The organism is Streptococcus infantis (assembly GCF_047463275.1).
Classification (GTDB): domain Bacteria; phylum Bacillota; class Bacilli; order Lactobacillales; family Streptococcaceae; genus Streptococcus; species Streptococcus infantis_AF.
This window is the reverse complement of the sequence record NZ_JASHEE010000001.1, coordinates 286322-343992: the sequence shown is the minus strand read 5'-3', so window position 1 is coordinate 343992 and position 57671 is coordinate 286322. Positions and strand designations below refer to the sequence as shown.

At 39.6% G+C, this 57671-nt stretch carries 61 protein-coding genes and 2 tRNA genes (2 of these 63 running past the window's edge); 6 read left to right on the top strand and 57 right to left on the bottom strand.

Annotation, left to right across the window (positions count from 1 at the left end; genetic code table 11):
• The 8 genes from atpF to QM923_RS01740 all read right to left on the bottom strand — a co-directional run.
• Positions 1 to 485, bottom strand: the 5' portion of a protein-coding gene (atpF, locus tag QM923_RS01775; protein WP_414290635.1) for a F0F1 ATP synthase subunit B. The gene continues 10 nt to the left of window position 1, outside the view; only the first 485 of its 495 coding nucleotides appear in the window; its start codon is at positions 483 to 485; the stop codon falls past the left edge of the window.
• A gap of 18 nt (positions 486 to 503) precedes the next feature.
• A complete protein-coding gene (atpB, locus tag QM923_RS01770) occupies positions 504 to 1220 on the bottom strand; it encodes a F0F1 ATP synthase subunit A (RefSeq protein WP_414290634.1) in 717 nt (238 codons plus the stop codon).
• A 32-nt stretch (positions 1221 to 1252) separates the two neighbouring features.
• Positions 1253 to 1453 carry a F0F1 ATP synthase subunit C gene (locus QM923_RS01765; RefSeq protein ID WP_004253309.1) on the bottom strand — a complete coding sequence of 67 codons (201 nt, stop codon included), beginning with the start codon at positions 1451 to 1453 and terminating at the stop codon, positions 1253 to 1255.
• A gap of 229 nt (positions 1454 to 1682) precedes the next feature.
• On the bottom strand, positions 1683 to 1994 hold the full coding sequence (locus QM923_RS01760) for a CHY zinc finger protein (protein WP_414290633.1): 312 nt from the start codon (positions 1992 to 1994) through the stop codon (positions 1683 to 1685).
• A gap of 13 nt (positions 1995 to 2007) precedes the next feature.
• Entirely contained in the window at positions 2008 to 3294 is a 1287-nt protein-coding gene (locus tag QM923_RS01755; RefSeq protein WP_414290632.1) for a peptidase U32 family protein, read from the bottom strand.
• 122 nt (positions 3295 to 3416) lie between these two features.
• Positions 3417 to 5627, bottom strand: coding sequence for a ComEC/Rec2 family competence protein (locus tag QM923_RS01750; RefSeq protein WP_414290631.1), 2211 nt, complete (start codon positions 5625 to 5627; stop codon positions 3417 to 3419).
• Positions 5611 to 6243, bottom strand: a complete 633-nt coding sequence (locus QM923_RS01745) for a helix-hairpin-helix domain-containing protein (RefSeq protein ID WP_414290630.1) — start codon at positions 6241 to 6243, stop codon at positions 5611 to 5613. Before QM923_RS01745 ends, QM923_RS01750 begins: the two co-directional genes overlap by 17 nt.
• A 65-nt stretch (positions 6244 to 6308) precedes the next feature.
• Positions 6309 to 6878 carry a GNAT family N-acetyltransferase gene (locus QM923_RS01740; protein ID WP_414290629.1) on the bottom strand — a complete coding sequence of 190 codons (570 nt, stop codon included), beginning with the start codon at positions 6876 to 6878 and terminating at the stop codon, positions 6309 to 6311.
• A 176-nt stretch (positions 6879 to 7054) separates the two neighbouring features.
• Here QM923_RS01740 and ald point away from each other — a divergent pair, with 176 nt between their 5' ends.
• Entirely contained in the window at positions 7055 to 8167 is a 1113-nt protein-coding gene (gene ald / locus QM923_RS01735) for an alanine dehydrogenase (RefSeq protein ID WP_036757336.1), read from the top strand.
• A 213-nt stretch (positions 8168 to 8380) separates the two neighbouring features.
• Here the strand turns inward: ald and QM923_RS01730 are convergent, their stop codons facing one another.
• The 12 genes from QM923_RS01730 to QM923_RS01675 all read right to left on the bottom strand — a co-directional run bounded on the left by QM923_RS01730 (position 8381) and on the right by QM923_RS01675 (position 18966).
• Positions 8381 to 9367, bottom strand: coding sequence for a PhoH family protein (locus QM923_RS01730; RefSeq protein ID WP_036752940.1), 987 nt, complete (start codon positions 9365 to 9367; stop codon positions 8381 to 8383).
• Between the two features lie 84 nt (positions 9368 to 9451).
• Entirely contained in the window at positions 9452 to 9667 is a 216-nt protein-coding gene (locus tag QM923_RS01725) for a YozE family protein (protein ID WP_001232087.1), read from the bottom strand.
• An 8-nt stretch (positions 9668 to 9675) separates the two neighbouring features.
• Positions 9676 to 10530, bottom strand: coding sequence for an RNA-binding virulence regulatory protein CvfB (cvfB, locus tag QM923_RS01720; RefSeq protein ID WP_414290628.1), 855 nt, complete (start codon positions 10528 to 10530; stop codon positions 9676 to 9678).
• A 60-nt stretch (positions 10531 to 10590) separates the two neighbouring features.
• Positions 10591 to 11148, bottom strand: a complete 558-nt coding sequence (gene frr / locus QM923_RS01715; RefSeq protein WP_006152642.1) for a ribosome recycling factor — start codon at positions 11146 to 11148, stop codon at positions 10591 to 10593.
• 8 nt (positions 11149 to 11156) lie between these two features.
• Entirely contained in the window at positions 11157 to 11894 is a 738-nt protein-coding gene (gene pyrH, locus QM923_RS01710) for a UMP kinase (RefSeq protein ID WP_004253279.1), read from the bottom strand.
• A gap of 83 nt (positions 11895 to 11977) precedes the next feature.
• Positions 11978 to 13312, bottom strand: coding sequence for a methylenetetrahydrofolate--tRNA-(uracil(54)-C(5))-methyltransferase (FADH(2)-oxidizing) TrmFO (gene trmFO, locus QM923_RS01705; protein ID WP_414290627.1), 1335 nt, complete (start codon positions 13310 to 13312; stop codon positions 11978 to 11980).
• A gap of 133 nt (positions 13313 to 13445) precedes the next feature.
• A complete protein-coding gene (gene rsmI / locus QM923_RS01700; protein ID WP_414290626.1) occupies positions 13446 to 14324 on the bottom strand; it encodes a 16S rRNA (cytidine(1402)-2'-O)-methyltransferase in 879 nt (292 codons plus the stop codon).
• Between the two features lie 2 nt (positions 14325 to 14326).
• Positions 14327 to 14644, bottom strand: a complete 318-nt coding sequence (gene yabA, locus QM923_RS01695; protein WP_414290625.1) for a DNA replication initiation control protein YabA — start codon at positions 14642 to 14644, stop codon at positions 14327 to 14329.
• A 35-nt stretch (positions 14645 to 14679) separates the two neighbouring features.
• A complete protein-coding gene (locus tag QM923_RS01690) occupies positions 14680 to 15564 on the bottom strand; it encodes a DNA polymerase III subunit delta' (protein WP_414290624.1) in 885 nt (294 codons plus the stop codon).
• Entirely contained in the window at positions 15561 to 16199 is a 639-nt protein-coding gene (gene tmk / locus QM923_RS01685) for a dTMP kinase (protein WP_414290623.1), read from the bottom strand. Before tmk ends, QM923_RS01690 begins: the two co-directional genes overlap by 4 nt.
• A 270-nt stretch (positions 16200 to 16469) precedes the next feature.
• The gene (tuf, locus tag QM923_RS01680) at positions 16470 to 17666 is read right to left on the bottom strand and encodes an elongation factor Tu (RefSeq protein ID WP_004253262.1); all 1197 of its coding nucleotides are present in this window, start codon (positions 17664 to 17666) and stop codon (positions 16470 to 16472) included.
• 199 nt (positions 17667 to 17865) lie between these two features.
• Positions 17866 to 18966 carry an AI-2E family transporter gene (locus QM923_RS01675; protein WP_060955865.1) on the bottom strand — a complete coding sequence of 367 codons (1101 nt, stop codon included), beginning with the start codon at positions 18964 to 18966 and terminating at the stop codon, positions 17866 to 17868.
• A gap of 105 nt (positions 18967 to 19071) precedes the next feature.
• On the opposite strand from QM923_RS01675, the gene pbp3 reads away from it, so the two are divergent.
• Complete coding sequence (gene pbp3, locus QM923_RS01670) at positions 19072 to 20313, top strand: D-alanyl-D-alanine carboxypeptidase PBP3 (protein ID WP_414290622.1); 1242 nt, start codon at positions 19072 to 19074, stop codon at positions 20311 to 20313.
• Between the two features lie 28 nt (positions 20314 to 20341).
• On the opposite strand, the gene QM923_RS01665 is transcribed toward pbp3, so the two are convergent.
• The 28 genes from QM923_RS01665 to QM923_RS01530 form a co-directional block, all read right to left on the bottom strand.
• Positions 20342 to 21739, bottom strand: a complete 1398-nt coding sequence (locus QM923_RS01665; RefSeq protein WP_414290621.1) for an APC family permease — start codon at positions 21737 to 21739, stop codon at positions 20342 to 20344.
• A gap of 139 nt (positions 21740 to 21878) precedes the next feature.
• The gene (locus QM923_RS01660; protein WP_414290620.1) at positions 21879 to 22448 is read right to left on the bottom strand and encodes a hypothetical protein; all 570 of its coding nucleotides are present in this window, start codon (positions 22446 to 22448) and stop codon (positions 21879 to 21881) included.
• Positions 22449 to 22467: 19 nt separating this feature from the next.
• Positions 22468 to 23880, bottom strand: coding sequence for a Fe-S cluster assembly protein SufB (gene sufB / locus QM923_RS01655; RefSeq protein WP_075567738.1), 1413 nt, complete (start codon positions 23878 to 23880; stop codon positions 22468 to 22470).
• Positions 23881 to 23937: 57 nt separating this feature from the next.
• Complete coding sequence (sufU, locus tag QM923_RS01650; protein WP_001218476.1) at positions 23938 to 24378, bottom strand: Fe-S cluster assembly sulfur transfer protein SufU; 441 nt, start codon at positions 24376 to 24378, stop codon at positions 23938 to 23940.
• Positions 24365 to 25591, bottom strand: a complete 1227-nt coding sequence (locus QM923_RS01645) for a cysteine desulfurase (protein WP_414290619.1) — start codon at positions 25589 to 25591, stop codon at positions 24365 to 24367. The genes sufU and QM923_RS01645 overlap by 14 nt, the downstream gene beginning before the upstream one ends.
• 10 nt (positions 25592 to 25601) lie before the next feature.
• A complete protein-coding gene (gene sufD / locus QM923_RS01640) occupies positions 25602 to 26864 on the bottom strand; it encodes a Fe-S cluster assembly protein SufD (protein WP_414290618.1) in 1263 nt (420 codons plus the stop codon).
• Between the two features lie 27 nt (positions 26865 to 26891).
• Positions 26892 to 27662, bottom strand: a complete 771-nt coding sequence (gene sufC, locus QM923_RS01635) for a Fe-S cluster assembly ATPase SufC (protein ID WP_000114489.1) — start codon at positions 27660 to 27662, stop codon at positions 26892 to 26894.
• Positions 27663 to 27816: 154 nt separating this feature from the next.
• Positions 27817 to 28011: a DUF3272 family protein gene (locus tag QM923_RS01630; protein WP_414286549.1), complete on the bottom strand. Its 195-nt coding sequence runs from the start codon at positions 28009 to 28011 to the stop codon at positions 27817 to 27819.
• Between the two features lie 22 nt (positions 28012 to 28033).
• The gene (gene dnaX, locus QM923_RS01625; RefSeq protein ID WP_414290617.1) at positions 28034 to 29698 is read right to left on the bottom strand and encodes a DNA polymerase III subunit gamma/tau; all 1665 of its coding nucleotides are present in this window, start codon (positions 29696 to 29698) and stop codon (positions 28034 to 28036) included.
• Positions 29698 to 30195 (bottom strand): GAF domain-containing protein, encoded by a 498-nt coding sequence (locus tag QM923_RS01620; RefSeq protein ID WP_414290616.1) that lies wholly within the window; start codon positions 30193 to 30195, stop codon positions 29698 to 29700. The genes dnaX and QM923_RS01620 overlap by 1 nt, the downstream gene beginning before the upstream one ends.
• Positions 30196 to 30279: 84 nt before the next feature.
• A complete protein-coding gene (gene rpsA, locus QM923_RS01615) occupies positions 30280 to 31482 on the bottom strand; it encodes a 30S ribosomal protein S1 (RefSeq protein ID WP_004253232.1) in 1203 nt (400 codons plus the stop codon).
• A gap of 160 nt (positions 31483 to 31642) precedes the next feature.
• A tRNA-Gln gene (locus tag QM923_RS01610) sits at positions 31643 to 31714 on the bottom strand.
• Positions 31715 to 31723: 9 nt separating this feature from the next.
• Positions 31724 to 31804 (bottom strand) — tRNA-Tyr (locus QM923_RS01605).
• Between the two features lie 49 nt (positions 31805 to 31853).
• Positions 31854 to 32084, bottom strand: coding sequence for a DUF2969 domain-containing protein (locus tag QM923_RS01600; protein ID WP_414290615.1), 231 nt, complete (start codon positions 32082 to 32084; stop codon positions 31854 to 31856).
• Between the two features lie 134 nt (positions 32085 to 32218).
• Positions 32219 to 32863 carry a pyroglutamyl-peptidase I gene (pcp, locus tag QM923_RS01595; RefSeq protein WP_414290614.1) on the bottom strand — a complete coding sequence of 215 codons (645 nt, stop codon included), beginning with the start codon at positions 32861 to 32863 and terminating at the stop codon, positions 32219 to 32221.
• Positions 32864 to 32876: 13 nt separating this feature from the next.
• On the bottom strand, positions 32877 to 33800 hold the full coding sequence (locus QM923_RS01590; protein ID WP_414290613.1) for a DUF979 domain-containing protein: 924 nt from the start codon (positions 33798 to 33800) through the stop codon (positions 32877 to 32879).
• Entirely contained in the window at positions 33797 to 34486 is a 690-nt protein-coding gene (locus QM923_RS01585; RefSeq protein WP_414290612.1) for a DUF969 domain-containing protein, read from the bottom strand. Before QM923_RS01585 ends, QM923_RS01590 begins: the two co-directional genes overlap by 4 nt.
• A 34-nt stretch (positions 34487 to 34520) precedes the next feature.
• On the bottom strand, positions 34521 to 36488 hold the full coding sequence (locus tag QM923_RS01580) for a peptide ABC transporter substrate-binding protein (protein WP_414290611.1): 1968 nt from the start codon (positions 36486 to 36488) through the stop codon (positions 34521 to 34523).
• Positions 36489 to 36509: 21 nt separating this feature from the next.
• Positions 36510 to 37532 carry a branched-chain amino acid aminotransferase gene (locus QM923_RS01575; protein WP_414290610.1) on the bottom strand — a complete coding sequence of 341 codons (1023 nt, stop codon included), beginning with the start codon at positions 37530 to 37532 and terminating at the stop codon, positions 36510 to 36512.
• Positions 37533 to 37661: 129 nt separating this feature from the next.
• Positions 37662 to 40139 (bottom strand): DNA topoisomerase IV subunit A, encoded by a 2478-nt coding sequence (gene parC / locus QM923_RS01570; protein ID WP_414290609.1) that lies wholly within the window; start codon positions 40137 to 40139, stop codon positions 37662 to 37664.
• Between the two features lie 186 nt (positions 40140 to 40325).
• The gene (locus tag QM923_RS01565) at positions 40326 to 41144 is read right to left on the bottom strand and encodes an aminoglycoside 6-adenylyltransferase (RefSeq protein WP_414290608.1); all 819 of its coding nucleotides are present in this window, start codon (positions 41142 to 41144) and stop codon (positions 40326 to 40328) included.
• Complete coding sequence (locus tag QM923_RS01560) at positions 41134 to 41676, bottom strand: hypothetical protein (protein WP_414266193.1); 543 nt, start codon at positions 41674 to 41676, stop codon at positions 41134 to 41136. Before QM923_RS01560 ends, QM923_RS01565 begins: the two co-directional genes overlap by 11 nt.
• Entirely contained in the window at positions 41673 to 42161 is a 489-nt protein-coding gene (locus QM923_RS01555; RefSeq protein ID WP_414290607.1) for a hypothetical protein, read from the bottom strand. Before QM923_RS01555 ends, QM923_RS01560 begins: the two co-directional genes overlap by 4 nt.
• Positions 42162 to 42210: 49 nt before the next feature.
• Positions 42211 to 42618 carry a YkvA family protein gene (locus tag QM923_RS01550; protein ID WP_006153213.1) on the bottom strand — a complete coding sequence of 136 codons (408 nt, stop codon included), beginning with the start codon at positions 42616 to 42618 and terminating at the stop codon, positions 42211 to 42213.
• 33 nt (positions 42619 to 42651) lie between these two features.
• Complete coding sequence (gene parE, locus QM923_RS01545; protein WP_414290606.1) at positions 42652 to 44595, bottom strand: DNA topoisomerase IV subunit B; 1944 nt, start codon at positions 44593 to 44595, stop codon at positions 42652 to 42654.
• 127 nt (positions 44596 to 44722) lie between these two features.
• On the bottom strand, positions 44723 to 45565 hold the full coding sequence (locus QM923_RS01540; protein WP_414290605.1) for an amino acid ABC transporter substrate-binding protein: 843 nt from the start codon (positions 45563 to 45565) through the stop codon (positions 44723 to 44725).
• 9 nt (positions 45566 to 45574) lie between these two features.
• Entirely contained in the window at positions 45575 to 46204 is a 630-nt protein-coding gene (locus QM923_RS01535; RefSeq protein ID WP_414290604.1) for an amino acid ABC transporter ATP-binding protein, read from the bottom strand.
• Between the two features lie 10 nt (positions 46205 to 46214).
• Positions 46215 to 46856 (bottom strand): amino acid ABC transporter permease, encoded by a 642-nt coding sequence (locus tag QM923_RS01530; RefSeq protein ID WP_414290603.1) that lies wholly within the window; start codon positions 46854 to 46856, stop codon positions 46215 to 46217.
• Positions 46857 to 47072: 216 nt separating this feature from the next.
• Between QM923_RS01530 and plsY the strand changes: the two genes are divergently transcribed.
• Positions 47073 to 47714, top strand: coding sequence for a glycerol-3-phosphate 1-O-acyltransferase PlsY (gene plsY / locus QM923_RS01525; protein ID WP_254804135.1), 642 nt, complete (start codon positions 47073 to 47075; stop codon positions 47712 to 47714).
• Between the two features lie 29 nt (positions 47715 to 47743).
• On the opposite strand, the gene QM923_RS01520 is transcribed toward plsY, so the two are convergent.
• From QM923_RS01520 to QM923_RS01480, 9 genes are all read right to left on the bottom strand, one after another.
• Complete coding sequence (locus QM923_RS01520; RefSeq protein ID WP_254724067.1) at positions 47744 to 48700, bottom strand: ABC transporter permease; 957 nt, start codon at positions 48698 to 48700, stop codon at positions 47744 to 47746.
• Between the two features lie 2 nt (positions 48701 to 48702).
• The gene (locus tag QM923_RS01515) at positions 48703 to 49761 is read right to left on the bottom strand and encodes an ABC transporter permease (RefSeq protein ID WP_225750201.1); all 1059 of its coding nucleotides are present in this window, start codon (positions 49759 to 49761) and stop codon (positions 48703 to 48705) included.
• Positions 49754 to 51289, bottom strand: a complete 1536-nt coding sequence (locus QM923_RS01510) for an ABC transporter ATP-binding protein (protein ID WP_414290602.1) — start codon at positions 51287 to 51289, stop codon at positions 49754 to 49756. Before QM923_RS01510 ends, QM923_RS01515 begins: the two co-directional genes overlap by 8 nt.
• Before the next feature lie 141 nt (positions 51290 to 51430).
• Complete coding sequence (locus tag QM923_RS01505; RefSeq protein ID WP_414290601.1) at positions 51431 to 52492, bottom strand: BMP family lipoprotein; 1062 nt, start codon at positions 52490 to 52492, stop codon at positions 51431 to 51433.
• 90 nt (positions 52493 to 52582) lie between these two features.
• A complete protein-coding gene (locus tag QM923_RS01500; protein ID WP_414258948.1) occupies positions 52583 to 52972 on the bottom strand; it encodes a cytidine deaminase in 390 nt (129 codons plus the stop codon).
• Positions 52959 to 53621 (bottom strand): deoxyribose-phosphate aldolase, encoded by a 663-nt coding sequence (deoC, locus tag QM923_RS01495; protein ID WP_414290600.1) that lies wholly within the window; start codon positions 53619 to 53621, stop codon positions 52959 to 52961. Before deoC ends, QM923_RS01500 begins: the two co-directional genes overlap by 14 nt.
• A gap of 17 nt (positions 53622 to 53638) precedes the next feature.
• Positions 53639 to 54922, bottom strand: coding sequence for a pyrimidine-nucleoside phosphorylase (locus QM923_RS01490; RefSeq protein WP_414290599.1), 1284 nt, complete (start codon positions 54920 to 54922; stop codon positions 53639 to 53641).
• Positions 54919 to 55509, bottom strand: a complete 591-nt coding sequence (locus QM923_RS01485) for a class I SAM-dependent methyltransferase (protein ID WP_414290598.1) — start codon at positions 55507 to 55509, stop codon at positions 54919 to 54921. The genes QM923_RS01490 and QM923_RS01485 overlap by 4 nt, the downstream gene beginning before the upstream one ends.
• A gap of 57 nt (positions 55510 to 55566) precedes the next feature.
• Positions 55567 to 55845: a 1,4-dihydroxy-2-naphthoate prenyltransferase gene (locus QM923_RS01480; protein WP_414290597.1), complete on the bottom strand. Its 279-nt coding sequence runs from the start codon at positions 55843 to 55845 to the stop codon at positions 55567 to 55569.
• 123 nt (positions 55846 to 55968) lie between these two features.
• Here QM923_RS01480 and coaA point away from each other — a divergent pair, with 123 nt between their 5' ends.
• The 3 genes from coaA to QM923_RS01465 form a co-directional block, all read left to right on the top strand.
• Entirely contained in the window at positions 55969 to 56889 is a 921-nt protein-coding gene (coaA, locus tag QM923_RS01475; RefSeq protein ID WP_414290596.1) for a type I pantothenate kinase, read from the top strand.
• 52 nt (positions 56890 to 56941) lie between these two features.
• A complete protein-coding gene (gene rpsT, locus QM923_RS01470; RefSeq protein WP_006148721.1) occupies positions 56942 to 57190 on the top strand; it encodes a 30S ribosomal protein S20 in 249 nt (82 codons plus the stop codon).
• A gap of 65 nt (positions 57191 to 57255) precedes the next feature.
• On the top strand, positions 57256 to 57671 hold the 5' portion of the coding sequence (locus tag QM923_RS01465) for a DNA topology modulation protein (RefSeq protein ID WP_414290595.1). Its footprint extends 121 nt past the window's final position; 416 of the gene's 537 nt are visible here — the first part of the coding sequence; its start codon is at positions 57256 to 57258; its stop codon lies off the right edge, out of view.

Genomic DNA, 57671 nt, shown 5'->3' with positions numbered 1-57671 from the left:
CCTAGCTGATCGATATACTGATCAATGAGTTCTTTATGGGCCTGACCGTCAAGGTTTTGAGAGATAATTTTTCCAGCTAGACTGATTGTCAAGTCTGCCACATCTCCCTTAACACTTTGTAAAGCTTCAGCTTTATTTTGAGCAATTTCTTGGTTGGCTTTTTCTTTTAAGCGGCCTGCTTCAAGTTTAGCATCGGCCAAAATATCTGCTTTACTTTTCTCAGCTGTTTCCTTTGCATTCTCGATAATCGTTTTAGCTTCGGTACGGCTACCTGCTAACTCAGTTTCGCGTTTGCTAGCAAGTTCCTCTGCCTTTTTACGGGCTTCTTCGGCACCATCAATATCTGAAGAAATCTTTTCAGCGCGTTCATCTAAGACACTGGTAATATTTCCCCAAGCATATTTCTTCACTAAAAAGATCAATAAAAGGAAGGAACCAGCGATCAGAATAAAGTCACCAATAATGGTACTAATAGTTAAATCCATCTTCTAATCCTCCTCTACTTACTCTTCCCCTTCATTTATTTTTTTACCAATGTACATAGATGACAACATGGTAAATACATAAGCTTGAATACATGAAATGAAAATCGAAAATGCTGTCCATGACATGTTTGCAATAAAGGCAAAAGGATACCAATACAAGGCATGATGTGACAAGGCCAATAGCAATCCTGCTAAAACCTCACCGGCAAAAATATTTCCGTATATCCGAATCGCCAAAGAGGCAAAATTGGTGAACTCTTCTAAAATGTTCATCGGAGTCATAAAGCCAGGTGTAACAAATGCTCTCAAATATTCTTTAACGCCTCTACGACGAACTCCTTCTACATGAGCAATCAAAGTGATCAATAATGAGAGGGATAAATCGTATCCAAGGTTGGCTGTTGGAGAAGTCCACAAGTTATAACCGTTTGTTGTTTGTACTTTTGCCATTAAACCAATATTATTGGCAACCAAGATAAACAAGAATAGAGAAAATAGGAACAAGGAATAGTCCTTGATGTATGAATCTCCAATGTTTGGTTTTGCAAAACTAACCACAAATTCATAAATCATCTCAAGAGCATTTTGTTTGCCCTTGGGACGGATGGTCATTTTTCGACTTGCCCAATAGACAAAGGCAAAAACCATCAAAACAGTTACAAGAGACATGGCAAGCAGGGTCAAATCAAAGGATATTGGTCCAATATTAACGGTTGGATTCAAACTTTCTTCCATGGTTTGACACCTCCATTTCTAAATAGAGTTGTCTATTTAATGACAAATGCCATCGCTAGGGTTACAAAGAAGGTACCTTCTACAAAGGCAACACCAAGAATTAAAAGGCTGCGTAATTGGTCAATAATTTCAGGTTGACGAGCGGCAGACTTGAAGAGATTACTCATAATCAATCCTTCAGCAATAGATACACCCATACAGGCAAGACAAAGTCCGAAAAATGTTAAATTCATGACGAATTCTCCTTTTTTAAATTAAATTTACCCTTCTAGTTTAGTCCTAAAATTTGCTTTTGTCAACTTTTTACTAGTAATGAAAGCGTTTCGAATCATTTATTTCTAATTTTACGATTTTCAAGACAATTATATAGAAAATTTTATTGTCTTTTCATACCACTTTCACTACCTTTCCTTGTTTTCTGAAAACAAAAAACCGAGTTTTACAACTCGGTTTTGTCAGTTCTTATCTGAAATAAATTGAGTAATGATTTTGACAAGCTGGATTAAATGCAGCATTACAAAATGGACAAGTGCCCGTCTCTGTATACTCCTCATACCTTAGTGTTTTCCCACAGGAGCCACATAAGATAGGTCTATCCTCTTTCAGATTTAAAGGATAGGGAGAAAATATGTGCGACTCTAGTTCATTATGACACTGATAACAAGCATAGTATTTTTGACACTCATAGCACTGAAGTGCTGCGATATCCTTATCACTATGGTAATGAACACATCTGCTTTCATGATCTACTAGTAAGCCCTGAGCTTGAACCATTCTTTTTCCTTATCTAGGCACGAACTGTGACGCTTGTTCCATCTTCTTTGTAAAGATTGATCAGGCCTTCTTTCAAAGCACGTACCATGTCACCAGCTTGAACAGGTTGAGGAACCTTGATAGTCAAAAGTTCCATTGGATTTGGGGCGCGATCGATTTTATTTCCTTTGGCATCGTGAAGGTCTTCGATAAAAGTTTCAAAATGACGGAAGCCTGGACCGTAGAACTCAACTTGGTCGCCTTCGTTGATAACATTACGTTGGCGGATGGTTGCTGTCTGAGTCGCATCATCATAAGCTACTACTTCAGCAACAAACTTGTATTCTGGAATCTTACGACGAGCTCCGAAAAGTTGCTCATTTTCAGATGGTGTCCCATAGTAGAAACCTGTAGCCAATTCACGTTGGGCAACCTTCCACATTTCATCAATCAAGTCTTGCTTGATTGCTTCAAACTTTTCAGGGCTTTCAAGGTAAGCATCGACTGCAGCCTTGTAGCAGTTTGTTACTGTTGAAACATAGTGGATCGACTTCATACGGCCTTCAATCTTAAGACTGTCCACACCATTTTCAATCATATCAGGGATATGGTCAATCATAGACATATCAACCGCAGACATAGAGAATTCTTCAGGAATTTCTCCCTTAAGACTCTTACGTTCTTGACCAAATGGCATATCGTAAAGGTCATATTTCCAACGGCAAGATTGTGAACATCCACCACGGTTGGCGTCACGCATACTCATATGGTTAGAAAGAGTACAACGACCAGAGTATGAGATACACATAGCACCATGGACGAAGGCTTCAATCTCAACATCTGTACGTTTGCGAATCTCTGCCAATTCTTCCATAGAAACCTCACGCGCCAAAACGACACGCGTCAATCCAAGTTCTTTCCAGAATTCTAGAGTTTCATAGTTGGTAGCACTTGCTTGAGTTGAAAGGTGAATTTCAAGTCCTGGTGCTTCTGTTGCTGCAATCATGATCAAGGCTGGATCAGACACGATAACCGCTGCAATCCCAATATCACGTAATTTACGGAACCATTCTCCGGCACCTTCTTCGTTTCCTTCGTGCATAACCATATTGGCAGCCACATATACCTTAGCTCCATACTTAGCCGCGAACTGAACTCCTTCTTCCATTTGTTCGAAAGTAAAGTTCCCTGCACGGCTACGTAAACCATAGGCCTGCCCACCGATAAAGACAGCATCTGCTCCATATTGAACAGCTACTTTTAGTTTTTCAAGTGTTCCTGCAGGTGATAGAACCTCAGGACGTTTCAAAGTTTTTGTCATGTTTTCTCCTATTTGCAATATAAAAGTTTGACACTAATCTTTACCATTTTATAGCAAAAAGGTTCTAAAATCAAGTTTTGATTGATTGTTTAGACAATTTTAATTTTCTTGAAAAGCTAAGCTCAGCGAACTGTTTCTATTTGCCAAGCACCCCAACCTTTAAAACGAATGGCCCCCTTTTGATCCGTTTTGTAAATCGAATTCCCAAATTCTTGGTTATTCTCCCCATTTTTTTCTTTAAATTTTTTCTTCTTGTCTACAGAAATGACAGTAATTTTAGGCTGAAAGATTTCGAAGACTTGGACATCTGTCTTTTTCTTCGATGCTTGCTGATGAGTTAGCACTACATCTGCTTGGATTTTTGGATAAGACTTGTTCAAGAACTTCTCCTCTATATTTCCAGTGACTAGAAAAGTTTGATTTAGTAGCTTTCCATACATTGCTATTGAGGCTTTACTATCCCTGTTTTGATTTTCGATTACTTCTAAACTACTCCCAAAAATAACTAACTGCTCTCCTGTTTTAATAGGACGTACTTTCAAGTTACTTTCCTTTAATTTATCCATAAATTCTCTTTTAGATAGAGTTTCTTCAGTTACTAGAATCTCTCCAAGATTGAATGCTTTACTAATTTCTAGTAGATGGTCTAGTTGCTTAGGTTCACTATCCGTTAAAACAAGCTGATCAATCTTTGCCACTCCTCGACTTTTCAGATAGGGAATTAAACTCCGTTTGGCAACACTCGAGGTGACTTTCTCCTGCCAAGCTTCTTTTTTCTCAACTGCTAACTTTTCACCGACATCCAGTAATATTGTCTTTCCTGTCATGTCTCTTAGAAAAATGCTCCGTCCCTGCTCCATGTCTAGAACTGTGATTTCATTTTCCAGTGGATGTTTGGTTACTAAGAAAAGGGAAACGAAAAATAGGATAAGCAAAGGTGCTTTCTTCAAATTTTTACGATAATCATAAATTAGCGCTAAAGAGACTAATAGACATACCAAAACCCAAAGACTCGGTTGACCAAAAACAAAGGGTCTAGTAGATAGCTGAGAAACATAGCGTATGATGTTCTCTAGCCATTCAAAGAGAAAGTTAAACTGAGTAACAGGATATATCCATGACAGACAGAAGAGCATTGATAAAAGTGGTAGAAAGACCATATCAAATAAAAAAGAAAAGACAAAGGTTAAGAGTATGGACCAAGGTTGAAATTCAGAAAAATAGAATGATAAAATTGGCAGAATTCCTAAGGAAATAATGAAACTTTCTCTAACTAGACCTTTTATTCCTCCTACTTCTTCACCAGTCATGGTCAGGATAAAGGCATAGGCACAGGAGAGCACTCCACCAGCAGTTAGGAAGAAATTCGGCATGATAAGAAATAGAATAAGAATCGTAAAAGCAAAATTATCCAGTCCCTTGAAGCCATGCTGAGCCAAAAGTTTTTGTAACAGACTTCTAATAACAGAAGCTGAGAACCCTGTCAAACCTGCATAGACCAAAGAAAAGGGATAGGCAAGCCATTTGAACTTCTCTTGCGTCAAACCCAATCGTAAGAGTGACTTTTTAAAAGCATTCATGAAGAAACCAACCTGCATTCCTGACAAAGCAAAAAGATGAATAATCCCTAAACTTGAGTAGAGTTCATTCATTTCCTCAAAATCTGTGTCCAAGTGCCCTAATAAAAGACCTGTCATATAATTACGCATGGGGTCAGGAAATTTCCTTTTTATCCAGACAACTGCCTTTCTTCGCAAACTGGATAGATTTTCTCCTATATCCCAGCTGGATATTTTCTTTAATTCGACAATTTCCGATATCGTTAAGGTCTGATAAATCCCCTGTGTTTTGAGATAGTTCCGATAATCAAATCCCGCAAAATTATTCGCACCATGAGGACTAGCTAGTTTTCCTTTTACTACCATCTCATGAAGTTCTGATAACTCTTTAAGCCTTTCCTTTTCAGCCTCTGACTGGAATTTATAATAGACCTGAAAGAGTCTGCCATCAGCCTTCCCACGAAAGGATAAACTATCTCCATTGACCTTGATCGTATCAGGCAAGATTCGTACCGTATTAACGGAGTCAACAAGATGTTGACTCGTTTCTTCTTGTTGCCATTTTTGAAATATAAACCAGCTTCCAAAAAGACCACAAACAAAGAGAACCTTGACCACAGTCTTCCATGGAAATTGAAAAAAGAGGCAGAGCAGTAAAAAGACAAAGCCCAAAAGTGCTAAAAAGCTTGCTGAAAAGATAGCATAGTAGAGCCAAAGCAGGAGAAAACTAAGATAGATTTTGGGGATGGGAAATCGACTAATCCACTGTGACATACTCTTTTAACTTTTCTATCGTTTTTGCACCAATACCAGAAACCTTTTTGAGCTCATCAACTGACTTGAACTTACCGTTGGACTCACGATGGTCGATGATATCCTGAGCACGTTTGGCTCCCAACCCCTTGACTTGTTTTAGCTCCTCTAAACTGGCTTTATTGAGATTGACTTTCTTGTTTTCTTTGGTGTTGGAAGCACTTGATGGCATTTCTTGACTAGTAGCTTCTTCCTTAGTCGGAACATAAACAAGTGCTTCATCACTAATTCTCTGGGCAAGATTGATAGACTTACTGTCTGCATTATCTGTCAAGCCACCCGCTTTCTGGACAGCATCGTTGATACGACTTCCAACTGGCAAATCATAGATTCCAGGTGATTTGACCGCTCCTTTTACATCAACAGTAATCAGATCTTGCTCCACCACTTCTTCCTTCTGATTTTTATCTTCCTTTTCATCCTTTGAAACAGTTGTAACTTCTGTTTGCAAATTGCTTTCCTTAGCCGGTGTTTGAGCGACTGGCTTTAGGAGGAAAAATCCGCCTAAGACTAAACCCAAAATAGCACAGATAACAATGATTTTATATTCTTTGATTTTCTCAATAAGTTCTTCCATATTTTCTCCTCTCTTAGCTTATTCGTAAGAGAAAGAAAAAACAGCTAAAAAATCTTTTCAACTGCTTACTTATTTGCAAAATAATCTTCCTTTGTCAATACATAATGGACATCTGTTACGAATCTTCCAGGTTCACTTTTATCCATTCTAGCATATGGTTCTTCGTGAGAGAAACGCATTCCTGATTTCTCCATGACCTTTCCTGATGCGGGATTATCCTTATCATGAAAGGCATCTAACTTATTCATTCCTATCTTTTCAAAAGCCAGTTCAATTACAGCTCGATTGGCTTCAGTTGTCAAACCTTGATTCCAATATTTTTGATTGATAATATAACCAATGGTTGCCTTCTTAAGAACAGCATCCAACTTGTGCAGGTCAATAGTTCCGATAAACTCTCCAGTACTTTTTAGTTCAATTCCCCATCGGCCCAATGGATTGGCTAAATAAAACTGGGCAATATTATTCTTGGTTTCCTCCAGACTTTGATTGGTTGGAAAAGTGTAGCGTGTATTTTCCTTGTCTGAAGCATATTCAAACATGGCTTCTGCATCATCAAGTGTTACTGGTCTAAGTACTAAGCGTTCTGTTTCGATAATTTGATGCTTCGCTAGTTTGATAAATAGTGATTCCATGATTTCACCTCCTAAAATAGGTTGGTAAAAGAATAACATAAAAGAAATAGGTTTACAAGTTTTTCTTGCAATTTATAGCGGTTTTATATAAAATAAGAACATCACAAGAAATGACTGGGTTCTTCCTGTGATGATTTCGTATAAGAACCTAGATGTTAAATAAGGAGCTAATCTCTATGTTAATTGGAATTCCAAAGGAAATTAAAAACAATGAAAATCGTGTTGCTTTGACACCTGCTGGTGTACAGAGTCTTGTTGGTCGTGGTCACCGTGTCCTCATCGAAACAAATGCGGGACTTGGATCTGGTTTTGCTGATGCTGACTATGAAAAGCAAGGAGCTGAGATTGTCGCAACTGCTGCTGAAGCCTGGGCTGCTGAATTGGTAGTTAAAGTCAAGGAACCCCTAGCTAGTGAGTACCAGTTCTTGCGTGACGATTTACTTCTCTTCACCTACTTGCACATGGCAGCAGCCCCAGAATTAGCGGATGCTATGCTTGCAGCGAAAACAACAGGTGTTGCTTATGAAACTGTACGCAATACTGAAGGTCAACTTCCTCTATTGGTTCCAATGAGTGAGGTTGCAGGTCGTATGGCTGTCCAAATCGGAGCTCACTTCTTGACGAAACAAGCTGGTGGTTCTGGAGTTCTTTTAGGTGGTGTCCCAGGTGTACCAAAAGGAAAAGTAACCATTATCGGTGGTGGTGTCGTTGGTACACACGCAGCACGTATCGCTCTTGGTTTAGGAGCTCAAGTAACTATTCTTGATATCAGCGCTAAACGTCTCTCTGAACTTGAAGATGTCTTTGGTCACCAAATCCAAACACTCATGTCTAACCCATTTAATATCGAAGCAAGTGTGCGTGAGGCAGACGTTGTTATCGGTGCAGTATTGATTCCTGGTGCCAAAGCTCCAAAATTAGTGACAGATGACATGGTTCAACAAATGCGTCCTGGTTCTGTCATCGTAGACGTTGCTGTAGACCAAGGTGGTGTTATTGCAACAGCTGACCGTGTGACAACCCATGATGAGCCTGTCTATGAAAAACACGGTGTTCTCCACTATGCAGTTGCTAACATTCCTGGAGCAGTTGCTCGTACTTCTACTATCGCCCTTACAAATGTGACTCTTCCTTATATCGAAGCCTTGGCAGGAAAAGGATTTAAGAAAGCAATCCTTGAAGATGCTGGTTTGCTTGAAGGTGTAACAACTTATCAAGGTCAACTCACAAGTCAACCAGTTGCTGAAGGTTTAGAACGTGACTTCACACCTATCAGTGAACTTGTCTAAAATGATTTATAAATTAAAACTATAAAAATAAGAGGCTGGGACAAAAGTCCTAGCCTCTCATTTGTCTTTGGATTGTCGAGCAAGACGCAGTGGTTGAGTGGGCTCTACTGCGCTGATTTCATCAGCTTTTACAGCCCTACTCAACTGTGCGGAGGTGGGACGACGAAATCGAATTCTAACGAATTACCGATTTCTGTCCCACTCTCTTTTTCTTTATTCTGTTTCTTCTTGATTTTCTTCAGCTTTGACAGGTCGAGGTTCATAGGCTCTGATAATCTGAGCAACGACTGGATGTCGAACCACATCCTTAGCTGAGAAGTGTACAAAGTCGATTTGGTGAATGTTCTTAAGTTTTTCTTGGGCATCGATTAAGCCTGACTTGACATTGCGAGGTAGGTCAATTTGACTAATATCACCATTGACAATCATTTTAGAATTGAATCCAAGACGTGTCAAGAACATCTTCATCTGCATGATGGTTGTATTTTGGGCTTCATCCAAAATGACAAAGGCATCATCCAAGGTACGTCCACGCATGTAGGCCAAAGGCGCAATCTCAATAATTTCTCGCTCCATGAGACGAGTTGTTTGGTCCTTCCCTAAGATCTGATATAAAGCATCATAGACTGGTCGAAGATAAGGGTCTACCTTTTCTTTCAAATCACCAGGTAGAAATCCTAGGCTTTCTCCAGCTTCTACTGCTGGACGAGTCAGGATGATACGCTTAACTTGACCACGTTTAAGAGCTGTAACAGCCAAGGTCACTGCTAGGAAAGTTTTTCCTGTCCCCGCTGGCCCAATCCCGAAGGTAACATCATGATTCTTAACACTATCAACATAAAGTTTTTGTCCCAGTGTCTTGACCCGAATCGGCTTACCAGTATTGTCTTTGATAATCTCTTCTTCATAGAGGGCAACAAACTTATCGATTTCATTGTTTCTAACCATATTGATGGCTGTCACCACATCCGGAGTTCCTACTGTCATGCCACGATTGACCAAGACCATCAAGGCTTGAATTACTTGCCGTGCTTCTTCACAAGAAGACTCCTCTCCCAAGACTTGTACAATCTCTGTACGAGCATGGATGATAACATCTAACTCATCCTCCATCAAGCGAAGATGGCGTTCATTGGAACCAAAAAGATGAAACAGGTCATCTGGATGACTTAACTGAATGTCTATTGAATGTTCCTTCAAATAAAGAACCTCTCTAACTCTTTAATTTCTTTTTATTATAGCAAAGGCAATTAGAAATTGCTATCCCTAACACCTATGGTATCTTTAATGTTCTAAATATTCCTGCCAGATACGATCGAAGTCTCCCATATTAAAGGAAAAACTAGCATGTTCTTCTAAAAATCGACTCACCTGATCGAAATCATCCGTATGTTTTGGGAAGGCTGACTCCTCAAAGGCAAGATCCGCTAAAATTGCTTTGGGACTATTACTTTTAGGATTACGCTCTGTCATAAGCCAAGTATAAAATGATTTTCGCATAAGCCTCCCTAAATTAACTCTGTACCAAATTGGTCTTGTTTAATCTTTCCAGCTTTCATTAAACCACCAAGCGCTTTTTTAAACTGACCTTTTGAGATACCAAAGGTAGCCTTAATGTCATCTGGTGAAGATTTATCATTTAAGGTCATAAATCCACCATTACTTTCCAAGTAAGTCAGAATCATTTGTGCATCGTTTTCTAACATCTCAAAAGAGCGAGGTTTTAGTGATAGATTAAGAGTTCGGTCAACTTCACGGAAACCAATGACACGCACATCTAACACTTGCCCCAAACGTGGCTCTGCATAGCGCTCACTTGGATGGATAAATCCAAGCATGTTGTTTTCTGGTAGATAGACAAAAGTTCCTGATAACTTAAGACGATAAACGATTGCAGGCCAGTTCTGATTTTGCATGTTGTTATATGCTGGACGTGCCAAACGTTGGAAGTCTTCCTGATAAGCCAAAACTCCCCAGATACGATCTTTCTTGTCTACTTCTAGACGAATATAAAGTTTATCGCCCTTCTTAGGCCAAAGCTCTTTCAGTTCAGGTAGGATATCCAGTGACACAACGATTCCCTTGTCAGGAAGCCCTGTATCAACAAAAACACCCAAGTCCTTACGCACTTCTGTGACAGTTCCCCAACCAAATTGGTCCTGACTTGCAGTCACTTCTAGGGTTGTTAATCTCAATTTTTGCTTCATGTCTGTGTATGCAAAACCTTTGACCGTATCACCAACTGTATGCTGACCTTCTTCCTTAGCAAGAGCGTATGTTTGACCATCCTTTTGAACAAAGTAAAAACGGTCATTTTCATCGATGATAAGTCCAACGATAAAACTTGCAAGATTTGTATTCATGTTTCCTTCTTTCGAATAAAACTCAGCCAGCAATGCCAACTGAGTTTTTCTGTTTATTTCTTAGACTTCCAAGATTTCTTTTTCTTTATTGGCAGTCATATCGTCGATGTGTTTAACAGCATCGTCTGTCGCTTTTTGAATATCTTTTTCAAGAGTCTTCAATTCATCTTCAGTGATTTCTTTAGCTTTTTCTTGTTTTTTAGCTTCATCCATAGCATCACGACGAATATTACGAATCGCTACTTTAGCATTTTCACCAACTTTTTTCACTTCTTTAGCGAGGTCGCGACGAGTTTCTTCTGTAAGAGCTGGGATTACCAAGCGAATAACAGAACCATCGTTAGCTGGTGTAATACCAAGATCTGAAGCGTTCAAAGCACGCTCGATATCCTTCAATGAAGATTTATCAAATGGTGTTACCAACAAGACACGCGCTTCAGGAATTGTGATAGAAGCGATTTGGTTAAGAGGTGTTTCGACACCATAGTATTCAACAGTAATACGGTCAAGCAAGCTAGCGTTAGCACGACCTGCACGGATACCACCAAACTCACGCGCAAGTGAGTGGTGAGATTGAGTCATTCTCTCTTTAGCTTTTTCTACAATTGCGTTAGCCATAATTTTTCTTATTCCTTTTCTTCGATATTGTTTGAAACTGTTGTTCCGATATTTTCACCAAATACAACACGTTTGATATTGCCCGGTTGGTTCATATTAAAGACTACCAAGTCAATATCGTTATCCATAGATAGAGTTGAAGCTGTTGAATCCATGATACGGAGTCCTTTATTAATAACATCACGGTGAGTCAATTCTTCAAATTTAACAGCCGTTTTATCTTTCTTAGGATCTGCATTGTAGACACCGTCTACACCATTCTTAGCCATCAAAATAGCGTCCGCTTCAATCTCAGCTGCACGAAGAGCGGCTGTTGTATCTGTAGAGAAGTAAGGTGAACCAATTCCCGCGCCAAAGATAACGATACGTCCTTTTTCAAGGTGGCGAAGGGCACGTCCACGAATATAAGGCTCTGCTACTTGTTGCATGGCAATAGCTGTTTGTACACGAGTATCAACACCAGCTTGTTGCAATGAATCTGCCATCACAAGAGCATTCATGACTGTCCCAAGCATTCCAGTGTAATCCGCTTGAACGCGATCCATACCAGCTTCTGCTGCAGGTTCTCCACGCCAAAGGTTTCCACCACCGATAACCAAGGCGATTTCAATTCCTAGCTCGTGAACTTCCTTGATTTCTTGGGCCATACTTTGGACGGTTTTGATATCAATACCGACACCACGTTCGCCAGCAAGGGCTTCACCAGATAGCTTGATTAAGATACGTTTATACTTAGGTTCTACCATTTTCTCTCTCCTTTTTTCATCCTACCTATTTTATCACAATTTCAAGGATTTTTATAGTATCATGAACAATTCTTTCAAAAAATTTAGATAGATAAAAATTTCTCTAAATCAGATAAGGCACGTTCTGCAATTTTCTCATAACGAGCCTTTTTATCACGAATACGCTCACCTTCTAACTCCTTGATAATCCCGAAGTTGACATTCATGGGTTGGAAATGCTTGCTATCAGCATGAGTGATATAATGAGCTAAACTACCGATTGCTGTAGTCTCTGGGAAAATAGCCTCGCTTTCTCCCTTGAAAAGACGAGCAGCGTTTATCCCCGCAACCAATCCTGAAGCAGCTGACTCAACGTAGCCCTCTACACCAGTCATCTGACCAGCAAAGAAGAGATTTGGCTGTTTCTTAGAACGGTATGTTTGCTCAAGAAGATTTGGCGAATCCATATAGGAATTACGATGCATGACGCCATAGCGAACAAACTCAGCATTTTCAAGACCTGGAATCATTTGGAATACACGTTTTTGTTCTCCCCATTTGAGGTGAGTTTGGAAACCAACGATGTTATAAAGACTTCCAGCCGCATTGTCCTGACGAAGCTGAACAACTGCATACGGTGTTTTAAAGTCGCCATCACGAGGCCCTTTATAGTCTTCTGGATATTCTAGACCAACTGGTTTCATAGGGCCATAAAGCATGGTTTTAATGCCACGTTTAGCCATAACTTCAATTGGCATACAGCCTTCAAAGTACTTCTCTTTTTCAAAAGAATTAAGGGGTGCATCTTCCGCATTGACCAAGGCTTCATGGAAATCCATAAACTCTTGCTTGGTCATCGGAGCATTGAGGTAGGCAGCTTCTCCCTTGTCATAACGAGACTTGAGATAGACCTTGCTCATATCGATAGTGTTGACGTCGATAATAGGCGCTGCCGCATCGTAGAAATAAAAACCGTCACCACCATTAAGAGAATGAATTTTCTCAGCCAGGGCATCGCTAGTTAAAGGACCAGTCGCTACAACTGTAATAGCATCTGTTGGCAATTCTGTGATTTCGTCACGAACGATCTCAATCAAGGGATGATTGGCAATTTTTTCAGTAACCATTTGAGAAAAACCGTCACGGTCAACCGCGAGAGCACCACCAGCAGGAACCCGCGTTGCTTCTGCTGATTCTAAAATCACAGAACCAAGACGACGCATTTCTTCCTTGAGGAGCCCGACAGCATTTGTAAGAGCATCCCCTCGTAATGAGTTGGAACACACTAATTCTGCAAAATTATCTGTTTTATGCTGAGGTGTTGATTTGACACCACGCATTTCATAGAGTTTAACTGGAATACCACGCTCTGCGATTTGGTAGGCTGCTTCAGAACCCGCCAATCCAGCACCGATAACATTGATATAAGATTGAGACATGACACTAATACCTCTTTGGGTGGAACCTAGGTCCAAATAAAAACAAGCCACTGGACTGTTTGACACCCACAAATCTTTCTAATTTTTCTTTTACTAGTATAACAAAAAAAGGGAAGAAGGAAAACTTCCCTGTTTAGTCATTAGATTGATTCTCTTCCCATTCGTGGTAGGCAGCGTAGAGCTGACTTTTGTTCCACTGATAAATCTTAGCGACTTCCTTAATGGCTTGATTTTTCTTAACACCTTCTTGGATACGATTTTGTATTTCAGAGAATAAATCTTCTTCATCCTTATCTTCAACTTCTAGACTAGCACCTTCTACGATGAGAAGACACTCGCCCTTGAGCGGTGTTTCAGAGATACTTTCAAGCAACTCAGTGATTTTCCCCCGTTGGTATTCTTCATAAATCTTAGTCAATTCTCGAACTAGAGCTACTGGACGGTCACCATAAACTGCTAGCATATTTTCTAGCGTATCAGCCACACGATGTGGAGATTCATAGAAAATCTGGGTCTCAGGATAATCTTTTTTTGATTCGAAAAATTGCTTTTGTTGTCCCGATTTTCGAGGTAAGAATCCATAGAAAATATGAGGTTGTGGAGCTAAACCACTGGCAATCAAGGCAGAAATTCCTGCGCTAGCACCTGGAACTGTGACAACTGCTATATCTTCTTCAATTGCCGCCTTAACCAAATCATGCCCAGGGTCCGAGATACTAGGCAGACCCGCGTCAGAAACCTGAGCAATACTTTGTCCTGCTTTCAGGAAACCAATCAAATCAGGAATTTTTTCCTTGGCATTGTGCTCATGAAAACTGATTTGTTTGGTTGAAATATCGAAATGCTTCAGCAATAGACCGGTATTACGAGTATCCTCGGCAGCAATCCAATCAACTTCTTTCAAAGTCTGAATAGCACGAAAGGTCATATCTTCTAGATTCCCAATCGGCGTTGCAACAAGATATAACTTACCATATGGTGACTGCCCTTTAAAACTTTTTTGAATCTGCATGCTTACTCCCTAAACAACAATTCATCACAAAACATACATTCTGCATCTTGTTCACGACGTTGGCCATAAAAGTCGCGACACACATGAAAACCGTCGTCATAGATTCGGCTCACGTTTTCTCTAACATGCTTTGTCTTCGTTGAAGCTGTTTCTTCTTCCTCACTCAAGCGCTCTCTCAGTTTATCGTTCTCTAAACGAAGAGCTGTATTCTCTTCTACAACACTCTTGAGATTTTTTTTGATGGCTTCGACATCTGCCAAGGTTGCCAACAACTGTTGAGAAAAATCATCTAAGGCATCAAATAATTCTTTCTTGTTCATGAACAGCCCTTTCTTTTTCTGTTTTCATGTTCATTTTATTGTAAAACTAGGTATTCCAAAGAATTCTGGAAAGACACATTGGCTTTCCACATTTTTCTGGCTTCGAGAAGGTTTTGCAATACTGTACGTGCTACATTTTTTTGAATCTCTTGGCCTGCTAAAACTTCTAAAATTCTAAAGACTTGGTCTTGTTTTTCTTTGTCATCTGCTAAGCTAGCTAATTTTGAGACTTGTAAATAAGATTCCTTTTTCCCAGCATCTAACCAAGAATAGAATCGTTCACTTTCTTCAAGTAGAGTCCAAAAACTTGTTTGATTTATCAGTTTTTCGGCTTCTGCTTGCGATTGACTAAACTCCGCTAAAAGCCTTGCTTTATTTTTGACCAAACCTACTTTTTCCAACTCGACCATAAGATTTTCAGTTTGTTTCTGAAATTGGAAAATTTGAGTCCGACTTCGGATAGTTGGTAAAATCTGCTCTTGATCATTGGTTAAGAAGAAAATATAGGTTTCACTTTGCGGTTCTTCAATGACCTTTAGTAGTGAATTGGCGGCATTGGCATGCATTTTTTCTGCTTGATCAATGATAAAAACCTGACGTTGATTTTCGATTCCTGATTGAGAAAACTGGCCAACTAAATCTTGGATTCGTTCCGTTTTAATGATTTGATTCATCGGACGAATAATGGTGACATCAGGAAATTCTTCCTGATCAATCAACTTACAATTTCGGCAAGACTCGCAAGGTAAGACACCCTGCTTTTCTGTACAGAACAAACTCTTAGACATAAATAAGGCCATCTCCATGCTTCCGAAATACCCTGAAAAGAGATAGGCATGATTCAGCTGTCTTTGTTCTAAGATGTGAACAAAACGTTCAAATTGCTGGGGTTGACAAGCTCTTAATTGCTCTTGATTCATTCAGTCAGCCCCATTCTGTCATATAAAACTTGTTTAGTATTTTCAACCACTTGATTTAGTGGTAAACTAGCATCGATTTTAACAATACGCTCACCTTCTTTTTCAAGAAGGGAAAGATAGCCTTGACGAACTTTTCTGTGCAGGTCTAAACCTTCCAAATCTAAACGATTGACTTCGCGATCGCTGTTTGCCGCGATTCTTTCAAGCCCCTTCTCCACTTCAATATCAAAATAAAGTGTCAAATCTGGTTTAAGACCATCTGTCGCAAATTGATTGAGCCAGTCAATAGCTTCAATATCCAAACCACGACCAAAGCCTTGATAAGCAACTGAACTATCAATAAAACGATCCATGATGACCAATTTTCCAGCTGCAAGTGCTGGCAAGACCTTCTCTACTAGGTGCTGTCTACGACTTGCAATATAGAGAAGCAACTCTGTCTTTGGATCCATCTGAGTATGACTAGGATCTAAAATGACTTCTCGAATCTTCTCACCAATCAAAACACCACCTGGCTCACGTGTTGTTAAAAACTCAATATTCTTTTCTTCTAACAAAGGGAGGATAGCTTCAAGCACACTCGTTTTACCAGCTCCCTCTGGCCCCTCTAAAGAGACTAAAAATCCTTTTGACATGACGAACTCATTTCTTTTTTTCTTCCTTCTATTCTATCAAAAAAACAGGCATTTGTGAAAAGCTTTTTAACCTAATAAAAATTTATTCTGAAAAACTAGGAAATACATTCGTTAATAAATAAGATAAATATTTAATTAAGTTTATATATTCGTAATCAACTACCATACTGTCTTATTTTGTCTTTGTATAACTAGAAAAAAAGAACCTTGCATAGCAAGATTCTTTTAATGTCTGACTTAAATAATTGTTCTTCTGGGAACTAAATCGAATTAAGCTTCGATTTCTGTAACCATACCTGAACCAACAGTACGTCCACCCTCACGGATAGAGAATGTAGTACCTTGTTCTACGGCGATTGGGTGGATCAACTCAACGTCGATTGTCACGTTATCACCTGGCATTACCATTTCAGTACCTGCTGGAAGTTCGATTGAACCTGTAACGTCAGTAGTACGGAAGTAGAATTGTGGGCGGTAGTTGTTGAAGAATGGAGTGTGACGTCCACCTTCTTCTTTAGTAAGGATGTAAACTTCACCTTTGAATTTAGTGTGTGGGTTGATTGAACCTGGTTTAGCGATAACTTGTCCACGTTCGATTTCGTCACGTTGAACACCACGAAGAAGGACACCTACGTTATCTCCTGCAAGACCTTCGTCAAGTTGTTTACGGAACATTTCAACACCAGTAACAACTGCTTTTGAAGTTTCTTCTTTGATACCAACGATTTCGATTTCGTCGTTGACACGAACAGTACCACGGTCGATACGTCCTGAAGCAACTGTACCACGTCCAGTGATTGAGAATACGTCCTCGACTGGAAGAAGCAATGGTTTGTCAGTGTCACGTTCTGGTTCTGGAATGTACTCATCAACAGTGTTCATCAATTCCATGATGATGTCTTCGTATTTAGAGTCACCTTCAAGAGCTTTAAGAGCTGAACCTTGGATAACTGGAAGATCGTCACCTGGGAAGTCGTATTCTGAAAGAAGGTCACGGATTTCCATTTCAACCAATTCAAGCAATTCTTCGTCGTCAACCAAGTCGATCTTGTTCATGAAGACGATAAGGTGTTTAACACCAACCTGACGTGAAAGAAGGATGTGCTCACGAGTTTGTGGCATTGGTCCGTCAGTTGAAGCTACTACAAGGATAGCTCCGTCCATTTGAGCGGCACCAGTGATCATGTTTTTAACGTAGTCCGCGTGTCCTGGAGCGTCGATGTGAGCATAGTGACGTTTTTCAGTTTCGTACTCAACGTGCGCAGTGTTGATAGTGATACCGCGTTCGCGTTCTTCTGGAGCAGCATCGATAGACGCATAGTCTTTAGGTTGGTTAACTGCTGAAGGCAAGCGACGTGCCAAAACAGTTGTGATAGCTGCAGTTAGGGTAGTTTTACCGTGGTCAACGTGTCCGATAGTACCAATGTTAACGTGTGGTTTACTACGATCGTATTTTTCTTTTGCCATTTGAGTAAAAGCCTCCAATAAAATATATTTTATAGATAGACAGTAGGCAATACAGTCTAACTTTCCTTACTATTTTATCAAATTTTAGCTAAATTGCAAGTGTTTTACAAAGTTTTTATTAATTATTCTTATTCTTACTATAAGTTGTCGATTTATTGATAAAAAAAGAAACGGATGAATCCGTTTCTTTTTAAACTCTTTATTTTTCTCCCACTTCTTGTACTTCTTTATGTTTTTCATAAAGTCGGACTAGGAATTTGGATATTTCTTTGAGAATTGAGTAGGTAGGAACGGCAACGATCATACCTACGACACCATAGATATTACTTGACAACAATAATAGCACGAGAATTGTAATCGGATGAACTTTCATGACTCCGCCAACAATACGAGGGTATAGGATATTCCCGTCTACTTGTTGGATAATCAGCATATAGATAACTGCTATAATCATCTTTTGAGGATCCGTAAACAGATTTGAAATAATCATCGGAATTAGTCCAATACTCGGTCCAACATAAGGAATCAAATTTGCTAAACCTGAGAAAATAGCAAAAACTAAAGCATATTTTAAGCCAATCACACTATAACCGATAAAAGCCAAACACCCGATAATAAATGCATCGATTGATACTCCACTTATGTAACGGGAAATGGTCTCATTCAAGTTTGTTATTAAACCAGATATATTGAGTTTGTCTCGCTTTAAAATAGTTCTTTCTAGCATCGGTAAGAATTTATGACCATCTAAAAGGAAATAAATCAAGAAAACCGGTGTCATAATGATAATTAAAACAGTGCTTACCAAAGCTGAAAGGACACTTCCCACACTATTTGTCACACTATTTAAGATATTTTGTAAAATATCGACATAAGAAAGATTTAATTGTTGGATTGTTTGTTGAATATCTAGCTCTTGGAAAGTAGGATATTTCGATAATTCTATCACTAAATCTTGGATTCGAGAATAGATATCTTGGCTAGAATTAATCAAGCTACTCAACTGATTGATTAAAATAGGCAAGAGATAGACGACAGCTATCACTATGGTTCCAAAGAGAACACAAAGTGTTAACAAAATCCCAATGATTCGATTAATGCGACATTCCTTCTCTAAAAAGATAACGATTGGATTTGTTAAGTAGTAGAGAAATCCTCCCAATAAGAAGGGAATCATGATTGTATTTACGACACTTACAAATGGTGTAATAATAGCACCCATTTCTCGCCATAAGTAGAAAATAAGGGTTATTAATAATATCTCAGTGGTCCAGAAGAATAGTTTATTTCTCCGAAACATAAGCCACCTCCTCTTTTTCCTATTTTACCATATTTCCAAAAAGATTGATAACCTACATTATAAAAACAAGAATATTTTTTGTCTTTATGATAGAATAAAGTTACTATGAAGAAATTATTTTTAACATTAATCACGCTTATTTCATTTGGTTCTGCTACTACTGTTTTTGCTCAGGATTTTGATGTCGCAGCAAAACACGCCATCGCTGTTGAGGCTAACAGTGGTAAGATTTTGTATGAAAAAGATGCGACCCAACCGGTTGAAATTGCCTCTATCAGTAAACTACTTACCGTTTACCTAGTATATGAAGCTCTAGAGCAAGGCAAAATCACTCTTTCTACCCCAGTGGAAATTTCAGATTACCCCTACCAGCTCACAACCAACTCCGAAGCAAGTAACGTTCCTATGGAAGCTCGTAACTACACTGTTGAAGAGTTGCTAGAAGCAACATTGGTATCTAGTGCCAATAGTGCAGCTATCGCGTTGGCAGAAAAGGTTGCTGGATCAGAAAAAGACTTTGTTGATATGATGAAGGCTAAACTTCTTGAATGGGGAATTCAAGATGCTACCCTCGTCAATACAACTGGTCTAAATAATGAAACTCTTGGGAATAATATCTATCCTGGTTCTAAGAAAGATGACGAAAATAAGATGAGCGCCTATGATGTTGCTGTTGTCGCTCGTAATCTTATCCTCAAATATCCTCAGGTTTTAGAAATCACGAAGAAACCTTCTTCCACTTTTGCAGGAATGACTATTCATTCTACAAACTCAATGTTAGATGGTATGCCTGCCTACCGTGGGGGAATTGACGGCCTAAAAACTGGAACTACTGATAAGGCTGGAGCATCCTTTGTCGGAACAACTGTAGAAAAAGGAATGCGTATTATTACAGTTGTCCTTAACGCTGACAACCAAGATACCAATCCTTACGCTCGTTTCACAGCAACTTCAGCTCTTCTGGACTATATCTCATCTAATTTTGCTCTTCAAACAATCGTTAAGCAGGGGGAAAGTTACCAAGATAGCAAATCTCCAGTTTATGACGGGAAGCAAGACACGGTTACAGCAGTCGCTAAAGAAGATATAAAAATTGTTCAACGTCTTGGTAGTCGAGCGGAATCAAGTGTTACATACACACCTAATGCTACTGAGCATGTTGCTCCTCTAGAAGCAGGTACGGTCGTTGGACATCTGACCTATGAGGACAAGGACTTAGTCGGTCAAGGTTATATTACCACTGACAAGCCGACCTTTGAAATGGTCGCTGAAAAGAATGTTGAAAAAGCCTTCTTCTTAAAAGTATGGTGGAATCGTTTCGTTCGTTTTGTAAATGAAAAATTATAAAAAATCGCGAGAAATCGCGATTTTTTCTTTATTGATTTTTTGATAGTGTAGAGTTTTTATAGCCATAAGTAAAGTAAGTAATAACTCCTACTACTAGGGCTAATACAAATGCTATCCAAGTTTCAAGAGTATATTGAAGCATAAAGGATAGACAAATCAGAATCGATAAGATTGGTAGAAAAGGAACCAAGGGCGTTTTAAATTCTCCCTCTTTAGGTTCTCCCTTGTCTTTTCTTAATTTAATTATCCCATAAGCTAAGAGAATGAGATAGGCTAAAGTACAGATGTTTAGAAAGGCTGCGATACTTGATAGAGGAAAGATTCCAGCTGCAATCGCTGAAACTGCACCTGTCAAGACGGTTGCATTCTTAGGAACACGACTGGTCTTGGTTACTTGTTTGAAACTTTGAGGCAATAGTCCATCGCGGGCCAAGCTATAAATCATTCGAGACAAGGCATAGGTCATTGAAATACATACTGTAATCAAAGTAAAAATAGCAACCAGAGAAACATAATTAGCTGCCCAACCAATACCAATGCTTCTAAGAGCAAAAGCCACTGCATCATCAACATTGAGCTTACTATAGTGAACGATACCAGTTAATATCAAGGTAACCATGGCATAGAGAATAGTTACAATGATCAAGGATAAAACAATACCACGAGGAACGTTCTTTTGTGGATTTTGAATTTCATCAACTGCCATAGAAATGGACTCAAAACCTAGGAAACCAAAGAACATAAGAGAAGCTCCTGCCATAATACCAGAGCTACCTCCATATATCTTACCAAAACCAAAAGGTGCAAAGTCTGACCAATTTTCAGGTTTAATGTACCAAATTCCAACTAAGATGAATAAAGCAAGAGCAGAGAATTTTAAAACTACTAGAATGGAATTAAATCGAAGCGCAGCCTTCGAATTCAATAAGACCAGTCCCGTAACAAGTACTAGAACTAGAATTGGCAGGAGGTCGATATATGTCCCTTGCTCTGGATTAAAGGTTCCATTTAAGGCTTGAGGCATTGAGATTCCATAATGGCTAAGCAACCCCTTAAAATAGGCCGCCCAACCTGAAGCGACACCAGAAACAGCTGTCATAAATTCCATGATAGTCAGCCAACCTGCAATCCAGGCTGGAAATTCTCCCAAAATTGCATATAAATAACTATATACTCCACCCGTTGCAGGAACACGAGAAGCAAATTCTGCAAAAAAGAGAGCAGATAAGGACACACAGAACGCAGAAATCACGATAGATACCACAAGAGCAGGTCCTGCAAGTGTTGCTGCAGCTGTTCCTGTAATGGTAAAAATACCAGTTCCCACCATGGCCCCAATTCCTAAAAGAATTAAATCCCATAATTTCAAATGACGATGCATTTCTGTTTTACTTAGACTGAAGTCTTTTGTTCTAAAAATATTCATTCTTGATCTCCACTAACAATAATTGTTTTATTTTACCACAGATAATGTATTTTGTGAATATTTATAAAATTGTATCTAAAAAAACTGAACAAATTCGATATTTGCTCAGTTTTTATTTATAGTTAAAATTCAACAGTTATTATACTTCGTAGTATGGGAAAGGACGGTCACTATCTAATGGACGATTTGGTACTTCTTTTTCCAAAATAGCGCGCCAACCAGATACCAATTCTTCAAAAGTCAATTTGGCTTCAGGAGAAGCTGTTGTAAGCTTCCGTCCAAACCAAGCCATGGTTGCAGTTTCAAACTGAAGCATAGCATAGTCGATTACCGGTACATTAGCCTCTTCATAATTCTCATTTACTGCTTGGGCAACTTCTGATGCTTGTGGAAGAAGTTGATAGCTGATTTTATCTACAACACTTGCGTCCATCTCTCGCCAAGAAAGTAATTGACCATCTACCTGATAAAAGAGTTCAAAGGTTTCTTGATTTTTCTTAAAATTGGTAAGAACAAAAGCACGTTCTACTGCCTCTAGACCACCAACAGCCTTGACAGCGTTTATCAAGAGGTTTTGTTCCATTTGTCTCCAATAATCATCAGCTTCTTCTACTAAATCAATTGTGAAAGGTGGGACAATTTCCTCGGCAGAAATTTCGCCTTTATTCGCTTTCTCGATATTACCAAATAATTTTTTTAAGAATCCCATTTGCTTCTCCTTTTGGGTTTTATCCAACTGACCCTTCCATTTCATAGCTAATCAAGCGGTTAAGCTCAACTGCGTATTCCATTGGAAGTTCTTTTGTAAATGGCTCTACAAATCCCATGACAATCATCTCAGTTGCTTCAGATTCTGACAGACCACGGCTCATAAGGTAATAGAGTTGCTCTTCTGAAATCTTAGATACCTTGGCTTCGTGCTCAAGAGCAACTTGCGAGTTATGAATTTCATTAAATGGAATGGTATCTGATGCTGACAAGTCATCCATGATAATGGTGTCACACTCGATGTGAGAAACAGATTTCTTAGAGTTTTTATTAAAGGTTACTTGTCCACGGTAGTCTACCTTACCTCCACCTTTGGCAATAGACTTAGACACGATAGATGAACTAGTATGTGGAGCATTGTGAATCATCTTAGCACCAGTGTCCTGATGCTGTCCAGCATTAGCAAAGGCAATCGAAAGCATGGTACCACGCGCTCCTTCTCCATCTAGGTAAACAGATGGATATTTCATAGTCGTTTTTGCACCCAAGTTTCCATCAATCCACTCAACAGTCGCATCTTTCAAAGCTTTAGCACGTTTGGTTACCAAGTTATAAACGTTGTCAGACCAGTTTTGGATAGTTGTATAGCGCATGTAAGCTCCATCTAAAGCAAAGATTTCTACAATGGCGGCGTGCAAGCTGTTGCTTGAATAAGTTGGCGCTGTACATCCTTCTACGTAGTGGACACTTGCTCCCTCATCAACGATGATCAAGGTACGTTCAAACTGACCTGTATTTTCATTGTTTATACGGAAGTAGGTTTGAAGAGGAATATCTACCTTGACACCTTTTGGTACATAGATGAAGGTTCCACCTGACCATACTGCTGAGTTTAAGGCTGCTAACTTGTTATCTGTCGGCGGTACCAACTTAGCAAAGTATTGTTTAAACAAGTCTGGGTATTCCTTGAGGGCAGAATCTGTATCTGTAAAGATGATACCTAACTTCTCAAATTCTTCCTTCATGTTATGGTAAACCACTTCTGACTCATACTGGGCAGAAGCTCCAGCTAGATAAGCACGTTCAGCTTCTGGAATACCGATACGTTCAAAGGTTTCTTTAATCTTTTCAGGTACATCATCCCAGGAACGAGCTGGTTTATCAGATGGTTTTTGGTAGTAGATCAAGTCATCAAAGTCAATCTCTGACAAATCTGCTCCCCAAGTTTGCATGGGCATTTTCATAAAGGTTTCGTAAGATTTTAATCGAAATTCTAACATCCACTCAGGCTCACCCTTAGCAGCGGATAATTCCCGAATAACCCCTTCGTTCAATCCTTTACCTGTTGATAAGATTGGTTCCACATCATCATGGAAACCAAATTTATATTCACCAAGATCGATTGGTTTTGGTTCTACTCTTTCTTCAGCCATAATATCCTTTCTTTCATTCTTCATTTCTATTGATTTATAAGACAAAAGAAACTTGTCTTACTTATTATCTTGATTTTCAATTGTTTTCTTAAGGGCATTCCAAGCTAGGGTTGCACACTTGATTCGCTGAGGGAATTTAGCAACACCTGACAAGAAAGCTGCGTCGCCGAGACTATCTTGTCTGTCATCTTTTTGCCCTTGAACCATTTCAGAAAAAATGGTTGCTAATTCTAATATCTCTTGCTTTGTCTTACCTAAAACTGCATCCGTCATCATACTAGCAGAGGCCGTTGAAATGGTACAGCCTGAGTTTAGAAAAGCAATATCTTCCAAACGATCTTCTGCATCAAACTTAACAGAGAGATTGATGACATCACCGCAGGTCGGATTGTTGAGACTGATTTGTTCAGCATCTTCTAACTTTCCTTGATGATGGGGATTTTTCGAATGGTCTGCTACCACTGCCATATAGAGGCTATCTAGTTTAGAAAGTGCCATTGAAAAACTCCTTTGTCTTTAGTAAGGCATCGACTAGTTTATCGCAATCTGCCTTGGTATTGTAGATATAAAAACTTGCACGAGCTGTTGCTGGGACGTCCAAATATTGAAGCAGAGGTTGCGCACAATGGTGACCCGCACGAACTGCCACTCCTTCATAATCCAGAGCAGTCGCGAGGTCGTGAGGATGAAGGTCACCTAGGTTAAAGGCAATGACACCTGAACGTTGAGCCAAATCTTGCGAACCGTAAATGGTCAAACCTTCAATTTCTTGCAACTTTGGAAAGACGTATGCAATAAGTTCTTGTTCATGGGCTTCAATGGTATCCATGCCAATGTTTTCAAGATAATCCACGGCAGCTGCAAGTCCGATTGCACCAGCCATGTTAGGAGTTCCAGCCTCGAATTTCCAAGGCAACTCCTTCCAGCTAGCAGATTGCTCATAGACGAAATCAATCATCTCGCCACCAAATTCAACTGGTGACATTTGCTCCAGATATTTTTCTTTACCGTAAAGAACACCAATACCAGTCGGACCAGCCATCTTGTGACCTGAAAAGGCAAAGAAGTCAACATCCAAGTCCTGGACATTAATCTTCATATGAGGCGTAGACTGAGCACCATCCACCACCATAATAGCTCCAACTTGGTGAGCCATTTGCGTGATTTCTTTGATAGGATTAACCACTCCAAGAACGTTTGATGCGTGAGCTAGTGAAACAAATTTAACTTTGTCAGTCAATTTAGTACGCAAGTCACCCATATCCAGAGCTCCATCTTTGAGATAGACATAAACAAGCTCTGCCCCAGTCTTTCGGCAAGCTTCCTGCCATGGAATAATATTGGAATGGTGTTCCATGACTGAAATCAAGACCTGATCTCCCTCAGTCAAGATTTCCTCAGCGAAACGTGCCACCCAGTTGAGACTAGTCGTAGTTCCTCTAGTGAAGAGTAGTTCCTTTGTCGAACCTGCGTTGATAAACTTACCAATGGTTTCACGAGCAGCTTCATAAGATGCTGTCGCACGCTCTGCTAAGGTGTGAACCCCTCGGTGAACATTTGCATTATCCTGTTCATAGTAGCGGTTAATGGCTTCCAGAACAGCTAGTGGTTTTTGTGTCGTCGCAGCATTATCCAAATAAACCAGAGGTTCGTCATTGACAATCTGATCTAAAATTGGAAAATCCTTGCGAATAGCTTCTGCATCTAACATAGGCTTCCCCTTAGCGTTTTGACAATTTTTCTTCGATCGTCGCAATCATTTCATCACGAACTTCTTTGACTGGAATCTCAACGATAACGGATCCAAGGAAACCACGAACAACCAAACGTTCTGCAGTGGCTTTGTCCAGCCCACGGCTCATAAGGTAGTACATATCTTCTGGATCCACTTGTCCGATAGACGCTGCATGCCCTGCAGTGACATCATTTTCATCAATCAAAAGAATTGGGTTAGCATCTGAACGCGCTTGGTCAGAAAGCATGAGAACACGGCTTTCTTGTTGGGCATCTGCTCCCTTAGCACCCTTGATGATGTGGCCAATACCATTGAAGGTCAAAGTTGCTTTTTCAAGAATTACTCCATGTTGAAGGATATTACCAATAGAGTTGCAACCATAGTTAGTTACTCGAGTATCAATCCCTTGCACCTGACGACCACTTGAAAGAGCTACGACCTTGAGGTCTGCATGGCTACCATTTCCAAGTAGGTCACTATCAAAGTCAGCAACAACATTTCCTTCGTTCATGACACCGATAGCCCAGTCAATACTTGCATCGTTGCCTAATTTACCACGACGGCTAATGTAAGCAGTGACGTTTTCACCTAGACGGTCAATCGCAGCAAATTTCACTTGAGCACCAGAACGTGCAATCACTTCAACAGTGATATTAGCAGTCGCCTTAGCGCTACCCTCACCGCGTGATTCTAAACGTTCGAGGTAGCTGATTTTAGAGTTTTTACCTGCAATGATCAGAATATGCTTGTTAAATGGCACATCACTATCACTATCTTGGTAGAAAATTCCTTCGATTGGTTCTGTGATTTCGACATTGTCTGGAATATAGAGAACAGCACCACTATTAAAGTAAGCTGTGTGGTAGGCTGCCAATTTGTCATCGTCGTATTTTACTGATGACATGAAAAATTCTTCTACGAGTTCTGGAATTTCTTCTAAAGCCGAATGGAAGTCTGTAAAGACTACTCCTTGTTCAGCCAACTCAACTGGGATTTGCTCAAAGACTGTTTGAGTACCTAATTGTACCAATTTCAACTGATTGTCAATAGCTGTAAAATCTGGAATATTTGCTGTTGGTTCATTCTCCGTAATCGTTCCATCACCCAGGTTCCAACGATGAAATTTTACACGCTCAATGACTGGCAATTCCAAACTCTCAATCTTATCAAAAGCTTTTTGACGGAGGTCTGACAACCAGCTTGGTTCAGCGTGCATTTCTGAAAAAAGTTTAATAGTTTCTTTAGTCATTTACTTCTCCTAAAAGATACGAGGGAATTACAATTCTTCCTTGTAGTCATAGCCAAGTTCTTCAGCTAGTTTCGCGTATCCTTCACGCTCCAAGCGTGCAGCCAATTCTGGACCACCAGAAAGAACAACACGACCTTCCATCATAACGTGTACCACATCTGGTGTGATATAGTTCAAAAGACGTTGGTAGTGAGTAATGATCATAGCACCAAAACCTTCACCACGCATAGCATTCACACCTTTAGAGACAACTTTAAGGGCATCAATATCAAGACCAGAGTCAATCTCATCTAAGAGGGCGAAAGTTGGTTCCAACATCAAGAGTTGAAGAATTTCGTTACGTTTTTTCTCACCACCTGAGAAACCTTCATTGAGGTAACGCTCTGCCATTTCTTCTTTCATGTTGAGCAATTCCATTTTTTCGTCTAACTTAGTGATAAATTCACGAACTGAAATCTTCTCATCATCTTCTTTACCAGCATTCATAGCTGCACGAAGAAACTCAGCATTTGTAATCCCAGGAATTTCTGATGGATATTGCATGGCAAGGAAGAGTCCCATACGCGCACGCTCATCCACTTCCAATTCAAGGATGTTTACACCGTCAAACAAGACTTCACCTTTAGTGACTTCATAGTTTGGGTTCCCCATAATAGCAGCTGAAAGAGTAGACTTACCGGTACCATTTGGTCCCATGATAGCTGCAATTTCTCCTGTTTTAAGAGTCAGATTGACCCCTTTTAAAATTTCTTTTCCTTCAATTTCAACGTGAAGATCTTTGATCTCTAATACTGACATGATTGTTCCTTTCTTTTCATCCTTTTTACTGTATTTACCTGAAATTTAACCTTTTTAAATCCCTAGAAAAACACAGTAAAATGTCAATAAATATACCTTAATAGTATAACAAAAAAAAGCCTAAAAGGCTTCGATTTTGTCTAGAAGCTAGGAGCTACTTCTTCCCTTGAAAATGATCATCTATAGCGCTCACAATTTTACCCATGATATAACTCACGCGAAAATTTCTCAGGATCAAAATAGCCCAAAGCAAGGCCACGATATACCGTTGCTCCATGATGGATTCATTAAAAAAATAAGTCTCAGCAGCAGTAAATAAGGCCATGATAGTGAATTGTTGTCTGTTCATAGTCTTCTACCACAAATTCCTTTTAGTCTTCTGTTATCGTCACTTTATCTGCTAAAAATTCAAACCCTTGAGGAAGTATTGACTCTTCAGTCTCTTCCTTCACGACTTGCTCTTGAGAACCTTTAGCTCTGCTTGAAAATGCAGCTCGAACTTCCTTCCACTCTTCCATAGAAATAGCAAGAATCTCTGGAGAAAATCCAGCAGCTCGGCTAAGAATATTGCCAAACATAGTGTTTAGATTATCGCGTTTCATAGTCTGACCAGCATTAAAGTTAGATTCGAAAGCCAAAATCGCATGATGTTCATTAGCAGCAACTGGTTTAGAACCAGCCAAGAGTGCCTTATCTGGACCAGATAAGCTTTCAATGACTTCTCCCCAAGCATTCTGAAGACGGATTAAGTTTTGACGAGCTAAGTCTGGATTTTCTACTGCTTCTTGAAGAATAGACTGCACCTTATTTCGGTCTACACGATAGATTGACTTACTGTTAGTCGGACGACTTGGTGTAGAAACATTTTGTTTGGGATTAGAACCAACATTGGCAAGAGCTTGTTTCAATCGTGCAACTTCTTCTCGAAGAGAAGACAATTCCTCAGCCACCTCACCTGAAAGTTCTGGTTGAGAATCAATTTCTGCTAAACGAATAGTCATCATTTCGGCATAAATTTTAGGTTGTAGGCTAGCCTTAATATCAGCTAGACTTCTAGTAGCAAGACTAATCATCTCAAACAAGACATCCTGCGGAAGAGCTAAGTTTCTCTCAAATGCATCACTATGATGTGTATTTTCGCCGCCTGCTTGAACAATTAAGATATCACGTAGATATTGCAGCAAATCGACTACAAAACGTGTCATGCTCTTTCCATTCTCAAAAATCAGATCAAGATTTTGAAGGGCTCCCGGTACATCCTTTTGAGCTAAAGCAGCTACGTAATGATCCAAGGCACTTAAACTAATGGTACCAGTGATTTCTTCTGAGACTGCTGTTGTCAATGTAGCTTCTTGGGTTAAGCTTAATGCCTGGTCTAGAATTGACAAGGCATCCCGCATCCCACCCTCAGCTCGTCGAGCAATAATTTCAACAGCTTCTGTTTCGTAATCAATCCCTTCTTTTTCTAAAATCTGGAAGATATGATCTCGAATATCCTGAGTCTTAATGGACTTGAACTCAAATCGTTGAACACGAGACAAAATAGTTGCAGGAATTTTATGAAGCTCAGTCGTTGCCAAAATAAAGACTACATTTGGAGTTGGTTCTTCCAGTGTTTTCAAAAGGGCATTAAAGGCACCTGTCGAAAGCATATGAACCTCATCAATGATATAAACCTTATACTGAGCTATACTTGGAGCATAAGTTGATTTATCACGAATATCACGAATTTCATCCACCCCATTATTAGAAGCAGCATCCATTTCGATAACGTCTTCTAAACTTCCATCCGTAACCGCTTGACAGATATAACAGTTATTACAAGGTTCTCCCCCTACTTGATTAGGGCAGTTCATAGCCTTAGCAAAAATCTTAGCCACACTAGTCTTACCAGTTCCACGAGGCCCTGAAAATAGGTAGGCGTGACTAATCTTATCCTGTTCCACAGCCTGTTTAAGAGTTCTAGCAACAACTTCCTGGCCCACTAACTGTGAAAAATTTTGACTTCTATATTTTCGATAAAGCGCCTGATACATTATGCTTTCTCCTCAAACATTGAAAATTTCCATTCTGTCTTATCTAGTAAAATGGACACAAACTCTTCTAAATACTTCTGATCCATTTCATCATAATCATCAACATGAGATGAGTCCAAATCTAATACACCCAGAAGCTGTCCATTTTTTACCATTGGAAGTACAATCTCGCTACGAGCACTACTATCACAAGAAATATAGTTTGGATAAGTCTTGACATCACCAACGATAACTGTTTGACGGCTAGCCGCTGACTCTCCACAAACTCCTTTTCCAAGCGCAATTCTAACACATGAGACTCCACCCTGAAAAGGGCCTAAAATAAGCTCATCTCCGTCATATAAATAGAAACCTGCAAAGACAGTACGAGGAAAGTTCATTTTTAAGAGAGCACTGGCATTTGATAGATTAGCCAACACATTGGTCTCGCCTTCCAAAAGACTAGAGAGTTGTTCATTTACAATTTGGTAAATTGATTCTTTTTCGGAATGTAACATAAATCCATTATATCAAAAAATACTAGTTGAAAAAAGAAAAATCCCTTGTTTTACAACAAAGGATTTATAATTAGTTCTGATTGATTAAAGTTCGATGTCTCCGAACAAGTCAGCCATTGAGAATCCTGTTTGAGTTTCAGGAAGTTCAAAGTCACGTTTTTCTTGACGTTTTGGACGACGTGGACGTGGAGCACGTTTTTCTTCGTTTTGTCCTTCTTCTTGAGCTGGACGTTCTTCAAGAGCTTTGATAGAAAGTGATACACGTTCTGCATCAGCATTAACATCAAGAACTTTAACAGTAACTTCTTGACCAACTGTAAGAGCTTCTTTTGGATTTTCAATACGTTTGTGTGAAATTTGTGATACGTGAACAAGTCCATCGATACCTGGCAATACTTCAACAAATGCACCGAAGTCAGTCAAACGTTTAACTGTACCTTCTACAACGTCACCTTTAGCCAATTTTTGCTCAACGCCATCCCATGGTCCAGGTGTTGTTGCTTTAAGTGAAAGTGATACACGTCCTTCTTCTTCGTTAAGGTCAAGGATTTTCACTTCAACTTCTTCACCAACAGTTACAACCGATTTTGGTGAAACGTTACGTTCGTGTGACAATTCAGTCAAGTGAACCAATCCATCAACACCACCAAGGTCGATGAAAGCACCGAAGCTTGTGATACGAGCAACTTTACCAGTTACTACATCACCAGCAGCCAATTTACCGAAAACTTCTGCACGAGCTGCTGCTGTAGCTGCTTCTACAACTTCACGACGTGAAAGGATGAAGCGGTTTTCTTTAGGATCAACTTCTTTGATTTTAGCTTCAAATTCTTGACCTACAAAACGCTCAGTGTTACGTACGAAACGAGTATCCAACATTGAAGCTGGGATAAATCCACGCAAACCTTCAAATTCTACTGAAAGTCCACCTTTAACAGCGCGAGTTCCTTTAACTGTAACAACTTCTTCTTCGCGTCCTACAAGTTTGTCCCATGCTTTGCGAGCTTCAAGGCGTTTTTTAGATACAAGGTATGTTACTGTATCAGTATCTTTACCAACTACTTGACGAAGTACAAGAACATCAAATACTTCACCTACTTTTACAAAGTCATTGATATCAGCATCGCGATCGTTTGTCAATTCGCGAAGAGTCAAGACACCTTCAACACCAGTTCCAGAGATTGCAACGTTAGCTTGATTAGCATCAACTGTCAATACTTCAGCACTAACAACATCACCAGGTTCAACTTGGCTAACGCTATTTAGCAAATCTTCAAATTCATTCATCTAAAAAATCCTCCAACAATCAAGTTTTTTAACTTGACATACTTATAATTTTTTTCCTAAGCACCCGCAAGGACATGTTTATATCGTTCACGTCTTTCAATTATAAAAATAAAATACCCTAAGATATTTTTACTTTTATCTTGAATATATTACCTAAGAACTGGGGTAGCTGGATTCGAACCAACGCATGAGGGAGTCAAAGTCCCTTGCCTTACCGCTTGGCTATACCCCAATAGTGATATGGAGAGAGAGGGATTCGAACCCCCGAACCCGAAGGAGCGGATTTACAGTCCGCCGCGTTTAGCCTCTTCGCTATCTCTCCGACAATCAACGAAAACTATTATATCATGAAAATTTGCAAAAAACAAGCATTATTTTGCTAAATTATAGTTCTCAATCAATATTTCCACAGCTTTTTCAAGATTCTTGTAAAAACTATCGACATTTCCATTCTTTATGATTGCAAATTGGTTGTCTAGTTCGGCAATTTCACCGATTAACTTTTTTCCAATTGTTAATGTGTAACCAGCGTACTTATCTTTTCCAACTACTACTTTAGCATCTGACAATTGAATCTCAATTTTTTTATCTTTTTTGCTCATACCATACCTCTTTTCACTTTTTCTATTTTACAAGAAATTCCCTAATCTAGCAAGAAAAAACTCTCTATCATGCTTATCTTGACAGAGAGTTTAAGGAATAAAATAGAAAATTTTTTAATTTGAAAATTGAATCATTAGTGAGTCGTCCCTCCGACCAACTTCAAATCTTTATCTTTATGATCCACGATAGCACCAATCGCAGCTTCGATACCTCTGACAATATCTCTTAAGCACATGGATGCAGTATTAGTCTTATTTACCACTTGTTCTGTCATATAGGGAATATGCATAAAACCTGCCCTCATATTAGGAAATTTCTTATCCGCTAAATAGAGAGCCTGATACATCAGATGATTGCAAACAAAGGTTCCAGCTGTATTGGATACTGAAGCAGGTAGCCCTTCTTCTTTTATGGCTTGTATCATTGCTTTGATAGGGAGTGTGCTAAAGTAGGCAGCTTCTCCATCAAGGCGAATGGGAGTGTCAATCGGTTGATTTCCTTGGTTATCTGGAATTCTAGCATCATCTTGATTGATAGCAACTCTCTCAGGAGTTAAACTCGCTCTTCCTCCTGCTTGTCCGATACAAAGCACAACATCTGGATGGTATCGATTTATTTCTGCTTCTAAAACCTCTGCTGATTTATAAAAGACTGTTGGAATCTCTACCCAGCGTATCTCAGCGCCATGAATTACAGACGGTAATGATTTAACTGCTTCTAGAGCTGGATTGACCTTTTCACCACCAAAAGGATCAAATCCTGTAACTAATATTTTCATTTTATTTCCTTTACTAAAATGCCAAAAAGTACATCAGAAATACATGTATGATAATCATGACAATAGCTACTCCTACTTGCCCTTTGATAACGCCATTTGGATCTTTCATATCCAAAAGGGCTACAGGTAGAGTATTGAAATTAGCAGCCATTGGGGTTAATAGAGTTCCACAACAACCTGCTGTCATAGCAAGAGCACCCGCCACGATTGGATCTGCTCCCAAGGAAAATACAAAGGGAACACCAATTCCAGCAGTAATGACAGTAAAGGCCGCAAAAGCATTTCCCATAATCATTGAAAATAGAACCATTCCTAACACATAAGCCACTACACCCATCAACCGACTCCCCGAAGGCACAAAACCACTTATCAGATGTGACATTAAATCCCCAACTCCAGCTACAGTAAAAATAGCTCCCAAAGCTCCTAAAAGTTGGGGCACAATCCCACTAGTTGAGACTTGCTGAACCATGCGATTATTTTCTGCCAGCAAGCTTTTAGGAGAATTCTTAGTAATCAATAAAAGAGAGATGGTTGCAAGAAATGCTGCAAGGCTGATAGCAATCTTACTAAACTCAGGAATCATTTTTGCTAATACTAAAGCGATCAAAGCCATCAGCATGACCGGAATAAAAATTTTATTCTTCAACCGTTTAGCTTCAATATTTGCCTTGACTTCATCCAGAGACGGCAAGGTTCCGATACGAACCTGTTTAAAGAGTGTTAGTAGGGCTAAGAGCACTACGATAATTCCAATACAGATAGATGGTAGATAGGAACCACCAATAAAACTGATGCCCAATAAAGCCCAAAACCCAGCTGTTCCATATCGAACTGGGTTTGTTTTGTCTTTATAGCTACAATAGGCCGTGTGAAGAAATTGACAACCAATCACAATATAGGTTAACTCTAATAACTGTCTTGCTAGATTGGTCATTCATCTTTTCCTTTACTAAGCTTATTCGCTAGCAATTTTCTATCAAATAAGTAATTGTACAGCCCTACCACAAGCAAGGCAACTCCTGCAACAATAAGAGAAGCCGAAGCGATCCCTGCATAATTACTTTCGTAACCTAATTGGTCCAGAGTGCCCCCAACTAAGAGGACACCACCTGCACCAACGAAAGTATTCTGAGCAAAGAAATTTGCAAAATTATCATTTGCTGCTGCACGCGCTTTTAGCGCTTCGCTCTCCTGCTCCGTTAATTTTCTACCTAATTGTGACTCTGCCGCTGCTTGTCCCATGGGTTGAACCAAAGGCCTTACAAACTGTGGCTGCCCTCCGATACGAATGGCAAAGAACCCGTCGAGTTCCCGAAAAAAGAAATAAATTGTATAAAAACTTCCTACGGTCAGTCCCTTTATCCTTTGAATCAAGTCAATCGAACGTTGCTTAAGGCCAAAAGTTTCAGATAAACCAACCAAGGGCAAGGTTACCATAAAAATCGTAAGAACTCGTTGATTGCTAAATTCTCTTCCTAAAATTTCCAAGAACTCAACAAGAGAAACTCCAGAAGCTAGAGCTGTAACTAAACTAGCTAAGACTACCGTTGCGATGGTATCTAATTTATAGATAAAACCAACCACAATAATAACTATCCCTATTAGTTTAATCCATTCCATATAGGCCCCTTTATTCCAAAAATACTAGTCTGTTTTATTTGACATGACTTTCTAGTTCTTTTTGGTATTTACTGTTTGATTCCAATTTTTCTTTTTGCCATTTTTCAAGAGCTGCTTGATATTCTTTAGCAGATACAATTTCTTTTTGCAATTTCATTCCCTTGAAGATATATGGATCACCCTTAATACCTACTTGTGAGTATGGTTTAGAGAATGGAACAACGTTGCTGACAACTGGTGAACCACCTGATGAAGCGGTTGGCATCAAGAGAGAGCTATCAGTGAGCCATGCTTGAGCTTTAGCATATTTTTCATATCTCTTATCCAAATCGTTTGTTTCAGAAACTGCATCATCCAAGAGTTTCTTATATTCGTCCAGACCAAGTTGAGCTACTACTTCCTTGTCTTTACCTTTCGTAATACCAAGGTGTTTCATAGCAGAACCAGTCTTAGGATCCATGATATTAAGATAACTTGCTGGGTCTTGGTAGCTTGGAGCCCATCCAGTACTGTTCAAGTCATAGTCTTTTTGAGCTGGAACACGCGCCTGCGATGTAATGCTTTCCTTTTCGTTATCGGTCATCTGAAGGACATCAATCACGACATTTTCAGAACCAAGTGTTGATTCGATTGATTGTTTAAAGGAATTGCTTTGTTGAACGGCAATTGTATCTGTCTGTTCAACTGGAACATCCAAATGAATTGGGAAGGTTACACCTTTTGCTTCCAATTCTTTCTTAGCTTTCTCAAATGAAGCCTTAGCTTTATCAGGATTGTAGATGGTATCTTTTCCATCTACAAGCTCAACGCCTTTCCATTGGTCTCCATAGTTGACCAATTCTTTTTGAGCGATATCACCAAAGTTTTTACCACCAGATTGTACAAAGTTTTCTGGAACTAGACTGTTACGAATAATCTTGTCCGCACCATCTTCACCATTGAGTTGTGCAGCATATGAATGACGGTTGAAGGCAAAGTTGATTGCTTGACGGAAGTCCTTGTTCAACATCGCTTCTTTTGTAGAAGTTTTCTGTTCTTCACTTGTTTTCGCAGTCTTATTGTAAGATTGACGGTTTACGTTAAAGGTAAAGTAATAACTAGTTGAATCCTGTGGACTGTATGTGATTTTATCTCCGTATTGTTCCAATGTAGAAGCAAAGTTTGAGCTACTTGGGAAGATACGAGCTGTTGTATAAACACCTGAAGAGAAGCTACGGATTAATGATTCTTGGTCTGAACCATCATAGTAGGTCAATTTTACTTTCTCAATTTTAACCTTCTCTTTATCCCAATAATTTGGGTTCTTTTCGTATTCGATTAAAGATTTTGAAGTCAATGTCTTCAAGATATACGGACCATTATAAAGAATACCAGATGGACTTACTGCTCCGTAGTTCTTACCTGAAGCTTTGAGGAATTCCTCGTTTACCGGCAACATGGTTGCTGAAGTTACTTTCGAATTCCAGAAACTTTCAGGTGCATTAAGAGTATACTGGACTGTGTAGTCATCCAATGCCTTAACCCCAACTGTAGAGAAGTCATTAGTCTCACCAGTCATATATTCATTCAAGCCCTTAATGGAGTTTTGAATAAGAGTAACACCGTCTGATTTACCATCTGCTACGTGTTTTAGTCCAGTAACAAAGTCATGCGCTGTTACTTCTGCGTATTCTTCACCCTCTGAAGTATACCATTTAACCCCTTTACGAAGTTTATAAGTATAAGTCAAACCGTCTTGTGAGACACTCCAGTCTTCTGCTAGTGAAGGAACCAAATTTCCATATTCGTCGTTTTCCAACAATCCATCAACAACGTTACCAATAATATCCGTTGTTGAAGTACGAGTTGCAATACTGTAGTCCAAAGATGATGGGTCTACTCCATAGACATAAGAGAAGGTTGTAGGTGCATCTGCTTCTTTATCAGCTTTACCACAAGCCACAAGAAGAACTGCTGTACTCAGGACAACTCCTGCTGTTAACATCCACTTTTTCGTTTTCATAAAGATCTCCTTTAATAATGTTTAATCTACTTTTACAATCCAGCCTTCTGGTGCTTCAATGTCACCAAATTGGATACCTGTCAATTCATCGTATAGTTTACGAGTTACTGGACCAACCTCTGTTTCACTGTAGAAAACATGGAAATCATCACCGTGTTGGATTCCCCCAATAGGTGAGATTACTGCTGCTGTTCCACAGGCACCTGCTTCTACAAATCGATCCAGACTATCAATTGGTACATCTCCCTCAACAGGCTTCAAGCCTAAACGATGCTCTGCTAGATAAAGCAAAGAATACTTAGTAATCGATGGCAAGATTGATGGACTCAGTGGCGTTACAAACTCATTATCAGCTGTAATTCCAAAGAAGTTTGCTGAACCAACTTCTTCAATCTTAGTGTGGGTTGATGGGTCTAGATAAATAACATCTGAGAAATGACGGGATTTAGCCATTTTTCCTGGCAAAAGACTAGCTGCATAGTTACCACCGACCTTGGCAGCTCCTGTCCCATTTGGTGCAGCACGGTCATACTCATCTTGAATCAAGAAGTTTGTTGGAACCAATCCACCCTTAAAGTAATTTCCAACTGGCATAGCAAAGATAGTAAAAATATACTCCTCAGCTGGTTTTACCCCGATGATATCTCCAACACCAATCAAGAGCGGACGAAGGTAAAGTGTTCCACCAGTCCCATAAGGTGGTACGTAGTCCTCATTAGCCCGAACAACTGCTTTACAAGCCTCTACAAACATTTCTGTTGGCACTTGTGGCATCAAGAGACGGTCACAGGTACGTTGCAGACGTTTAGCATTTTCATCTGGACGGAAGAGTTGAATACTGCCATCCTTTGTACGATAGGCTTTCAATCCTTCAAATGCTTGCTGTCCATAGTGAAGGCTTGGAGATGATTCTGAGATATGCAAGGTTGCATCCTCTGTTAATTCTCCTTGAGTCCATTGTCCATTTATAAAATAAGCGATATAACGATAAGGTAGTTTCATATAGGAAAAACCGAGATTTTCCCAATCAATCGTAACGGTCATGACAATCTCCTTTATTCTAATCAAGCTTTGTGTTCTATTCTACACTATTCTCCTAAAAATTCAAGTATTATTTGTAATTTTCTGAAAATTTTACTTATAAAAAATCAGTCACTAGGACTGATTTTCTTCTTAATTATCTTTTTCTTCTTTAAAGACTTCTTTGAGGTAGGCATCGAAAACTTCCTCGTCTGAAATAGTATCTGAGATAAAGCTTCCATTACTTGTGCGATCTGATAGATTCAAATCCTGTAAGATTGATTCGTAAATCGTTCCATTATTTGATTGGATAACAAGAGTTTGTTCGCCATCTTCTACTTCTGTACTGAAGAGATCTCCGATATATCCTTGTTCTGAGACAGCACCGGCCAAGAAGACGCGATGTGGTTTACTCTTCAATTCTCTCAGAACTTGAAGACCACGCTTAGCACGACTGGTTGCTGGAATTTCCTCTGTTGATACACGTTTCAAGCTTCCACGTTGCGTTAACAGATAGAAAGATGAAGTATTGCAGATAAAGACAGCTTGAAGCTCATCATCTGCTTTCAGATTCATAGCTTTAACACCTGCAGCCTTGGCTCCAACAACTGGAACATCTTCGATATTAAAGCGAAGGGCATATCCATTTTTACTAATCAACAAAACATCATCCAATTTAATCGGAGCAACTGCTACAATCTGGTCAGTCTCATCTTTCAACTTAGCATATTTGACAGACTTAGAACGATAGGTTCTCCATGGAGAGAATTCTTTGCGTTCGACACGCTTGATTTGTCCAAGGCGAGTCGCTGCAAAGTAGGTCGTCGCATCATCAAACTGATCCACAACTTCTACGTATAGCACTTCTTCATTGGTTTCAAAGTTTGTAATCGTTTGGCTCAAGTGCTCCCCGATATCCTTCCAACGAATATCTGCTAATTCATGGACAGGACGGTAGATAACATTTCCTAGTGTTGTAAAGATTAAGAGATGTTGAGTTGTCTTAACAGATTGGATAAATAGCAATCGGTCATCATCCCGTTTACCAATTTCCTCTAAGGTTGAAGCTGAGAAAGAACGAGGGCTAGTACGCTTGATATAGCCAGCTTTCGTCACGCTGACGTATGTATCTTCTTCAGCGATAAGGCTAGCTGTATCAATCTCGATCACTTTTGCTGTATCTTCTAAAGAACTCAAACGAGGAGTCGCAAATTGTCTCTTGACCTCACGAAGCTCTTTTTTCATGAGATTGTACATTGTCCGTTCGTCACCAATGATAGCCGCCAGCATAGCAATCTTCTCACGAAGTTCTGCTTCTTCTTCCTGCAAGACAACTACGTCTGTATTGGTCAAACGGTATAGTTGCAAGGTAACAATAGCTTCAGCCTGCTCTTCAGTAAAATCATAACTGACCTTGAGGTTTTCCTTGGCATCAGCCTTGTTCTCAGAAGCACGGATAAGAGCAATGACTTCATCTAAAATCGAGATGACACGAATCAAACCTTCCACGATATGGAGACGTTTTTCAGCCTTTTCCTTGTCAAAGCGAGAACGTGCCAAGATGACCTCACGACGGTGGGCAATATAGCTAGATAAGATAGGCACAATTCCAACCTGACGAGGGGTGAAATTGTCAATCGCAACCATGTTGAAGTTGTAGTTGATTTGCAAGTCAGTATACTTGAAAAGGTAGTTGAGAACAAGCTCGGTGTTCGCATCTTTCTTGAGTTCAATAGCAATGCGAAGACCGTCACGGTCAGACTCATCACGAACCTCAGCGATACCTGCCACCTTGCTATTGACACGAACTTCATCAATTTTCTTGACTAAGTTAGCCTTATTAATCTCATAAGGAATCTCAGTGATAACGATTTGTTCCTTACCACCTTTCAGTTTCTCGATTTCAGTCTTGGAACGAACAACCACGCGCCCCTTACCAGTTTCATAGGCCTTTTTGATCTCGTCACGACCTTGGATGATAGCTCCTGTAGGAAAATCTGGCCCAGGCAAGAATTCCATCAACTTATCGACCTTAGCAGTTGGGTGATCAATCATGTAGACTGTCGCATCGATAACTTCAGCCAAATTATGCGGTGGAATATCTGTGGCATAACCAGCTGAAATACCTGTTGAACCATTAACTAAAAGGTTTGGAAAGGCTGCTGGTAAGACAGTTGGTTCTTTCTCGGTATCGTCGAAGTTCCATGCAAAAGGAACTGTCTTTTTCTCGATATCCTGAAGAAGATAACCAGCAATCTCAGACAAACGAGCCTCAGTATAACGCATTGCCGCAGGTGGATCTCCGTCCATAGAACCGTTATTTCCGTGCATTTCAACTAGAATCTCACGGTTTTTCCAGTCCTGAGACATACGGACCATGGCATCATAGATAGAAGAATCTCCGTGTGGGTGAAAATTACCCATGATGTTCCCGACAGACTTGGCAGACTTACGGTAGCTCTTGTCAAAAGTATTGCCATCCTTATTCATAGAATAAAGAATACGGCGTTGAACCGGCTTCAATCCATCCCGAATGTCTGGCAAAGCCCGGTCTTGAATGATGTACTTGGAGTAGCGACCAAAGCGCTCTCCCATGATGTCCTCTAAGGACATATTTTGGATATTACTCATATAAGATACAAAGGGACGTTTCGGCCTGCCGAAAATTTCTGTAGAAAAATAGGAAATCGCTGCAGGGTTCGATGAACCCAAGGCGATTTATCTTTTTTCCTAAGTCTTAGTCCCGTGTTCAGTTACCTCTAGTAACCAAACTATCCTTTCTGTAGTTTAAAATTATAATTTGTGTTCTTTATTTTCTTAGTGATTTAGAAGGTTCTCCTCAGCATATCTCATCATCTTCTCAGCTACTTCCTGATTATATTCAAAGCTCATCTTTTGTGCTAGACTTTGAGCTTCTTGGTGGAAAAGTTGTATAGTTGCTAATAAAGACTGAGTGATTTTCTCTATACTTGAAAAATCAAGGAGAGCAGAGAATTCCTTCTCCTTCTCAGCAGGCAAGTAGTTAAAGAGATACTTGTAGTTCTTACCGATATCGACTGTTCCATTATCACTTGCTACCTGCCAGGCCAATACTTTTAACAGTTCTTGCTGACAAATACCGTAGAGATGGTCAGTAGCATAAATGACTTGCTTACGACAAATTCCTTTGACCACGTAGGCTGACACCCACCAAAATTCATTACAAGATTTTTCAAAATCCGTCTCACTAGCTGGACTTGTCCAGAAGCGCTCTGGACTGGGAGAATAAGACTCAAACAAGCCCTTCTCGTCTACTAAAACTGTGTAAGCAGTTTCGCTATCTACCCATTCTTGCAAATGTTCTTTTGGACAGAGGGTCAAATCAATGCGATTCCCATCTTCAAAAAGCATGAGGTAGAGACGACGGTTGCCTAGGATATTATGTTGCTCAATGATACGTGTACCAAACTGGTCCAACCAAGCAAGGTCACTCGTTAGATTATCTAAATTATCTACGACATAGACAACATCATAGTCTTGAAATTTATCTTTTTGGGCTTTTGTATCAGTCCGTGAACCAGATAGAGCCACAGCATCAACTTGTAACTTTTTAGCTGTTTCTAAAATCAGTTCAAGCATTTCCTGGTCAGTTCTCATGTGGTTCTTCCTCAGTGGTCTCTATGTTCTGAATAACAGCATCTTCTTTTCTTTGCTGAAGAAGCTTTTGAACTCTTTTTCTTTCAAGTATCCAAAGTAGGAATTGAATTCCTGAAAAAAGGCCTTGCAAGAAAATAAGTATATAAATTTCTTTCGTTTCTCTAAATAATACAAAAACATTTACAATTGAGAAGAGAAATATAATCGTAACGTTGCATATTAATATCCGATCAAACTTACTAGGAAAATAATTGATGTGTTTGATACTTTTATAAAGATTAGTAATCGCATAAGTTAAACTTAAAGGTATATGGGCTAGTATATAGAATATCTGTAAAAATACTTTTAAGTAAGGTTCGTCTATCGACGGATTAAACAATACGAACATACCAATATTACACGCCGTAAATACTAAAGAACTTAATGAGTTTGAATAGTCTATTTCCTCTTTATTGGAAATTGCATCAAGAATTATACCAGCGATAACAATGATTTCGAAAAAGAAAAATATCATTATTAAAGGACTGTTCACTGTTCAACCTCCTTTGCTTTCTGAACTCTTTTTCTTTCAAGCTCTCCGACTATAAATTGGATAATTGAACTGATTCCAAAAAGTGGTAGCAGCAACATAATTCCCATTTCTTCAGTCAGCATTAAAAAGAGGAAGTTAATAACTGAAAATATTTCTAAAAACCAGGCATTTATCTTAAGAAATTTTGAGTAACCACTAGGATAATGTTTGATATGTTTATTGCTCTTATAAATAGCTGTGAATCCAAAAGCAAGGCTCACTGGTGTGAAAATATAAAAGTCAAAAACATAGAAGAGCAAACCTGCATAAGGATTAGACCTTAAAGGATTATCAAATAAAAAGACACCTGTGGTTACTATAGTTAATAGTAAAAATTCAAGAAAGCGAATTTTCTCAGGTTTTCCTGGTTTAGCAATCATATACGTAACTGCTCCTAGAACCAGGACTATCACAAGAAAAGGAGTATCGGACAATAAACTAATCATGATGTACACCTCTTTTAGAAAGCCAAGATCATTAAGAAGGAAGATCTAATTAAATTAATCCTTGAGCTTGACGCCATTTTTCATAATTTTCGATATCAATGCTAACCATATTCATACAAAGTCCTAGAACAGCCATATCATCCAAGAAGCCTGCTAACGGAATAAAATCTGGAATAATGTCAATTGGGGAAAGGAAATAAATAAGTGCGCTTAAAACGGCTAAAATAGTCCCATAAGGAACCGTGGTGTATTTCCCTTGAACATAATTTTTCACTAAAGAAATCATGACTGGGATCATTGTAAATTTCTTACCAACCAATGGCATCTCTTTAATTTTTTGTTCCAAACGGTACAAAAAATCATCTAATTCATCTTTATCGTTTAATAAGGCTTCAGATTGCGCATAGCCACTTTCAAGAGCTTCTTTAACTTGCTCTTCACTTAGATTTTCAGACATATCTCGTCCTCCATTTGTATTTATATCCTAATTTTAAAACACAGTCGCTTCTTCCAACGTAAACTTGACATTGTCTTCAATCCACTTACGACGTGGTTCGACCTTATCACCCATGAGGACATTGACGCGACGTTCTGCACGTGCTAGATCTTCGATTGTAACACGGATAAGAGTTCGAGTTTCTGGATTCATGGTTGTTTCCCAGAGTTGGTCCGCATTCATCTCACCAAGTCCCTTGTAGCGTTGAAGTGTTGCGCCTTTGCCAAACTGCTTGCGAAGCTCTTCTAGCTCACCATCTGTCCAAGCATAAGCCACTTCTTCTTTCTTTCCTTTACCTTTGGACATCTTGTAAAGAGGCGGAAGGGCGATATAGACATGTCCTGCCTCGACTAGTGGACGCATGTAGCGATAAAAGAAGGTTAAGAGAAGGGTTTGAATGTGGGCACCATCGGTGTCCGCATCGGTCATGATAATGATCTTGTCATAGTTAGCATCTTCAAGGGAGAAATCTGCCCCAACACCAGCCCCGATGGTATAAATCATGGTATTGATTTCTTCATTTTTGAGGATATCCGCCATCTTGGCCTTGGCTGTATTGATGACCTTACCACGAAGAGGCAAAATAGCCTGAAACTTACGGTCACGACCTTGTTTGGCAGATCCACCGGCAGAGTCCCCCTCGACCAGATAGAGTTCGTTCTTAGCTGGATTTTTAGATTGAGCTGGAGTCAATTTTCCAGACAACAAGCCTTTGTCTTTTTTATTTTTCTTACCATTTCGGCTCTCATCACGCGCTTTACGTGCTGCTTCACGGGCATCACGGGCCTTGATGGCTTTACGAATCAGATTCGAAGCCAATTCCCCATTTTCCATAAGGAAGAAAGTCAACTTATCAGCCACAATCCCATCTACAACTGGACGAGCTAGTGGACTTCCAAGTTTGTCCTTAGTCTGTCCTTCAAACTGAAGATGTTCTTCGGGAACTAGGATAGAAAGAACAGCCGCTAACCCTTCACGGTAATCTGAACCTTCAAGATTTTTATCTTTTTCTTTGAGAAGCCCCGTCTTACGTGCATAGTCATTCATAACCTTGGTAATGGCTGACTTGAGTCCTGTCTCATGCGTTCCACCGTCTTTGGTACGGACATTATTGACAAAGGACAAGATGTTATCTGAAAATCCATCATTATACTGGAGGGCTACTTCTACTTGGAAACCATTGTCTTCCCCTTCAAAGTATAGAACTGGTGTCAAGGTTTCCTTGTCTTCGTTAAGATAAGAAACAAAGTCCTGTACTCCATTCTCATAGTGGAATTCGATTGCTTCATCTGTTCGCTTGTCCGTTAATGACAAGGTTACATTCTTCAAGAGAAAAGCTGACTCATTGAGACGCTCTGAAATGGTATTGTACTTAAAGTCTGTCGTAGAAAAGATACTAGCATCTGGCATGAAGGTCACTTTGGTACCTGTTTTAGACTTAGGTGCAGTTCCAACCTTTTCTAGAGTGGTAACTGGCTTGCCTCCATTTTCAAAACGTTGTCTATAAACTGCTCCATCACGAGTAATTTCTACCTCTAACCAACTAGAGAGGGCATTGACGACAGAAGATCCAACCCCGTGGAGACCTCCTGATGTCTTATAACCACCCTGACCGAACTTTCCTCCAGCGTGAAGGATAGTAAAGATAACTTCAACCGTTGGAATGCCCATAGCATGCATTCCAGTCGGCATTCCACGTCCGTGGTCTTGAACCGTTAAACTTCCGTCTTTATTAATGGTCACATCGATCCGGTCACCAAATCCAGACAGGGCTTCATCGACCGCATTATCGACGATTTCCCAGACAAGGTGGTGGAGACCAGCACCGTCAGTCGATCCGATATACATCCCTGGACGTTTACGGACCGCATCCAACCCTTCTAACACCTGGATGGCATCATCATTATAATTGTTAATATTGATTTCCTTTTTTGACACAAGGAACCTCCTATTTGTTCATCTTTTCTATTTTACAGGTTTTCTAAGGATTTTGCAAAGTTTTTCTAATTGAGCAGATCTACACTCAATTGTTTATTCCTCAAAAAAAGAAACCAAGATAAAAATCTTAGTTTTCTTTTCCTTTAACGTGATTTGTAGCCACATCTTCACCAAACCATTTCTTGCTTATTTCTTGGAATTTACCTTCTTGATAAAGGTCTACAAAAGCTTTATTCAAATTTGCTAACAAGGTCTTATCAGCTGGTCTCACACCAACTGCAAAAGACTCACTCTCAAAACCAGCAGGAAAAATCTCATACTGATCTAAAATTCCTTCAGTTTCAAGATAATAATTGGCGTAAACACGGTCAATTAAAAGGGCATCAATCCGATCATTTTGCAAATCAATCAAGGCTTCGTTAAAACTCTGATATTGGTTGGCTTTTTGATCTTTTACGATATTTTTTAAGAGTTCTGGTTGGGCTTCGAAATCTATATAACCAGAAGATCCTGCCTGGGCACCCAAAACCTTGCCTGTCATATCAGACACTGATTGTATATTCTGAGATTTCTTAGAGACTAGAACCTGCTGATTCTCCATATAAGGAATGGTAAAAGCAACCTTCTCACGGCGTTCATCAGTCGCTGAATATCCATTCCAGATAGCATCAATGGTACCGTTTTGAAGTTCGGTTTCCTTCATGTCCCAATCAATGGGTTGAAACTGTACTTTGAAACCAAGTTTCTCAGAAACAGCCTGTGCTAAATCAATGTCAAATCCAGCATATTGCCCATTCTTTTCTTCAAAGCCCATGGGAACAAAGGTATTGTCAAACCCGATGGTAATGGTTCCCTGTTCTTGGTATTTGTCCCAATTATCGACTTTGGGATCACTAGCTTTTTGTGTGCATCCTACCAGGAAAAAAGCCAGAAAGAATACAAAAACAAGGCTGATTTTCTTTCGATTCATAGATACCTCCTACTTAGGCTCTACTTTGAGAATCTGGTCAGCAATATTCTCTGCAAACTGGAGATCGTGAGTCACGACAATCTGAGTCATGCCTAATTCTCGATTTTGTAGAATCAGTTTTTCAACCTCAAGACGCAACTCAGGGTCAAGGGCCGAAGTTGGTTCGTCATACCCAATCACTTCAGGATCTATCATCATAGCGCGTGCTAAGGCAACCCGTTGCTTTTGACCACCCGATAATGAGTATGGATAGGCATCTGCATGAGCTTCGAGACCCAGACGAGTTAATAAGTCGACTGCCTTCTTCCTGGCATCTGCTTCAGACATGCCCATAGTCTTGATGGGTGACAAAATCAAGTTCTCCATAACGGATAAGTGAGGAAAAAGCTGAAAATCTTGAAACACAAAACCTAACAAGTGACGCTTTTCAAGTTCATCCAAAGGTAGGGATTCTCCATTATAAAAAATCTCACCTGAATCAATGGTTTCAAGTCCAGCTAACATTCTAAGCAAGGTTGTCTTCCCACCACCAGAAGGTCCAACAATAGCCAAAATCTGCTTTTCAGGAATTGTTAAATTGAAATTGGATAATATTTCTTTTTTTCCAAATTTTTTGCTGATATTTTTTAACTCTAACATGGATAACCTCCTATCTATAGTAGCTGAACTTTTTCTCAAGTTTCTTAGCTATAATCGTAACAATACCAATCATGAGAAGATAGATAGCTCCTGCTAGAAACATTGGAATCAAGCTAGCATCACGATTGGCTGCAGTACGACTAGCTAGGATTAAATCTGAAATACCGAGTGCATAAACCAAAGAAGTATCTTTAACCAAACTCATAACCTCGTTAAATACACTTGGTAAAACAATCTTGGTGACCTGAGGCAAGATAATATAGCGGACGGTATCGATAGGTTTGAATTTCAAAACCTTAGCTGCTTCATATTGTCCTTGAGGAATCGTTGCAATCCCTCCACGGAATATTTCTGCAAAATAGGCTGCATAATTAAGCGTGAAGGCAATAATCGCTGCTGGTACCCGATCAAGTCGAATCCCGATACTAGGCAAAACATAATAGATAAAGATTAACTGCAAGAGCAAGGGTGTACCACGCATCACCCAGATATAGATGTCAATCATGTAATGGAGGGGTTTCCAATGGACCTGTAAGCAAAAAGCAACAAAAATACCTAAAGGAATTGAAAAGAGTAAGACCAGTGCAAATACTTGTAAAGTCATTGTCGCACCGCTCAATAAACTTGGTAATATCTCAAATAAGTAAGACATATTCCACCTCCTAAAAATAATTGTTCCTATTATAGCATAAATAAACATAAAATCAAGTTTTTCAGAAATTTTCATGAATTTTTAAAACTTTAGCCTTTATTTTTGAATAAAAATAGTACTCATGAAAAACTTATCAACTTTGGCAAAGTATCAGATGTCACAGCTAGTAAACAGATTCAGTTCCGTTTCTCTCCTAATTCATGGTATAATAGAAACATGATGACAATAGTATTATTAATTTTAGCTTATTTATTGGGTTCAATTCCTTCAGGCTTGTGGATTGGACAAATATTCTTTAACATCAATCTAAGAGAACATGGATCTGGTAATACTGGAACGACCAATACCTTCCGAATCTTAGGCAAAAAAGCTGGAATGGCAACCTTTGTAATTGATTTCTTTAAAGGTACTTTGGCCACTTTACTTCCATTAATCTTCCATGTGCAGGGTATTTCACCAATCGTCTTTGGACTTTTAGCAGTCATTGGCCACACCTTCCCTGTCTTTGCAAAATTCAAGGGTGGTAAGGCTGTTGCAACCAGTGCTGGAGTTATTTTTGGTTTTGCTCCTCTCTTTTGCCTTTACCTTGCAGTCATTTTCTTTGGAATCCTTTATCTAGGAAGTATGATTTCCCTCTCTAGTATTTCAGCTGCTATTGCTGCGATTATTGGCGTCCTTCTGTTTCCTCTCTTTGGATTTATTTTAACTAGTTATGACCTACTTTTTACTGTGATTATTATTGGTCTTGCAAGTCTAGTAATTGTACGCCACAAGGACAATATCAAACGTATCCAAAGTAAAACAGAAAATCTCATTCCTTGGGGACTTAACCTAACGCACCAAGAACCAAAAAAATAAAACGTCAGTTTCAACTGACGTTTTTTATGTTATTTAGACTTGATATAGTTGATACCATCTGCCTTCGGCGCAACAGCTTTACCAAAGAAGGCTGCTAGGACGACAATGGTCAAGAGATATGGTGCGATTTGCAAGTAAACGGCTGGTACTCCTTGCAAGAATGGAAGCTGAGAACCGATAACTGCCAAACTTTGTGATAGCCCAAAGAAAAGACTTGAAAGCATAGCACCAACAGGATTCCATTTACCAAAGATCATGGCTGCAAGAGCGATAAATCCAGGCCCTACGATAGTTGTAACTGAGAAGTTGACGGAGATTGACTGAGCGTAAATAGCTCCTCCGATTCCTCCAAGGAAGCCTGAAATCACAACTCCAAGATATCTCATCTTGTAGACATTGATACCCAAAGTATCTGCTGCTTGTGGGTGTTCACCAACTGAACGAAGGCGAAGTCCAAAGCGAGTCTTAAAGAGGATAAACCAAGCTAGGAATGAGAAAGCAATTGCTAGGTAACCTAGTAGACTAGTTGACTTGAAGAAGATATCTCCGATAACAGGGATATTAGCTAATACTGGGAAGTCAAAACGACCAAAAGTTTGCGTTAAGTTATCCGTTTGTCCCTTATTATAAAGCACCTTCACCAAGAAAACTGCCAAGGCTGGCGCCATCAAGTTAAGCACAGTACCACTGACAACATGGTCTGCACGGAAATGAACTGTAGCTACTGCGTGAACGAGCGAGAAGATAGCTCCGACTAATCCACCAACTAGAAGAGCTAACCAAGGAGTTAATGCTCCCAAATCTTGAGCAAATTCAAGGTTAAAAACAACTCCAGAAAAGGCACCCATGACCATGATTCCTTCAAGACCAACGTTAACAACTCCACCACGTTCTGAGAAAACTCCTCCGATACTTGTGAAAATAAGTGGTGCTGCATAAATCAACATCGAAGAAACCATAAGGGTTAACATTGTTGTAATCGACATCCTTATTTACCTCCTTTAAGTTGCTTTCTTGGTTTGACAAAGCGTTCGATGATGTAGTGAACGCTGACAAAGAAGATAATTGAGGCTGTAACGATACTTACAAGCTCAGATGGTACTTGTGCAGCATTCATACCAGGGGCTCCAACTTGAAGAACACTGAAAAGGAAGGCTGCAAATAGAATTCCAACTGGTGAGTTTGAAGCAAGTAGGCTTACTGCCATACCGTTAAATCCGATTGCTAATGATGAACCTTGAACATAAACGTTTTGGAAGGTACCAAGTCCTTCTACTGCGCCACCAAGTCCTGCAAGGGCACCAGAAATAATCATTGATAGAATAATGGTGCGTTTCGCTGAAATACCTGCATATTCAGAAGCATTTGGATTGAGACCAACTGCACGGATTTCAAAACCGAGAGTTGTCTTCTTAAGTAAGAACCAGATAACCGCTACTGCTATGATAGCAAAGAAAATTCCAATGTTCATACGAGAGTTTCCAGTCAACTCAGCAAGCCATGGTGTCTGATAGGTTGCATTTGCACTAACACGAATGGATGAGTCAGTACTTTGCATGATTTCTTTAGGGAAGTGATGAATAAAGGCATTGCCCACATAAAGAACAATGTAGTTCATCATGATGGTTACAATAACTTCAGATGTCCCAAGGTAGGCTCTTAAGATACCAGGAATAGCACCAACGATCCCTCCTGCAACTAAGGCAATTACAATCGTCGCAAGAATCATTAATGGTCGTGGCAAATCTGGGAAAGAGAGAGCGAACCAGCCACTCATAACCCAACCTGCGAGAGCTTGTCCTGGAAGACCAACGTTAAAGAAACCAGCACGGCTTGCAACTGCAAATCCAAGGGCAATCAGAATTAAAGGTCCCATAGCACGGAAGATTTCACCGATTCCACGAACACTACCAAATGCTGTGTAGAATAATTCTTCATAGCCCCAGATAGCATCGTAGCCAAAAATCCACATGACGATGGCTCCGAGTAGAATTCCTAGAATAACAGAAATCAAAGGAACCGAAATTTGTTGTAATTTTTTAGACATCACTCTTCTCCTTTTCCAATTCACCACCAGCCATCAAGACACCAAGCTCTTGCTTGTTGGTTGTTTCTGGTGTTACAATCCCTTGAATCTTACCATCGTGGATAACGGCAATTCTATCAGAGATATTTAGAATCTCATCCAGTTCGAAGCTGACTACAAGGACAGCTTTTCCATTATCACGTTCTTGAATCAAGCGTTTGTGAATGTACTCAATGGCACCGACGTCCAAACCACGAGTAGGTTGACTGACGATTAGGAGATCAGGATTTCGATCGACTTCTCGAGCGATAATTGCTTTTTGTTGATTTCCTCCAGAAAGAGCTGAGGCTGGAACAATCTCACTAGCAGCACGCACATCGAATTCTTGCATTAACTGTTTAGCGTACCCGATGATATTGGTGTAATTTAAGATTCCCTTCTTGCTAAGAGGTTCCTTATAGTAGGTTTGAAGAGCGATATTTTCAGAAATCATCATTTCCAAAACCAAACCATCGCGATGGCGATCTTCTGGAACGTGTCCTACACTCATTTCTGTAATTTGACGAGGGTGTAAACCTACGATAGACTGACCTTTCAACTCCACGCTACCAGACTCAATCTTACGAAGACCAGTGATAGCTTGGATTAATTCAGATTGACCATTTCCATCAATACCGGCAATTCCGACAATCTCACCAGCTCGAACATCGAGTGAGAGATTTTTAACAGCAGGAACACCACGGTTTTCGTTTACTACTAGGTCTTTAATAGACAGAATCACTTCTTTAGGTTGAGCTGCCTGTTTCTCAGTTTTAAAGGAAACAGAACGTCCTACCATCATCTCAGCTAAGTCAGCATTAGTTGCGCCAGCAATCTCAACTGTTTCAATAGATTTACCACGACGGATAACTGTAACACGGTCAGATACAGCACGAATCTCATCCAACTTATGGGTAATCAAGATAATTGATTTACCTTCTTTTACCAGGTTCTTCATGATAGCCATCAATTCATCAATTTCTGATGGCGTCAAAACAGCAGTAGGTTCGTCAAAGATAAGAATATCAGCTCCACGATAAAGTGTCTTTAGGATTTCAACACGTTGTTGAGCCCCGACAGAGATATCTGCAACTTTGGCAGAAGGATCCACAGCAAGGCCATAACGTTCAGACAACTCATTGATTTCTCGAGTTGCACGAGCAATATCTAGCACACCATTTTTGGTCAATTCACTCCCCAAAATGATATTTTCAGCAACAGTGAAAGCTTCTACCAACATAAAGTGTTGGTGGACCATCCCAATTCCTAAGCTAGCCGCTTTTGATGGCGAATCTAGCTCCACAACTTGACCGTTGACCACAATTTCACCACTAGTTGGTTCTAGAAGCCCTGCTAGCATGTTCATAAGAGTGGACTTACCAGCTCCATTTTCTCCTAAAAGTGCATGAATTTCACCTTTACGAAGTTCAAGGTTAATCTTGTCGTTAGCGACAAATTCACCAAAAACTTTGGTAATTTCACGCATTTCAATGACATTTTCGTGTGCCATGTGCTCTTCCTTTCAGAGTTTTATTTTGTTTCAATAAAACCTGCTAAAGATACTTAGCAAGCTCTATTGAGACAAAAACATTTGTCTCAATTCTTAAAGAAGCGGCCCAAGGCCGCTTCCAAAGAAATGACTTCCATCAATTTATTTTTCAGGAACTTTTACGCTTCCATCAAGGATTTTAGCTTTTGCGTCTTCAACAGCTTTTTTACCTTCTTCAGAAAGATTTGTTACTGCCAAGTCAACACCTTTATCCTTCAATGAGTAAACGATAGCTTGACCACCAGGGAATTCCCCTTTTTCAGCTTTGTTGGCAAGGTCTTTTACAGCTGTACCAACTTGTTTCAAAGTAGAAGCAAGTACAAAGTTAGCTTCTTTACCATCTTTAGAAGTATATTTACCTTCATCTACTTGGTCACGGTCTACACCGATAACCCAAACTTTTTCACTTTCATTTTTGCTTTCATTCAAAGATTTAGCTTCTGAGAAAACACCTGCACCAGTACCACCAGCTGCTTGGTAGATAACGTCTGCACCTGCAGCGTATTGAGCTGCAGCGATTGTTTTACCTTTAGCAGCATCACCAAATGAACCAGCGTAGTCTACTTGAACTTTGATTGATGGGTCAACTGATTCGACACCAGCTTTGAAACCAGCTGCGAAGCGAGAAATAACTTCAGATTCCATACCACCTACAAAACCAACTTGTTTTGTTTTAGTAGTTTTAGCTGCAGCGACACCTGCAAGGTATGCTGCTTCGTTATCAGCAAAAGTAGCACTTACAACATTTTTTTGATCTTTGATCACATCGTCAATCAAAACATAGTTTATATCTGTATGTTCTTTGGCAGCATCAGCAACTGCATTTTTAAGTGCAAAACCAATACCATAGATCAAGTTGTAGTTTCCAGCTGCTTGTTGCAAGTTGTTTGCATAGTCCGCTTCACTTGTTGATTGGAAGTAAGTATAACCTTTATCTTTTTCAAGATTGTGTTCTTTACCCCAAGCTTGAAGACCTTCCCAAGCTGATTGGTTGAATGATTTATCATCAACACCACCAGTATCTGTAACGATAGCTGCTTTAGTCTTCACATCAGAAGAAGAAGATGATGAAGCTGCGTTACGAGATGAGCGATTACCACATGCAGCAAGTCCAAATGCTGCTACTGCAACTAGACCAAGGCCTAGCCATTGTTTCTTGTTCATTACTGAACCTCCTAAATAAGATGCGCAACTAAGTTGCAAGTATATATTGATTGGTCACAAGGACCCTTGCCACTCAGAGAGTGACACAGACTATTGCAAGTCTGTAAAAGAATATGGAAGTAATTCCCCGACCGTCATCTCGACCGTCGTTTTATCTTTGGCGACTAGAGTCACCTTTAGATCTGGTTTAAAAAATTCGACCATAACTTGGCGACAAGCACCGCAAGGCGAAATTGGTTTTTCAGTTTGACCATAGACAACCAATTCTGAAAAGTCTCGTTGTCCTTCAGAAACCGCCTTAAAGATTGCCGTTCTTTCGCCACAGTTGGTCAAGGGGTAGCTAGCATTTTCAATGTTAACCCCTGTATAGATACTTCCGTCCTTGGCTACCAAAACAGCGCCAATCGGAAAATGCGAATAGGGAACGTAAGCTTTTTTACTAGTTTCAATCGCTAATTCAATCAACTCAGTAGTCGCCATCAGCTAATTCTCCTTTTAAGATTGCAACACCAGAAGATGTTCCAATACGAGTAGCTCCTGCTTCAACAAAGGCAACTGCATCTGCATAAGAACGAGCTCCACCAGCTGCTTTGACCCCCATATCAGGACCAACTGTCTGACGCATTAATTGAACATCTGGCAAAGTTGCTCCACCTGTTGAGAAACCTGTAGAAGTCTTGACAAAGTCTGCACCAGCTTTTTGAGCAAGTTGGCAAGCCAGAACTTTTTCTTCATCCGTTAACAAACAAGCTTCAATAATAACCTTAACAAGTTTGTCTCCACTTGCTTCAACAACAGCTTGAATGTCTGTCTCAACTAATGCAATATTTCCTGATTTTAGTGCACCAACGTTGATAACCATATCAATTTCGTCAGCACCATTTTGGATGGCTTCTTTGGTTTCATAGGCTTTGACAGCTGAAGTTGTAGCTCCAAGAGGAAAACCTACAACTGTACAAACCTTGACATCAGTATCTGCTAGACCAGCTTTTGCATGCGAAACCCAGCAAGGATTCACACAAACACTGGCAAAATCGTACTCTCTTGCTTCAGATAGCAAACGATCGATTTGTTGTTCGGTCGCATCTTGCTTTAAAAGCGTATGATCAATGTATTTATTTAATTTCATTTTGGATTTTCCTTAAATTAGGAGATAATTTCGATGATTTCACGCATTTTTAGCGTTTCATCACTCATTTTAATTTTAACATATTTTTGGAAATCTGTAACTAGTTCTGGAGAAATTTTGCCATTTGCATATACTTTTGCGACAATTTCACCCTTTTTGACTGATTCTCCAACTTTCTTCTCAAAAACAATTCCTGTTTCATAATCAAGAGCATCTGTTTTGACTGCACGACCAGCACCTAATCTCATGGCAAAAAGACCAAACTCCATGGCTGGTAGTTCTGCGATAATACCATCCTCTTGAGCAGGAATATCAATTACATGGTCAACTTTTACTGGACGATAGAGGTCTTCTAGGTTTCCACCCTGAGCTAGAACCATCTCTTCAAATTTCTTGAGGGCCTGCCCATTTTCAAGATGTTGCCTTACTTCCTCGACTGTTTTTTCAACATTTGCCAGAGAAAGCATAATCTGAGCTAACTCACAGATAAAGTGACTAATATCCTCGCGTCCTTTACCCTGAAGAATTTCTAGTGCTTCTAGAATTTCCAAGCGATTCCCAATGGCACGTCCTAAAGGTTGACTCATATCCGTAATGACTGCTACTGTCTTGCGACCAACAGCTTTCCCGAGATTTACCATGGTTTGAGCCAGTTGACGCGCCTCGTCGACTGTCTTCATAAAGGCACCTTCACCGACAGTAACATCAAGCAAAATAGCATCCGATCCAGCTGCAATCTTTTTACTCATGACAGAACTAGCAATCAGTGGAATAGTATCAACTGTTGCTGTTACATCACGTAGTGCATAGAGCAACTTATCCGCTTTGACTAGTTGGTCAGATTGACCAATAACTGAAACACCAATATCCTGAACCTGTTTGATAAAGTCATCCTGACTGCGTTCGACTTGAAAACCTTTGATAGATTCTAATTTATCGATTGTTCCACCAGTATGTCCTAGACCTCTACCACTCATCTTTGCAACTGGTACGTCAAAACTAGCGACTAATGGAGCTAAAATCAAGGTAACCTTATCACCTACGCCACCTGTAGAATGTTTATCTACCTTGATACCTTCAATAGCAGATAAGTCAAATTCCTGACCTGTCTTGACCATATTCATCGTCAGGTCAGAAATCTCACGTGTGGTCATTCCTTTAAAATAAACAGCCATGGCAAAGGCTGACATCTGGTAATCAGGAACAGTTCCTGCTACATAACCTTCAATCAGCCATTGGATTTCACTTGAGGTTAGTTCTTGACCGTCTCTTTTTTTCTGGATTAGATCTACTGCTCTCATTCTTTCACACTTCTAAGGATATAATATCCCTTGTCTTTCTTCACGACCTCACAATTACCAAAGACTTCTTCCATCTTGTTTTTGGCACTAGGTGCTCCTTGTTTTTTCTGGATGACAATGGTCAAATCTCCACCATCCAAAAGATAGTCAATACTTTTCTCTATGATTTCATGAACGACTTGCTTGCCTGCACGAATGGGCGGATTCGAAATGACATGATCGAATTGACCTTCTACCTGCTCATAAATATTGGACTGGAAGATAGTCGCTTGAACATTGTTTTTTACTGCATTTTGCTGGGCTAAATCCAGGGCACGATTATTGATATCCACCATGGTCGCTTGGGCACCATAAGCTTTAACCAAAGACAAGCCGATGGGACCATAGCCACAACCAACATCAAGAATTTTTTCATCTTTTTCGACATCTAGACATCTTAACAATAACTGACTTCCGAAATCAATCATTTTTTTACTAAAGACACCAGCATCTGTCAAAAAGGTCATCTTTTGCCCAAGTAGGTCAACTCTAAGTTCATGAACATCATGGGCTGCATCTGGATTTTCTGCATAATACATTTTACTCATAGGATTATTTTACCATAAAATTTAGATATTTTAAATCGTTTACACGGTCTATACCAACTAAGGCCCTAAGAAGAGATAACCTAGGAACATACTAATAAAAAAGGAAAAGATACAAGCTAGACCAAACAAGAAAAGCCACCATTTTCTTGTTAAAATGGCGAGAATCAAGTAGATAAAACCAATAATTGGTAGCAAGAACAACAAGACAAAGGCAGACCAACTATAGGTTTGACTTCCTAAATTCACAGTAAACTCAATTAAAGTCGGAGATAACCACAGAATCGCAACCAGTAAGCTAGTCAGTTTTAGAATTTTATCACTCACCACTAGTCTCATAACACCACCTCTTTTGATGTTTATTCTACCTCTATTCTAACAAAGAAAGCGCTTTTTCTCAAATGATTCAGATGTCTTTCTTTGTAAATTATGGTATACTGAGGTATCAAACGAGGAAATTTTATGACCAACGAATTTATACATTATGAAAAAATCAGTCGAGAAACTTGGCAATCTTTACATCGTAAAACTACACCTCCTTTAACCGAGGAGGAATTGGATTCGATTAAGAGTTTTAATGACCAGATTAGTCTCCAAGATGTAACTGATATTTACCTGCCGCTAGCTCATCTGATTCAAATCTACAAACGCTCCAAAGAAGACCTAGCCTTTTCAAAAGGAATTTTTCTCCAAAGGGAGAGTAAAAATCAGCCATTTATTATCGGAATTTCAGGTAGTGTAGCTGTTGGCAAATCAACTACCAGTCGACTCTTACAAATTCTGCTTTCCCGTATTTTTCCAGAAGCAAGTGTTGAATTAGTGACAACTGATGGCTTTCTGTATCCTAACAGCATCTTAAATGAGCGAAATATCCTAAACCGAAAAGGTTTCCCTGAGAGTTATGATATGGAAGGCTTGCTCGATTTCCTTGATCAACTTAAAAACGGTCAGGATGTAGATATCCCCGTTTATTCTCACGAAATCTACGATATCGTACCTGATAAAACACAAAGAGTTCAAGCAGCGGATTTTGTCATCGTAGAAGGTATCAACGTCTTTCAAACACCACATAACAGCCGTCTTTATATTACAGACTTCTTCGATTTTTCAATCTATGTAGATGCTGCAGTTGAGGATATCGAGAGCTGGTATTTGGACCGTTTCTTGAAACTCCTTAGCTTTGCACAAGATGATCCAAACAACTATTACTATCGTTTCACCCAGCAACCAATTAGTGAAGTCAAAGATTTTGCCCATCAGGTTTGGACAAGTATTAATTTGACCAATCTACAAAACTACATCGAACCGACAAGAAATCGGGCAGAAGTCATTCTTCATAAATCTAAAAATCATGAAATTGATGAAATTTATTTAAAAAAGTGATTTCCCCTTGTCAAAATAATAGTTTTCAGATATAATGGTATAGTTAGTAAATATGGAGGTAAGAACATTGGCAAACATTAAATCAGCTATCAAACGCGCTGAATTAAACGTTAAACAAAACGAAAAGAACTCAGCTCAAAAATCAGCTATGCGTACTGCTATCAAAGCTTTTGAAGCAAACCCATCTGAAGAACTTTACCGTGCTGCTAGCTCAGCCATCGATAAAGCAGAAACTAAAGGTTTGATCCACAAGAATAAAGCTAACCGTGATAAAGCACGTCTTGCATCTAAACTTGGTTAATCTTTAACTGGATACAAAATGAGCTCTTCGGAGCTTTTTTTGTACACATTTTTCTGGAGGTTATCATGAAAATTGCTATTATAGGATATTCAGGCTCAGGTAAATCTACTCTTGCAGAAAAACTTTCCAGCTACTACTCCATTCCTAAACTCCATATAGACCGATTGCAATTTCAGCCTGGGTGGCAAGATAGCGATCGTGATTGGATGTTAAAGGAGATGAAGACTTTCCTTTCTAAACATGAGGATTGGGTTATCGACGGCAACTATACATGGTGTAGCTACGAGGAAAGAATGGAGCAAGCCGATCAGATTATCTTTTTAAACTTCTCAGCATGGAATTGTTTAGCAAGAGCCTTTAAACGCTATCTAAGATACAGAGGAAAAGTTAGAGAAAGTATGGCAGACGGTTGTCCTGAACGTTTTGACTGGGAGTTTATTCGCTGGATTCTTTGGGATGGACGTAACTCTTCTCATAAAGA

What these genes read in the sequence shown, in the direction of transcription:
- atpB (WP_414290634.1), bottom strand. Translation starts at nt 1,220, where the DNA reads ATGGAAGAAAGTTTGAATCCAACCGTTAATATTGGACCAATATCCTTT.
- QM923_RS01765 (WP_004253309.1), bottom strand. Translation starts at nt 1,453, where the DNA reads ATGAATTTAACATTTTTCGGACTTTGTCTTGCCTGTATGGGTGTATCT.
- QM923_RS01760 (WP_414290633.1), bottom strand. Translation starts at nt 1,994, where the DNA reads ATGGTTCAAGCTCAGGGCTTACTAGTAGATCATGAAAGCAGATGTGTT.
- QM923_RS01755 (WP_414290632.1), bottom strand. Translation starts at nt 3,294, where the DNA reads ATGACAAAAACTTTGAAACGTCCTGAGGTTCTATCACCTGCAGGAACA.
- QM923_RS01750 (WP_414290631.1), bottom strand. Translation starts at nt 5,627, where the DNA reads ATGTCACAGTGGATTAGTCGATTTCCCATCCCCAAAATCTATCTTAGT.
- QM923_RS01745 (WP_414290630.1), bottom strand. Translation starts at nt 6,243, where the DNA reads ATGGAAGAACTTATTGAGAAAATCAAAGAATATAAAATCATTGTTATC.
- QM923_RS01740 (WP_414290629.1), bottom strand. Translation starts at nt 6,878, where the DNA reads ATGGAATCACTATTTATCAAACTAGCGAAGCATCAAATTATCGAAACA.
- ald (WP_036757336.1), top strand. Translation starts at nt 7,055, where the DNA reads ATGTTAATTGGAATTCCAAAGGAAATTAAAAACAATGAAAATCGTGTT.
- QM923_RS01725 (WP_001232087.1), bottom strand. Translation starts at nt 9,667, where the DNA reads ATGCGAAAATCATTTTATACTTGGCTTATGACAGAGCGTAATCCTAAA.
- cvfB (WP_414290628.1), bottom strand. Translation starts at nt 10,530, where the DNA reads ATGAATACAAATCTTGCAAGTTTTATCGTTGGACTTATCATCGATGAA.
- frr (WP_006152642.1), bottom strand. Translation starts at nt 11,148, where the DNA reads ATGGCTAACGCAATTGTAGAAAAAGCTAAAGAGAGAATGACTCAATCT.
- pyrH (WP_004253279.1), bottom strand. Translation starts at nt 11,894, where the DNA reads ATGGTAGAACCTAAGTATAAACGTATCTTAATCAAGCTATCTGGTGAA.
- trmFO (WP_414290627.1), bottom strand. Translation starts at nt 13,312, where the DNA reads ATGTCTCAATCTTATATCAATGTTATCGGTGCTGGATTGGCGGGTTCT.
- rsmI (WP_414290626.1), bottom strand. Translation starts at nt 14,324, where the DNA reads ATGCAGATTCAAAAAAGTTTTAAAGGGCAGTCACCATATGGTAAGTTA.
- yabA (WP_414290625.1), bottom strand. Translation starts at nt 14,644, where the DNA reads ATGAACAAGAAAGAATTATTTGATGCCTTAGATGATTTTTCTCAACAG.
- QM923_RS01690 (WP_414290624.1), bottom strand. Translation starts at nt 15,564, where the DNA reads ATGAATCAAGAGCAATTAAGAGCTTGTCAACCCCAGCAATTTGAACGT.
- tmk (WP_414290623.1), bottom strand. Translation starts at nt 16,199, where the DNA reads ATGTCAAAAGGATTTTTAGTCTCTTTAGAGGGGCCAGAGGGAGCTGGT.
- tuf (WP_004253262.1), bottom strand. Translation starts at nt 17,666, where the DNA reads ATGGCAAAAGAAAAATACGATCGTAGTAAACCACACGTTAACATTGGT.
- QM923_RS01675 (WP_060955865.1), bottom strand. Translation starts at nt 18,966, where the DNA reads ATGTTTCGGAGAAATAAACTATTCTTCTGGACCACTGAGATATTATTA.
- pbp3 (WP_414290622.1), top strand. Translation starts at nt 19,072, where the DNA reads ATGAAGAAATTATTTTTAACATTAATCACGCTTATTTCATTTGGTTCT.
- QM923_RS01665 (WP_414290621.1), bottom strand. Translation starts at nt 21,739, where the DNA reads ATGAATATTTTTAGAACAAAAGACTTCAGTCTAAGTAAAACAGAAATG.
- QM923_RS01660 (WP_414290620.1), bottom strand. Translation starts at nt 22,448, where the DNA reads ATGGGATTCTTAAAAAAATTATTTGGTAATATCGAGAAAGCGAATAAA.
- sufB (WP_075567738.1), bottom strand. Translation starts at nt 23,880, where the DNA reads ATGGCTGAAGAAAGAGTAGAACCAAAACCAATCGATCTTGGTGAATAT.
- sufU (WP_001218476.1), bottom strand. Translation starts at nt 24,378, where the DNA reads ATGGCACTTTCTAAACTAGATAGCCTCTATATGGCAGTGGTAGCAGAC.
- QM923_RS01645 (WP_414290619.1), bottom strand. Translation starts at nt 25,591, where the DNA reads ATGTTAGATGCAGAAGCTATTCGCAAGGATTTTCCAATTTTAGATCAG.
- sufD (WP_414290618.1), bottom strand. Translation starts at nt 26,864, where the DNA reads ATGACTAAAGAAACTATTAAACTTTTTTCAGAAATGCACGCTGAACCA.
- sufC (WP_000114489.1), bottom strand. Translation starts at nt 27,662, where the DNA reads ATGTCAGTATTAGAGATCAAAGATCTTCACGTTGAAATTGAAGGAAAA.
- QM923_RS01630 (WP_414286549.1), bottom strand. Translation starts at nt 28,011, where the DNA reads ATGAACAGACAACAATTCACTATCATGGCCTTATTTACTGCTGCTGAG.
- dnaX (WP_414290617.1), bottom strand. Translation starts at nt 29,698, where the DNA reads ATGTATCAGGCGCTTTATCGAAAATATAGAAGTCAAAATTTTTCACAG.
- QM923_RS01620 (WP_414290616.1), bottom strand. Translation starts at nt 30,195, where the DNA reads ATGTTACATTCCGAAAAAGAATCAATTTACCAAATTGTAAATGAACAA.
- rpsA (WP_004253232.1), bottom strand. Translation starts at nt 31,482, where the DNA reads ATGAATGAATTTGAAGATTTGCTAAATAGCGTTAGCCAAGTTGAACCT.
- QM923_RS01600 (WP_414290615.1), bottom strand. Translation starts at nt 32,084, where the DNA reads ATGAGCAAAAAAGATAAAAAAATTGAGATTCAATTGTCAGATGCTAAA.
- pcp (WP_414290614.1), bottom strand. Translation starts at nt 32,863, where the DNA reads ATGAAAATATTAGTTACAGGATTTGATCCTTTTGGTGGTGAAAAGGTC.
- QM923_RS01590 (WP_414290613.1), bottom strand. Translation starts at nt 33,800, where the DNA reads ATGACCAATCTAGCAAGACAGTTATTAGAGTTAACCTATATTGTGATT.
- QM923_RS01585 (WP_414290612.1), bottom strand. Translation starts at nt 34,486, where the DNA reads ATGGAATGGATTAAACTAATAGGGATAGTTATTATTGTGGTTGGTTTT.
- QM923_RS01580 (WP_414290611.1), bottom strand. Translation starts at nt 36,488, where the DNA reads ATGAAAACGAAAAAGTGGATGTTAACAGCAGGAGTTGTCCTGAGTACA.
- QM923_RS01575 (WP_414290610.1), bottom strand. Translation starts at nt 37,532, where the DNA reads ATGACCGTTACGATTGATTGGGAAAATCTCGGTTTTTCCTATATGAAA.
- parC (WP_414290609.1), bottom strand. Translation starts at nt 40,139, where the DNA reads ATGAGTAATATCCAAAATATGTCCTTAGAGGACATCATGGGAGAGCGC.
- QM923_RS01565 (WP_414290608.1), bottom strand. Translation starts at nt 41,144, where the DNA reads ATGAGAACTGACCAGGAAATGCTTGAACTGATTTTAGAAACAGCTAAA.
- QM923_RS01555 (WP_414290607.1), bottom strand. Translation starts at nt 42,161, where the DNA reads ATGATTAGTTTATTGTCCGATACTCCTTTTCTTGTGATAGTCCTGGTT.
- QM923_RS01550 (WP_006153213.1), bottom strand. Translation starts at nt 42,618, where the DNA reads ATGTCTGAAAATCTAAGTGAAGAGCAAGTTAAAGAAGCTCTTGAAAGT.
- QM923_RS01540 (WP_414290605.1), bottom strand. Translation starts at nt 45,565, where the DNA reads ATGAATCGAAAGAAAATCAGCCTTGTTTTTGTATTCTTTCTGGCTTTT.
- QM923_RS01535 (WP_414290604.1), bottom strand. Translation starts at nt 46,204, where the DNA reads ATGTTAGAGTTAAAAAATATCAGCAAAAAATTTGGAAAAAAAGAAATA.
- QM923_RS01530 (WP_414290603.1), bottom strand. Translation starts at nt 46,856, where the DNA reads ATGTCTTACTTATTTGAGATATTACCAAGTTTATTGAGCGGTGCGACA.
- plsY (WP_254804135.1), top strand. Translation starts at nt 47,073, where the DNA reads ATGATGACAATAGTATTATTAATTTTAGCTTATTTATTGGGTTCAATT.
- QM923_RS01520 (WP_254724067.1), bottom strand. Translation starts at nt 48,700, where the DNA reads ATGTCGATTACAACAATGTTAACCCTTATGGTTTCTTCGATGTTGATT.
- QM923_RS01515 (WP_225750201.1), bottom strand. Translation starts at nt 49,761, where the DNA reads ATGTCTAAAAAATTACAACAAATTTCGGTTCCTTTGATTTCTGTTATT.
- QM923_RS01510 (WP_414290602.1), bottom strand. Translation starts at nt 51,289, where the DNA reads ATGGCACACGAAAATGTCATTGAAATGCGTGAAATTACCAAAGTTTTT.
- QM923_RS01505 (WP_414290601.1), bottom strand. Translation starts at nt 52,492, where the DNA reads ATGAACAAGAAACAATGGCTAGGCCTTGGTCTAGTTGCAGTAGCAGCA.
- QM923_RS01500 (WP_414258948.1), bottom strand. Translation starts at nt 52,972, where the DNA reads ATGGCGACTACTGAGTTGATTGAATTAGCGATTGAAACTAGTAAAAAA.
- deoC (WP_414290600.1), bottom strand. Translation starts at nt 53,621, where the DNA reads ATGAAATTAAATAAATACATTGATCATACGCTTTTAAAGCAAGATGCG.
- QM923_RS01490 (WP_414290599.1), bottom strand. Translation starts at nt 54,922, where the DNA reads ATGAGAGCAGTAGATCTAATCCAGAAAAAAAGAGACGGTCAAGAACTA.
- QM923_RS01485 (WP_414290598.1), bottom strand. Translation starts at nt 55,509, where the DNA reads ATGAGTAAAATGTATTATGCAGAAAATCCAGATGCAGCCCATGATGTT.
- QM923_RS01480 (WP_414290597.1), bottom strand. Translation starts at nt 55,845, where the DNA reads ATGAGACTAGTGGTGAGTGATAAAATTCTAAAACTGACTAGCTTACTG.
- coaA (WP_414290596.1), top strand. Translation starts at nt 55,969, where the DNA reads ATGACCAACGAATTTATACATTATGAAAAAATCAGTCGAGAAACTTGG.
- rpsT (WP_006148721.1), top strand. Translation starts at nt 56,942, where the DNA reads ATGGAGGTAAGAACATTGGCAAACATTAAATCAGCTATCAAACGCGCT.